Source organism: Pedobacter frigoris (genome assembly GCF_005116445.1).
GTDB classification, from domain to species: Bacteria; Bacteroidota; Bacteroidia; order Sphingobacteriales; family Sphingobacteriaceae; genus Pedobacter; species Pedobacter frigoris.
The window spans coordinates 634386-692056 of sequence record NZ_SWBQ01000001.1 but is presented as its reverse complement, the minus strand read 5'-3'; the positions used below and the strand labels follow the sequence as shown (position 1 = coordinate 692056).

General features: G+C 39.3%; 59 protein-coding genes and 1 pseudogene (2 of these 60 cut by a window edge). 17 read left to right on the top strand and 43 right to left on the bottom strand.

From position 1 onward, the window contains the following. From FA047_RS03100 to FA047_RS21090, 27 genes and pseudogenes are all read right to left on the bottom strand, one after another. On the bottom strand, nt 1-330 hold the 5' portion of the coding sequence (locus FA047_RS03100) for an RHS repeat domain-containing protein (protein WP_169304303.1). 1239 nt of this gene lie to the left of the window's left edge; 330 of the gene's 1569 nt are visible here — the first part of the coding sequence; its start codon is at nt 328-330; its stop codon lies beyond the left edge, outside the window. Between the two features lie 58 nt (nt 331-388). Further along, complete coding sequence (locus FA047_RS03095; protein ID WP_136834510.1) at nt 389-931, bottom strand: hypothetical protein; 543 nt, start codon at nt 929-931, stop codon at nt 389-391. A 3-nt stretch (nt 932-934) separates the two neighbouring features. Next, nucleotides 935-2140 (bottom strand): PilN domain-containing protein, encoded by a 1206-nt coding sequence (locus tag FA047_RS03090; RefSeq protein ID WP_169304302.1) that lies wholly within the window; start codon nt 2138-2140, stop codon nt 935-937. Between the two features lie 15 nt (nt 2141-2155). Further along, nucleotides 2156-4114 (bottom strand): type II secretion system protein GspD, encoded by a 1959-nt coding sequence (locus tag FA047_RS03085; protein ID WP_225872612.1) that lies wholly within the window; start codon nt 4112-4114, stop codon nt 2156-2158. After that, a complete protein-coding gene (locus tag FA047_RS03080; RefSeq protein WP_136834508.1) occupies nt 4114-5544 on the bottom strand; it encodes a GspE/PulE family protein in 1431 nt (476 codons plus the stop codon). Before FA047_RS03080 ends, FA047_RS03085 begins: the two co-directional genes overlap by 1 nt. A gap of 35 nt (nt 5545-5579) precedes the next feature. After that, a complete protein-coding gene (locus tag FA047_RS03075) occupies nt 5580-6041 on the bottom strand; it encodes a hypothetical protein (protein WP_136834507.1) in 462 nt (153 codons plus the stop codon). 56 nt (nt 6042-6097) lie between these two features. Further along, nucleotides 6098-6517 (bottom strand): type IV pilin protein, encoded by a 420-nt coding sequence (locus FA047_RS03070; RefSeq protein WP_136834506.1) that lies wholly within the window; start codon nt 6515-6517, stop codon nt 6098-6100. A gap of 212 nt (nt 6518-6729) precedes the next feature. Next, on the bottom strand, nt 6730-7071 hold the full coding sequence (locus FA047_RS03065; protein ID WP_205943226.1) for a CPCC family cysteine-rich protein: 342 nt from the start codon (nt 7069-7071) through the stop codon (nt 6730-6732). A 205-nt stretch (nt 7072-7276) separates the two neighbouring features. Continuing rightward, the gene (locus FA047_RS03060; RefSeq protein ID WP_136834505.1) at nt 7277-7759 is read right to left on the bottom strand and encodes a hypothetical protein; all 483 of its coding nucleotides are present in this window, start codon (nt 7757-7759) and stop codon (nt 7277-7279) included. A 6-nt stretch (nt 7760-7765) separates the two neighbouring features. Beyond that, nucleotides 7766-8572: pseudogene (locus FA047_RS03055) on the bottom strand (RHS repeat-associated core domain-containing protein); the annotation flags it as partial. 23 nt (nt 8573-8595) lie between these two features. Then, nucleotides 8596-9069, bottom strand: coding sequence for a hypothetical protein (locus FA047_RS03050; RefSeq protein WP_136834503.1), 474 nt, complete (start codon nt 9067-9069; stop codon nt 8596-8598). 15 nt (nt 9070-9084) lie between these two features. Next, a complete protein-coding gene (locus FA047_RS03045) occupies nt 9085-9711 on the bottom strand; it encodes a hypothetical protein (protein ID WP_136834502.1) in 627 nt (208 codons plus the stop codon). 470 nt (nt 9712-10181) lie between these two features. Further along, nucleotides 10182-11321, bottom strand: coding sequence for a type II secretion system F family protein (locus tag FA047_RS03040; protein ID WP_136834501.1), 1140 nt, complete (start codon nt 11319-11321; stop codon nt 10182-10184). 2 nt (nt 11322-11323) lie between these two features. Further along, nucleotides 11324-11800, bottom strand: a complete 477-nt coding sequence (locus FA047_RS03035) for a hypothetical protein (RefSeq protein ID WP_136834500.1) — start codon at nt 11798-11800, stop codon at nt 11324-11326. Further along, entirely contained in the window at nt 11787-12152 is a 366-nt protein-coding gene (locus tag FA047_RS03030; protein WP_136834499.1) for a PulJ/GspJ family protein, read from the bottom strand. The genes FA047_RS03035 and FA047_RS03030 overlap by 14 nt, the downstream gene beginning before the upstream one ends. After that, complete coding sequence (locus FA047_RS03025; RefSeq protein WP_136834498.1) at nt 12140-13381, bottom strand: hypothetical protein; 1242 nt, start codon at nt 13379-13381, stop codon at nt 12140-12142. The genes FA047_RS03030 and FA047_RS03025 overlap by 13 nt, the downstream gene beginning before the upstream one ends. 40 nt (nt 13382-13421) lie before the next feature. Continuing rightward, nucleotides 13422-14024 carry a toxin-antitoxin system YwqK family antitoxin gene (locus FA047_RS03020; protein WP_136834497.1) on the bottom strand — a complete coding sequence of 201 codons (603 nt, stop codon included), beginning with the start codon at nt 14022-14024 and terminating at the stop codon, nt 13422-13424. Then, a complete protein-coding gene (locus tag FA047_RS03015) occupies nt 14021-14524 on the bottom strand; it encodes a hypothetical protein (RefSeq protein WP_136834496.1) in 504 nt (167 codons plus the stop codon). The genes FA047_RS03020 and FA047_RS03015 overlap by 4 nt, the downstream gene beginning before the upstream one ends. Nucleotides 14525-14526: 2 nt before the next feature. After that, complete coding sequence (locus tag FA047_RS03010) at nt 14527-15477, bottom strand: fibronectin type III domain-containing protein (RefSeq protein ID WP_136834495.1); 951 nt, start codon at nt 15475-15477, stop codon at nt 14527-14529. 30 nt (nt 15478-15507) lie between these two features. Beyond that, nucleotides 15508-15897: a hypothetical protein gene (locus tag FA047_RS03005; protein WP_136834494.1), complete on the bottom strand. Its 390-nt coding sequence runs from the start codon at nt 15895-15897 to the stop codon at nt 15508-15510. Between the two features lie 69 nt (nt 15898-15966). Then, a complete protein-coding gene (locus FA047_RS03000; RefSeq protein WP_136834493.1) occupies nt 15967-16428 on the bottom strand; it encodes a pentapeptide repeat-containing protein in 462 nt (153 codons plus the stop codon). Nucleotides 16429-16617: 189 nt separating this feature from the next. Next, nucleotides 16618-17073, bottom strand: a complete 456-nt coding sequence (locus tag FA047_RS02995) for a hypothetical protein (RefSeq protein WP_136834492.1) — start codon at nt 17071-17073, stop codon at nt 16618-16620. Between the two features lie 44 nt (nt 17074-17117). Further along, entirely contained in the window at nt 17118-17426 is a 309-nt protein-coding gene (locus FA047_RS02990) for a hypothetical protein (RefSeq protein WP_136834491.1), read from the bottom strand. A 96-nt stretch (nt 17427-17522) separates the two neighbouring features. After that, a complete protein-coding gene (locus tag FA047_RS02985; protein ID WP_136834490.1) occupies nt 17523-17876 on the bottom strand; it encodes a hypothetical protein in 354 nt (117 codons plus the stop codon). Between the two features lies 1 nt (nt 17877). Next, entirely contained in the window at nt 17878-19038 is a 1161-nt protein-coding gene (locus tag FA047_RS21095) for an RHS repeat domain-containing protein (RefSeq protein WP_394347551.1), read from the bottom strand. 228 nt (nt 19039-19266) lie between these two features. Further along, nucleotides 19267-19665 (bottom strand): DUF4279 domain-containing protein, encoded by a 399-nt coding sequence (locus tag FA047_RS02975; RefSeq protein WP_136834489.1) that lies wholly within the window; start codon nt 19663-19665, stop codon nt 19267-19269. Then, nucleotides 19665-20924, bottom strand: coding sequence for an RHS repeat-associated core domain-containing protein (locus tag FA047_RS21090; RefSeq protein WP_205943225.1), 1260 nt, complete (start codon nt 20922-20924; stop codon nt 19665-19667). The genes FA047_RS02975 and FA047_RS21090 overlap by 1 nt, the downstream gene beginning before the upstream one ends. 378 nt (nt 20925-21302) lie before the next feature. Here FA047_RS21090 and FA047_RS02965 point away from each other — a divergent pair, with 378 nt between their 5' ends. The 3 genes from FA047_RS02965 (at nt 21303) to FA047_RS02955 (ending at nt 23817) form a co-directional block, all read left to right on the top strand. Further along, the gene (locus FA047_RS02965) at nt 21303-22040 is read left to right on the top strand and encodes a LytR/AlgR family response regulator transcription factor (protein WP_136834488.1); all 738 of its coding nucleotides are present in this window, start codon (nt 21303-21305) and stop codon (nt 22038-22040) included. A gap of 214 nt (nt 22041-22254) precedes the next feature. Continuing rightward, on the top strand, nt 22255-23067 hold the full coding sequence (locus FA047_RS02960; protein ID WP_136834487.1) for a hypothetical protein: 813 nt from the start codon (nt 22255-22257) through the stop codon (nt 23065-23067). A gap of 42 nt (nt 23068-23109) precedes the next feature. Beyond that, nucleotides 23110-23817 (top strand): hypothetical protein, encoded by a 708-nt coding sequence (locus FA047_RS02955; protein WP_136834486.1) that lies wholly within the window; start codon nt 23110-23112, stop codon nt 23815-23817. Nucleotides 23818-23948: 131 nt separating this feature from the next. Here FA047_RS02955 and guaB read toward each other — a convergent pair whose 3' ends face one another. The 3 genes from guaB to FA047_RS02940 all read right to left on the bottom strand — a co-directional run bounded on the left by guaB (nt 23949) and on the right by FA047_RS02940 (nt 26575). Further along, entirely contained in the window at nt 23949-25418 is a 1470-nt protein-coding gene (gene guaB, locus FA047_RS02950) for an IMP dehydrogenase (protein ID WP_136834485.1), read from the bottom strand. Between the two features lie 221 nt (nt 25419-25639). Continuing rightward, nucleotides 25640-26107, bottom strand: a complete 468-nt coding sequence (locus FA047_RS02945) for a hypothetical protein (RefSeq protein ID WP_136834484.1) — start codon at nt 26105-26107, stop codon at nt 25640-25642. 21 nt (nt 26108-26128) lie between these two features. Further along, on the bottom strand, nt 26129-26575 hold the full coding sequence (locus tag FA047_RS02940; protein WP_136834483.1) for a hypothetical protein: 447 nt from the start codon (nt 26573-26575) through the stop codon (nt 26129-26131). A gap of 124 nt (nt 26576-26699) precedes the next feature. Between FA047_RS02940 and FA047_RS02935 the strand changes: the two genes are divergently transcribed. From FA047_RS02935 to FA047_RS02925, 3 genes are all read left to right on the top strand, one after another. After that, the gene (locus FA047_RS02935) at nt 26700-28763 is read left to right on the top strand and encodes a tetratricopeptide repeat-containing sensor histidine kinase (protein WP_136834482.1); all 2064 of its coding nucleotides are present in this window, start codon (nt 26700-26702) and stop codon (nt 28761-28763) included. Then, complete coding sequence (locus tag FA047_RS02930; protein WP_136834481.1) at nt 28750-29382, top strand: response regulator; 633 nt, start codon at nt 28750-28752, stop codon at nt 29380-29382. Before FA047_RS02935 ends, FA047_RS02930 begins: the two co-directional genes overlap by 14 nt. Before the next feature lie 131 nt (nt 29383-29513). Next, nucleotides 29514-31760: a S41 family peptidase gene (locus FA047_RS02925; protein ID WP_136834480.1), complete on the top strand. Its 2247-nt coding sequence runs from the start codon at nt 29514-29516 to the stop codon at nt 31758-31760. Between the two features lies 1 nt (nt 31761). Here the strand turns inward: FA047_RS02925 and FA047_RS02920 are convergent, their stop codons facing one another. Both FA047_RS02920 and FA047_RS02915 read right to left on the bottom strand, forming a co-directional pair. Then, a complete protein-coding gene (locus FA047_RS02920) occupies nt 31762-33021 on the bottom strand; it encodes a hypothetical protein (RefSeq protein ID WP_136834479.1) in 1260 nt (419 codons plus the stop codon). A 2-nt stretch (nt 33022-33023) separates the two neighbouring features. Beyond that, entirely contained in the window at nt 33024-34523 is a 1500-nt protein-coding gene (locus tag FA047_RS02915) for a glycoside hydrolase family 43 protein (protein ID WP_136834478.1), read from the bottom strand. Between the two features lie 116 nt (nt 34524-34639). On the opposite strand from FA047_RS02915, the gene FA047_RS02910 reads away from it, so the two are divergent. Both FA047_RS02910 and FA047_RS02905 read left to right on the top strand, forming a co-directional pair. Then, entirely contained in the window at nt 34640-36625 is a 1986-nt protein-coding gene (locus FA047_RS02910) for a DUF3857 domain-containing protein (RefSeq protein WP_136834477.1), read from the top strand. A gap of 1 nt (nt 36626) precedes the next feature. Continuing rightward, a complete protein-coding gene (locus FA047_RS02905) occupies nt 36627-38522 on the top strand; it encodes a DUF3857 domain-containing protein (protein WP_136834476.1) in 1896 nt (631 codons plus the stop codon). Nucleotides 38523-38533: 11 nt separating this feature from the next. Here the strand turns inward: FA047_RS02905 and FA047_RS02900 are convergent, their stop codons facing one another. Together FA047_RS02900 and FA047_RS02895 are read right to left on the bottom strand one after the other, a co-directional pair. Next, on the bottom strand, nt 38534-39811 hold the full coding sequence (locus tag FA047_RS02900) for a M16 family metallopeptidase (RefSeq protein ID WP_136834475.1): 1278 nt from the start codon (nt 39809-39811) through the stop codon (nt 38534-38536). Further along, on the bottom strand, nt 39801-41048 hold the full coding sequence (locus FA047_RS02895) for a M16 family metallopeptidase (RefSeq protein WP_136834474.1): 1248 nt from the start codon (nt 41046-41048) through the stop codon (nt 39801-39803). Before FA047_RS02895 ends, FA047_RS02900 begins: the two co-directional genes overlap by 11 nt. Nucleotides 41049-41160: 112 nt before the next feature. Here FA047_RS02895 and FA047_RS02890 point away from each other — a divergent pair, with 112 nt between their 5' ends. Then, nucleotides 41161-42285 carry a CofH family radical SAM protein gene (locus tag FA047_RS02890; protein WP_136834473.1) on the top strand — a complete coding sequence of 375 codons (1125 nt, stop codon included), beginning with the start codon at nt 41161-41163 and terminating at the stop codon, nt 42283-42285. Between the two features lie 68 nt (nt 42286-42353). Here FA047_RS02890 and FA047_RS02885 read toward each other — a convergent pair whose 3' ends face one another. Both FA047_RS02885 and FA047_RS02880 read right to left on the bottom strand, forming a co-directional pair. Beyond that, a complete protein-coding gene (locus tag FA047_RS02885; RefSeq protein ID WP_136834472.1) occupies nt 42354-43211 on the bottom strand; it encodes a ferritin-like domain-containing protein in 858 nt (285 codons plus the stop codon). Nucleotides 43212-43228: 17 nt separating this feature from the next. Next, a complete protein-coding gene (locus FA047_RS02880) occupies nt 43229-43957 on the bottom strand; it encodes a ferritin-like domain-containing protein (RefSeq protein ID WP_136834471.1) in 729 nt (242 codons plus the stop codon). A 182-nt stretch (nt 43958-44139) separates the two neighbouring features. Between FA047_RS02880 and FA047_RS02875 the strand changes: the two genes are divergently transcribed. The 4 genes from FA047_RS02875 to FA047_RS02860 all read left to right on the top strand — a co-directional run bounded on the left by FA047_RS02875 (nt 44140) and on the right by FA047_RS02860 (nt 49681). Further along, on the top strand, nt 44140-44931 hold the full coding sequence (locus FA047_RS02875) for a LytR/AlgR family response regulator transcription factor (RefSeq protein ID WP_136834470.1): 792 nt from the start codon (nt 44140-44142) through the stop codon (nt 44929-44931). Next, the gene (locus tag FA047_RS02870; RefSeq protein WP_136834469.1) at nt 44928-47879 is read left to right on the top strand and encodes a ligand-binding sensor domain-containing protein; all 2952 of its coding nucleotides are present in this window, start codon (nt 44928-44930) and stop codon (nt 47877-47879) included. Before FA047_RS02875 ends, FA047_RS02870 begins: the two co-directional genes overlap by 4 nt. A 410-nt stretch (nt 47880-48289) precedes the next feature. Next, entirely contained in the window at nt 48290-48478 is a 189-nt protein-coding gene (locus FA047_RS02865) for a hypothetical protein (protein WP_136834468.1), read from the top strand. 81 nt (nt 48479-48559) lie between these two features. Next, nucleotides 48560-49681 carry a GNAT family N-acetyltransferase gene (locus FA047_RS02860; RefSeq protein ID WP_136834467.1) on the top strand — a complete coding sequence of 374 codons (1122 nt, stop codon included), beginning with the start codon at nt 48560-48562 and terminating at the stop codon, nt 49679-49681. 9 nt (nt 49682-49690) lie between these two features. Here the strand turns inward: FA047_RS02860 and FA047_RS02855 are convergent, their stop codons facing one another. The 7 genes from FA047_RS02855 to mce form a co-directional block, all read right to left on the bottom strand. Continuing rightward, the gene (locus tag FA047_RS02855) at nt 49691-50020 is read right to left on the bottom strand and encodes a helix-turn-helix domain-containing protein (RefSeq protein ID WP_048906616.1); all 330 of its coding nucleotides are present in this window, start codon (nt 50018-50020) and stop codon (nt 49691-49693) included. Nucleotides 50021-50053: 33 nt separating this feature from the next. Continuing rightward, a complete protein-coding gene (locus FA047_RS02850) occupies nt 50054-51412 on the bottom strand; it encodes a UDP-N-acetylmuramate--L-alanine ligase (RefSeq protein WP_136834466.1) in 1359 nt (452 codons plus the stop codon). A 2-nt stretch (nt 51413-51414) separates the two neighbouring features. Beyond that, nucleotides 51415-52254 (bottom strand): 50S ribosomal protein L11 methyltransferase, encoded by an 840-nt coding sequence (prmA, locus tag FA047_RS02845; protein WP_136834465.1) that lies wholly within the window; start codon nt 52252-52254, stop codon nt 51415-51417. Continuing rightward, nucleotides 52254-53015: a triose-phosphate isomerase gene (gene tpiA / locus FA047_RS02840; RefSeq protein ID WP_136834464.1), complete on the bottom strand. Its 762-nt coding sequence runs from the start codon at nt 53013-53015 to the stop codon at nt 52254-52256. The genes prmA and tpiA overlap by 1 nt, the downstream gene beginning before the upstream one ends. Nucleotides 53016-53067: 52 nt before the next feature. Further along, complete coding sequence (locus FA047_RS02835) at nt 53068-54243, bottom strand: putative sugar nucleotidyl transferase (protein ID WP_136834463.1); 1176 nt, start codon at nt 54241-54243, stop codon at nt 53068-53070. A 71-nt stretch (nt 54244-54314) separates the two neighbouring features. Next, nucleotides 54315-54563 (bottom strand): type B 50S ribosomal protein L31, encoded by a 249-nt coding sequence (locus tag FA047_RS02830; RefSeq protein ID WP_099437417.1) that lies wholly within the window; start codon nt 54561-54563, stop codon nt 54315-54317. Nucleotides 54564-54638: 75 nt separating this feature from the next. Next, nucleotides 54639-55046, bottom strand: coding sequence for a methylmalonyl-CoA epimerase (gene mce, locus FA047_RS02825; RefSeq protein WP_136834462.1), 408 nt, complete (start codon nt 55044-55046; stop codon nt 54639-54641). A 125-nt stretch (nt 55047-55171) separates the two neighbouring features. On the opposite strand from mce, the gene FA047_RS02820 reads away from it, so the two are divergent. From FA047_RS02820 to FA047_RS02805, 4 genes are all read left to right on the top strand, one after another. Then, entirely contained in the window at nt 55172-56383 is a 1212-nt protein-coding gene (locus FA047_RS02820) for an IscS subfamily cysteine desulfurase (protein WP_136834461.1), read from the top strand. 110 nt (nt 56384-56493) lie between these two features. Then, nucleotides 56494-56907 carry a Fe-S cluster assembly scaffold IscU gene (gene iscU, locus FA047_RS02815; protein ID WP_136834460.1) on the top strand — a complete coding sequence of 138 codons (414 nt, stop codon included), beginning with the start codon at nt 56494-56496 and terminating at the stop codon, nt 56905-56907. Nucleotides 56908-56986: 79 nt separating this feature from the next. Continuing rightward, nucleotides 56987-57313 (top strand): HesB/IscA family protein, encoded by a 327-nt coding sequence (locus FA047_RS02810; RefSeq protein ID WP_136834459.1) that lies wholly within the window; start codon nt 56987-56989, stop codon nt 57311-57313. Between the two features lie 125 nt (nt 57314-57438). After that, on the top strand, nt 57439-57671 hold the 5' portion of the coding sequence (locus FA047_RS02805; RefSeq protein WP_136834458.1) for an AMP-dependent synthetase/ligase. It continues 1681 nt past the right edge of the window; the window shows 233 of its 1914 coding nt (coding positions 1-233); the start codon lies at nt 57439-57441; the stop codon falls past the right edge of the window.

The window sequence follows — 57671 nt, the reverse complement described above, 5'->3', positions numbered from 1 at the left end:
ACCATCAACATACTTCTTCTGCAACTTCTCGCCCTCAGCATTGTACATGTAAGCCAATTTCTTTGTTGAAGTCCAGGTGATCTCATCTGGCAGGTTGGCTGCATTGTAAGCAACGGCAGTAATACCCTTATTTACATCTGATATCAACCTACCATTTCCGTCATACACATACTCAGTAGCCTGCTGTACCTGGTCATTAAAGCCTAATGCCTTTACTCCCGAAGATGCACCGCTCAGGTCGTCTATCTTAACATGTCTGCCACCTTCATAATCATAAGACAGGCTGTCGATCTTTTCCCTAAGCCCGCTCAGCAATGCATATCTATTCAATAACAAATACAATGTTAATTCCACAATCCCTGTTCATTCTTTTCACAAAAATCATCGATTAATTTAGACGAATCTCCCCTGCCCTAAAATCAACCCTCAACTCACTCTTGCTCTGCTTATCCCCTTCAGCATCAGCCTTAGGTGCTCTGATTTTCAATCCAGAGATCCTGCCGATTCCTTTCAGGCTTTCCAATGTGTCTATCACTTTTACCAGCTGAACAAACCTCCCATGAAAATACAAAGTTTGCGATTGCCCCACTTGCGTGCTATCTGGCTCCAGGCCTGGTTTATTTAATGTAAAATCTACGGCAACACCATTCTTGGCAGCTATAGCAGAAGATTGCATCCACAATTGATCATTCCACTGACCAGCGACTTTATATCCTTTTAATATTTCATTGAGTGCCGACAATTTACGCTGAGTGTAAACAGGATTAAATGAAATGTCGCTGTTCTTCGAAGAATCATCATTGAGCTTATGATTTAACTTAATGGCATCAAAGGTTTTGCTAAAGGCCAAAAACCAGCACAATAAAAGCCCCGCTACCAATAAAGGAAGCAGCAGTTTATTCTTTTGTACATAGTTTAACTTTGAAAGCATAGCCTAATAATTTAATAATATCGTAAAAACCTGCGCTTCGTTCTGATCGTCAGCGGCATATTTTTCCAGCTGTACATCCTTTACCCAAGCCTTTTGCTTCAATTCATAGATCCAGTTATTCACAGCATATACACTGGTCGTCTGCCCTTTGATCTTCATGTTGCCCGTTTCCAGATCGGTATCTTTGATCAGTCCTATCGTATTTCCTGACAATGGATTGATTTGCAGTTCATGCAGGGTCAGTTCCTTAGGCAGCGAACTCGCCAATTGGTCACATAGATAAGCATATCTGTATCCCTTATTCCAGCCCAATTTATTTACCAGGTTTTCTTTACCCTTAACCTCCTCTTCCAGTTTCTGCCTATTCTCAAATAAATAAGATTGTTTGCCCGCCTTACTCATCAATTCCTGATTACTTGAGTTGTACATGCTCAACAGTAGAAAATTGACCATCAGCAAAGCAAAGAACACAAACAGCATCAATGTTCCATACTTTTTGAACTTCAGCTTCGCAGCATGCTCTTCTAATCTATCTTTAATGTGATCAGCATCCACTTCTATCAACGGAAGTTTGTCATTCAGTATCAATTGAAAAGCGGTAGCATATGCCAGCAGATATTCTTCCGGCATCGTCTCTATGTCAATCTTCAATGGAAACCCTAGTGTTAAACCACTTTGATAATTGTATTCTTTCCAACTCTTATCCGCATTCATTTCTACCTGATGCCCATCGAACCTGAGTACTTCCGAATAAGAATTCAGTTGAGGGATCACCTGATCAACAACAAAAGCACCCAAACTCAACATCAGTACTTCAGCACCTTGCTTTTTAAAAGCACCCATTACCGCATCAGCTACTTCTCTCCTTACAATTGCAACAAACGAATGTGCTCCGGAAACAAAATGCTGCACATAAAACTCAGCAAGCTTCAATGTAGGAAAAAGATGTTGCAGACTACTTTCAGACACCACATCTATCCTCGCAGTTCTCTTAACCAGAATGCCCCTTCCCGTAAGTGTAATCGCCAATGGTACTGTAATTGGTTCAGGTGTAATTTTTGCAAGAGAACCTTTATGCGTTTTTTTTGAACCGATATGAACCTGTTGCTTATCTAATGAGATTTTAACGACTTTAACCACATAAGTACCATCCTGTGCCAGATGTACTTCTGCACCGGCACAATTGGTTAAACCAGACGCTAAACTCAACAGGGCACACATAGCTTAGTAAATGATGGTCGGTTTAATGAATACTACCGTCACCACTTTATTGTTGGACTTGCTACGGCTGCTGAATAACCATTTCAGGATAGGAACTCTTGACAAGAAAGGCACACCAGAACCACTTTCTACTGATTCTGTTCTTTCCAATCCCCCTAAGACAATCATATCCTCATTCCTTGCCCTCACAATCGATTCAAACTTACTTGTAGATGTAGGCGGTGGTGCGTTAGGCGGAGGATCTCCAATGAAGTCAGAGATATCCACTTTAATATTTAAGGTCACCTGATTATCTCCAGACACCTGGGGCTTGATCTTGATCTCCAGGTTTGCATCAACAGGGGTAAATTGCTCCGTTACAATGGTTGATGAAGTCAAAGACCCCGTCACATTCTGAGTTTTGGTACTATAATATCTTTTACTTCCTATACTCAGGTTAGCAACATGCCCATTTAATGTAGAGAGCTTAGGTACTGAACGGATGTCTACATTACTGTTACTTTCCAATGCACTTAAACTCACATAAAAATTAGGTGTTACCCGTCCGAGGTTAATGGAATTATTCTTACCCAGTTTACTTAGAAAATCATTGATAGAATTAGCCCCAAAAGTATAATCTATACCTGGAAAAATAGTCCCACCCCTCTTAACACTATCGGAAACTCCGGCAGAAATGCCCGTTTTAACGTTTTTACCTTTTCTTATGTCAATTAAAGTCACCTCAATCAGCACCATCGGCACCAGCTTGTCCAGTTGTTTTACATAACTTTCTATCTCAGCAATCTGTGGTGAAGAACCCGACAATAAAATTGTATTTTGTTCTCTGAACTCCTTAATCTCTACCCCTTTTTTCCATTCTGCGGGGATCATGTTCTGAATGGTATCTATAGAGCGGTTCTGCAATTGTAATAACTTATGAGAACGTAAGCCCTCTATTTTACGGTCGCCAATCAAATAAATCCCATTCTCTACGCGATAAGTATATTCAGTTCCCTGAAAAATAGAGCTCAGCAGGTTATCAAAAGTAATGTCATTTACCCTGGACGAGATCGTTCCCTTGATATCAGAATACAAGAAATAACTGGTATTGATTTCCTGTGCGGCATTTTTAACCAGTTCTAAAATAGGCACATTCACTGCATCTACACTAAGCAATTTCTTGCCTTGCATTATTCTGTTCGACAACCTGAAATTACCCGAAGATCCCCCTCCAGCTGTATTCAGTGGTTTAGGATTCCTTCTGATGGCAGTTGTTTTATCGCTGTTGATGTACAACTCCTCACCTTCAGCAAGTCCTTCAAATACGTACACATTATCATTGGTTTTCACCACTTTCAGGTCATTCGCATAAGCCAGCTTTTCCAATGCACTTTCAAAAGGGGCATCAGACAGGAAAGCAGTTACCTTCTTACCTAATAATGCGTTGGGTACCACAACATTTTTACCAGAGAGCATGGTAATCTTTTTAGCCACCTGAGATAAGGTATCGTTGTTTAGCTCCACACTCAGTGTATTGTTTGCAGAATTATACTTTACGTTGACCTGATGAATTGGAATTACCGGCTTTGGCTCCTGCACTTTCGTAACAGACATGATCGTGCCGATGAAATTGATATCCAAACCATATTCTTTGGTCAGGAACAACAGGACATTCAGTGCCGTTTCATTGGTGAAGTTATTGAATACCTTAAAATTAAGACTCGGATCAATATTGATGTTCAGGTTATTCGACTGTGCCAGGGCACGCAAAAACTCCTGTACCGATACATTTGAGACATTCATTTGTACCTTTTGATTCAGTCCCGGGACATTGACTGCCAGATTTCTTAGCCGGTCTTCTACCAGCCTTACCCTTTCAGACGAAGGTTGTACCTGCGCATTGGCCATTTCCAGTTGAAATATCAACAGGAATAAACAAAAAAGTACCGATAAAAAGGTTTTCTTATGGATTTGAGCGTTCATTAATTTGTGAATAATAATGGGTAGATTTCTTCAATACTGGTATCACCCGAGGCAAACAAAGCGAAAGCATTTTCAGCTAAACTTTTTATCCCTCTGGCTTCCAAAAGTGGGTTAATATACATATTGCCTTGCTTTATTTCAAAAGTTAATTCCTGATCCAGCGGAATTACCTCATAAACAGCCTTACGGCCGCTATAACCGGTATAATAACAATTTTCACATCCTTTAGCCACATAGTGCTTCGCTACGGGAGCAAAAGGTTTGAATTGCTTAGGATAAGCAGAAGAATCAAATTCTGCTTCTTCTTTACAGTTTTTACACAACAACCTGATCAAGCGTTGCGCGACAGAGGTATTCAGGGTATTGGCAACTAAAAACGAAGGGATGCCCATATCCATTAAACGTGATACGGTGCCCCAGGCAGAGTTGGTATGCACGGTCGACAATACCAGGTGACCAGTCAGTGCAGCCCTTATAGCCATATTTGCAGTTTCAGGGTCACGGATCTCTCCTACCATGATCACATCCGGATCCTGTCTCAGAAAAGTACGCAGTGCAGAAGCAAATGTCAGCCCGATACTTTCTTTCAACTGTACCTGGTTGATCCCGGCAAGCGTATATTCAATAGGATCCTCTATCGTTAGAATATTACGTGTTTCCTTATTCAGGTACTTTAAAGTTGCATATAATGTCGTCGTCTTTCCGGAACCGGTCGGACCACTAATCAGGATAATTCCATTCGGTCTTTTCACTCCCTGCAGGTAATTGGCCAGATCAAATTCAGAAAACCCGACATGATTGAGGTCTATATTAGCAGCATTGTTATTCAGCAAACGCAAAACCACCTTTTCGCCATGTAAGGTAGGCAAAACAGAAACACGTATATCGAAAGACTCTTCACCACTTTTAAAATTGATCCTTCCATCCTGTGGCAGGCGCTTTTCAGCGATATCCAAATTGGCCATGATCTTGATTTTATTGATCAATGCCGGATATTCTGTCCTTTTGAGCACATAACGTTCCACCATCATACCATCTATACGGATCCGCACGCGGCATTTCTCTTCATAGATTTCAATGTGGATATCACTGCTTTTCAAACTTCTGGCTTCCCGGATCAGGTCATTCAGAAACCCTTCACCCTCAATAGCCGAAGCCATTTTTTGGAACTGGTGCTGACCGTTCTCTTTCAGGTAGTGCTTGTTCAGCAACATGCTGATGGTAGCCAATGGCCGCTTTTCTAAAGTGATGCTTTTCCCCAATACAATTTCCAGTTCGTCGGTAAGCTGTTCGGTATCAGCATGCTCATCGCACAACAATACAAGACCTACAGCACTACTTTCCTTTGGAAGTACTCTGTAATGCCATGCCTGTTCTTTGCTCAGTGCATGTATAAATATGGGGTCAAATTCTAATGGAGACACGTTCATTTAGTAGGGTACTAATTTATGTAAGATATTACACATTAACCAACTAAATAATAAATCCAGCTGTCATCATATAACTTTGTTGTAGGACTGTAAATTTCAATGGCCATTAATACCGCTAACAATGCAGCCTGCAGGCCTGCCAAGGGAATTTGCTGACTCACCTTTGTACTTAAGAGGTTTGCCGTTATCACGTAAAATAATACCAATATCAAACTCCCAACATAAAATAAAACATAATTTACAGGAGATAGATAGCATACTATAGTAATCAGAAACAATACATCTCCCCAGCCAAGGTAATCTTTGGTGATGTTGATCGCCCTTTTATGCTTAATTGAAAAATAGCCCCAAAGGATAAATAGCTGTACCAGTAGAAATGACAGGGAAAAACCGGCATCAGTCAGCGTCTGCTCAATTCCTGTCCGATTGTATTTAACGATGAAGAGCAAGGCCGCCAGAACCGGGAAACATATCCAGTACACAGCACGATATTTCATGTCCTGGTAAAAAATAAAAACAAGACTAAACAATATGGTTATCTGTAACCAGATCATTAATCAGCTACGACTTCTTTCAGATTTTTATCCTGATCTATCTCCCACACATTGAAAGTACCGTCACCATCAAAATCCGTTACCGCAGTGGCACGTCCAAGGAAAGCGTTATTGGTAGCCTTTACGATTTCGATTTTGTAATTGGCCCTTCCGTCTTTGCCGTCGGTAGTTAGTTTTTCCTGGATATATCCTATCTCATTCAGATCTGAACTGTATTTAGATTTCTCAAAGAAATAGGTCTTTTGAAGGGTTGACAAATGTTCCAGTTGTACTTTTGCCTCTGTACTTTTGGCTTTCGTGATTAGAGGGAGCAGGTTTGGCAAAGCAAGCAGTACCAGGATCCCAATGATCACTAGTACTACAAGTATTTCAGTAAGCGTGTATGCTTTAACTTTCTTATTCAGGAGCGTAAATTTCATATTTCAAATGTATTTTGACTTGCGCAACTAAATTAGATGTTTTGAATGGGCAAGACAAGAAAAGGTTGAAAATAAATCGCAAACTAGGTATTAGATACAGATTTCTCCGCCAACGGGTCCAATACATTCCACCTCCCAATCACAGGATCATAAAACCTTGCCCCTTAATTGAGCTGTCCCAGCCCTTTGTTGTTATTGTTCGACACTATGACTCATTGGGCAGCCTCGTTATTTATAATTCTTCTTCCAATGGCGGACGAACATACTCTAAACCTTTCTTTTATTGCCCCAATGCGTTTAAAATTTTCTTTTGCCTGATTTAGGCTAACACGATTTGCCCTTCCTTCATATGCAGGATTTCTAAATTGGACACCATCACCTTCCCAGTAACATACGGGGCGTAGTTGAAAAAGTATTGTTTGCTTCGTTACTTGATGTAAAATAATCAAAAAACGGGCAAGCATGCTTTCTATTATTCCTATTGTCCATACATTTATATAATAATTCATCCCATTGGTAGGACGGAAAATAACATTAATAATCAAATTAGTCATTAGGATTGGAAATTCAAATCTGGAGCATCAACCAATTCCATATTATCTGGATTGAACGAACTGTTGATCTCATTTTGGTTGAACAGGATTATCAACTTGTTTTAAAGCTCTTCAAAGCGATGTGCTGAACCTTTTATAAGGTACGACATTCAATTTATCAAATGAGCCTAAATTGTTTCTATTTCATTTTCCGAAAACCAAGAGATTAATGATATGTTTTTTCTATATAAGAGTTTGTTTTTGTAATCTGCTCTAGCTTCTTGACAATCTCTTTCTCAAATCTCTTTTCTATTCTTTCTTGCTCACTAGCATTAAATTCCTCAAATTGCTTCCAATAATCATTACCTTGCTTAACACCACGAATTGCTAGCCTGGAGTAATTTGGATTATCACCTGTTCCAGCATCTATAAATGTCACATAATACATTTCCTCAGGAGAATCATCAAAATAAATAACAACAGTCTTCAAATATGAGTAATTCTTTATCCACTTTTCAGCTTCAGATTCCCATTTTTCAGGAATAATATAATTAGAATTAGCTTTGTAAAGACTATCTATTCCAAGCTCCAGCTTTTGCGTTGAAGTTTTAAAAACCACAATATCCCAGCCACTCAAAGTTCCTGCACTTATGTTACCAGTACAGGAATAAAACAACAAACTAAAAACTACTATAATTATAACTTTCATTTCATTTTATCTTTTAGAAGGGGCGTTTACCATAGTAGGCAATACGCTTTCAATTGTTTTAGGTAACGCAATAAGACCCAGGCCCTGCCCTAATAAATAGCCCCTTATTCTTGTAAGCAGACTCTGATTTGGGTCTAATGCTACAGCGTAATTTTGAGCGACAAATGTATAATCGGCTTTTATTGCTCTCTTATCATTAAAAAGCCCGTTGAAACCGCTTATGCCTAATTTATTATAAGCGAGATCATGATGAATAGCTATTTGCTCAACAGGATTCGGAGGGTTATATGAATAGTCTTCTTCTCCATTATATTTCGTGGGGTTATCACCACCCGCATAAGTTGTGCCGAGTAAATTCTTTCTTAAAGTACGTGGATCCAATGCATCTGGAGTCAAATCTCCTTGAACACTATGCCAGAAATTATCATAGGATTTTTTATCGATCATCCAATGCTTTCCACCATAAAAATCTCTTTTCTGAGTTATATTAAAGCCTTTTGCCAATTTACTGCCGTCACTCAAAGTTCCCAATCTACCTTTCATCTCTCCATCAATAAACTTCGACATTTGAGACATACTAGGAGTATTTTTTAGAGAATAATTTTCTATTTGAATCATATCAAGAAATCGTGCTATATCTTCCTTCTTATCTGTGGTATAGCCCTGAGCATTTTTCTCCCACAACCCCAAAGGATCAATATAATTAATTGGACTATTGAAACAATATCTAAAAGGTGTTAAGTTTGGTGCTAATTCAGCTAGCATATCTACCACATTCCACCTGCCAATCACCGGATCATAGAACCTTGCACCATAATCAAGCCGCTTTAAGTTACTTAATGCTCTAAAGTTAGATTTATATTGAGTGCTTTATTTTTTTCCTTAAGTGTTTGGTAATCTAAAGGGCCAATAATTTTTGATTGTATTATACTGTCGCAATTAGCTTTTTCGCAGTCTAAATTATTAATATTGAATTCCTTGTTTATAATCCAATAATTTCTTCTGTCATGTTTTATCATAAACGTCTTTGCTATCACCCAATCCGCATTAGATTTAGCATCTATTAAATATTCGGCATACCTGCCGCTACTGTCATAATGTCTATCATAACTTGGAATAACATAAATCCCTCCCCTGCAATTTCCTTCACAATAAACAATTGCCCTATCTTCTTTCTTATCCCCTTCCCATATAGAAAGGTTTTCACCTAATGATTGATTGTCCAATTGGCTACATGAAGAAACGAAGAATAGTATAAGAACATTAAAACCAATAATTTTCCGCAAGCGTTTCGTTCTACTTAAATCCATTGTCTTACTTATTTTTTAAAACTTATTTCCTCTCGGGTACTGTGCAACAAATGGTTTCGGAGAGGGCTTAACAGTTCCTATACCAAAATAGAATGTTCTGAACCCATGTTCATCATTCAAACTAGCCCTCCATCTTTCAAAACCAATAAGGTTAGATCTCACTATTCCTCCACCCGTATTCCAGTCATAATCTGTCGCTGCATTATTAACAACTCTAACACTGCCTTTATTATTTATTAGTGTTAAATCAACACGACCTAAAGCATACACAGTAGATGCCAACGCGGCATTACCTGCTGAGGCAAAAAAATTTCCGGCATTGTTTAAGTTTACAGGAGATGATTTCCCTACGCCATTTATTAAATCTGCGGTAGTAATGTTTCCAAAGTCAAGCTTTGAAGCGTCTAAGTAAAGCGTACTTTGAGGTGTGGGATTCTGTAATGCACCCGGGTGAGATTTTGCCCAATCAACTCCTTCCTGGATCGTTACAAACCCATCATAATCTGGCCTATGTGGAATGTAATTTGAGAAATTAAACCACCTGTAGGCTGCTTCTAAGCTATTTAGGCCATTTACTACTCCTAGATCCCTAGATAAAGCATCTGAATGGCTCATTCCTTGGGTAAAATTTTCTCGTTTCATAACTATGTCAGGCTATATCACCGCCTCTGTTGTTTACCTTTATCCCGCTTGCTGTATAATTCAATGAAACAGGAATGCTATATCCATCTTGCTCCAGTGACAGCAAAGGAATATTGTAATTCATTATCCCCGTTTTGTAATCAACAGAAGAAGCGCCCTTGTAATTTGCGAGTCCCTCGGTAATGTTACCCGGTTTAATGGTTTGCGAAAATGCAGATTCCGCTGAAGCAAAGGATACCAGCCCCCAGCGCTAGAGTAGCGAGCAGTTGTTTTTTCATTAAAGTTGTATTGAACGTAAAAAACGGGCGGATTCGACCGATTCTGATAAATAAGGCGTATAATTTTCCGGGCAACAACCCGGTTTAATAGGAGTTAATAGAATGGAGAGCATTAATATAATTGTTAAGACGCAAAAATAATGAGAGTTTTTTATAAAAACAAATATTTACAAAAGTGATAGAAATTTCGTGTTAAAAACTATTACTCATCTGGAACATCGGCAAGTACATCGCTATCAAAATCACCCCTACTACCAATCCTAAAAAGATAATAATCAGTGGCTCCAATAAACTACTGATCGTATTAGTTCGGTATTCTACCTCCTCAGTATATTGCGAAGCGATCTTCTCAAAGAAATAATCCATTCTGTTTACCTCTTCGCCAACCTTTATCAGCTGGATCATCTTAGCCGGGTAAAAATCAAAGGCCGATAAACTTTTATGTAAAGATTCCCCGTGTAAAATGTCATCCTCAACCTTCAGCAATGAAGTCTCAATGGGATAATAATCAATCATCTGTCTCACCAGTGCAATAGAACGCAATAGTGGGGTATCAGTACTGACCAGCAAGCGCATGGTGTTGGCGAAACGGGCCAGGTAAATCTTTTTTACAAGATCTCCAACGATAGGTGTTTTTAAGAGCATTCGCGATGAAGCATTTCTAAACCATTCGGTCTTCCTCCCTAAGATATACACCATCACCAGGGCCACAACAAATAAAATCAGAAAAATAAAATACTTGTCAAACCAGTTGGAAAAGCTGATGATCATCGCTGTAATCCATGGAAGTTTACCACCAAAACGGACAAAAACATCCGCAAACATAGGTACCACAAACTTGATCATAAAAAACACCGCTCCCAGAGAAGAAAGCAATACAATAGCCGGATAAGTCACCGCACTAATGATCTTGCGGCGCTGCTGAATCTTACTTTTATAATACTTTGCCAGATCCGTTAGCACCTCTCCCAGTTTACCCGTTTCCTCACCGATCCTAATGCTATAATACTCATAGTCGCTAAACTTTCCAGTCTCCTTTAGTGCCTCCGACAATGCCAGTCCGGAGAGAATCCTTTGTCTGATACCCTCAAACAGCACCTTGTCTTTCTCCTGCTCCTGGTCTACCAGTATCAACTCCAGCGAAGTCCTTAAATCTATGCCCGAAAGCAGCAAAGTACTCAACTCCACGTACAGCCCTTCCTTCTTTTTATCCGGCACCTGCTTGCTCCCAAAACTGATGTCCTTATTCAGAAATGCAAATAAGTCAGTCTCCTCGGCCTTAGCCTTTGGCTGCTTTTTCTTTTGATACCTGGATACGTCTATTGATGGCATAACTACTGGAATAAATCTTTAGCACTATATATTTTCTGATACTGAAGCGGGATCAGATCCCCATCAGCCTCCGTTTTAAAACTCAATTGATCCACACGATCACCCGCCTCACTGACCCGCTTTTCAAACGACAAAACCAGTTCATGAACCGGCATTTTAAATGTATCCTGTCGTAATGAAAGCTGATCCCTCACCAGGTACTGATCATCAAACTGATAGGTAATCAGCCCCTCTTTTACCTTCAAAACCAGCCCATCTTCCGTCCTCACTATACTATCCGCTTTTAAAAAATCCTGCTTCAATACCTTATCTAAAGTCGTCAATGCAGCTACCTTTTCCTGCTTCTTTGTAAAACCACTATAAGACCCACTGACAATCCTAAAAGCTGTAAAAGCAATGGCTATAGCTATACCCGCGACAAGCATAGAAATGGTCACTTCCATTATCGTAAAAGCAGGTAACTTCTTATTCAGCTTCATCTTCAATCTTTTTAACAACCTGCCTCGAGCGGCCAATTTCCTTTCCATGTTCAGAAGCCACCACTGTAACCATAACCAGATCATCATAGGTCTTGTACTGAACCACCGATTTCTGGAGCACAATACTATCCAACATCACAGTTTCATCTTTCCAATTCTGTTCAGCAATACTTTGTTTGATCACCGCAGCTGCCACGGCCCTTCCTTGCTGTTGCTTCAGTGATGGAGAAGAACCAATTACATTCGTATAAATTGCCGTTGCAATCACAAACACGATCATGATGATCACCATCGCTACAATTACCTCTAGCAAAGTAGCAGCCTTTACCTGTGAACGTTTCAATTGAGCCATTTCAAAATATTTTGATCCGCATCCTCCCTGGTAAAGATAAACGGACTGAGGTAATACTTACTTAATAATTTCCTGTTCAGCACAATATCAATCAGGTAGTTCTCATATAAAGTAGCGGGTGTTTGCATGATAAACCGCTTTGCCGTCACCTTACCATTTACCTTTACCGAACGTTCCATTTTAATATATCCTGTAGCATATACTTCTCCACTTACCAGGCAGTTTTTTCCTAATGAAATAATGGTCTGCAATTCACTGCGTTTTTCTTCATAACTCAGCAGTACACCAGCAAAGCGGCTTCCTTCTGCCAGACTTACGCTGGATTGAATCTTCCCATCCAGCGGCTTAAATACCCCAGCAAACGAAGGATAAGCAAAATCACAGTTCTTGCCAATCACAATAGAATCCCTGGCAAATAACTGGCATGATCCCTTAAAACCATCCGCGACAATAATTGCCGGAGCATATACCTGCACATCTTCCAATATGGCATCTTCCGAAATATTGATGGTCGTATCCGAAACCAGAATCACCTTGCCACTGATCTTTACATCGTTGATGCCCTGCAAGGGCGAAAGCTGGTAAACCAGTTCCTTGTTGAAAAAGGAATTGACGACCGAATCCTTCACATTAAAAGCCAGCCTTTTCTGATCCTCATCAGGCTTCAGGTATTTAATTATACGATCCAAAACCTCTTTATCCAGCGATGGAATATCACGTTTACTATCCGTAATACTACCTTTGATCAGCTCCTTTCCGGCATAAGGCTTACCGTCTACATAAGCCTGCTTTAGGCCCGACTTAGGCAACTCGCCATTCCCTGTGATCTGCGTAGTACCACTTACCGATAAGGGCCTGTCTTCATCCGCCAGGTAAATTGCCGACTGATCAGCGAAAGTGCCCGCTGTGAAAAAGCTTCGTTTCAAAGTGTCTTTTAGTTCAAAGGCTTTCAGGGCATACAGTTCAAAGACACCCCAGTTGTTTTTACTTAGCACCACACTATCCGTACCCTCCTCAAATAAATCCAGAACTACTTCTTCACCGGCTATAAATCCCTCAGAAAGCACCACAGCAGTGGCAGATTCCAGGTTGGCAGACAATTTATCGAAGCGCACTTTCTTCTGCACTTCTAGCCTGTAATAAAAAGCGATGGTTAATAAAGATGCAGAGATCACTGCGATGAGCAGGGAAACAATGATTACGATATAGAGCGCTGCTGCTTTAACCATTAAGGTTCATTTAACAATATAAATGTCGGCGAAATCCTGCTTATTTCGTCTTCGGTTTTTTCTTAAAGATATTGCTGATAAAAGCAGGCATTTTCAGTTTCTTACGTTCTGTAATTTTTCCCTTTTTATACAACACTACTTTCTCCTGACCGGCTGCAAAAGTGCGTTGCTTGCCGTTCAGCAAATCATTGCGGTACTTGCCTTTTTCTTTCACATTACCCAGAGAATCGTATTTGATATACTGACCATTTTTCCTACCTGTGCTCCAGTTATACTCATCCGTAAGTCTGCCACTTTCTATCCATGATTTCCATTTGCCAGATTTAAGTCCGGCTCTGAAAAGCCCTGATTCTTTTAAACTTTTATTGGAGTAAAAATCCTGAAAACTACCGTTCAATAACCTCCCGCTATATCCTCCCTGGGTGCTGTTGATTTTATTGGCCGAAAACCAATAGTAGGTCCTGTCTGATTGAGGAACTATACCATCAACCGGTTTTACGTAAGCTATCACATCGTGAGATAAATCATTGATGACCACCTTATGCGTCAAGTATTTATCGATAACAGATCGCTGACCGTAAGTCACATTGACCATCAACAATAAAATGACTGGTAACGAGATGCGTTTAATTAGTTTGTTCATTGTTTTATGTATTTCTGTTTACCCTGCCAGCTGACCAGGATAGAATCTCTTTTATTTTTCAGTAGTTTGACACCCTCGAACACTTCCCCTTCAGTTACCATCCGCTCATTTCCATTTACCACGATGATGGATACCAGCTTTTTATTCTGCGGATTTACTACATAACCCGAATACCTGATACCGCTCCAATTTATTGGTGGCGGTTTTGGTGGTGGATTATAATTAACTGCCGGAGCAATCGTTCCAACAGCCTGAACCGGCTCCGGATCTACATATGCTCCGCCAACGAAAGGATCCCTGTAATTCAGCACAAGTCTGAAAGTATCCTTTTTAGCTACATATTGATCATAAGGTTCATGTACCGTTTTTACAGCGGCAAAGTTAGGCTGATAATCATCATCAGATTCATTGAACAACACCCTGTAGATGATGATTCCCCAAACTGCCGCTACCGCACAGATCAGCAAATAAGTGAGTTTCTTATTCTTTACCGGCTGCATACCTATTGAATTGTAAAACTCCTCAATTCACTGAAAGCCCCTGCATTTCCAGCTTCATCCAATGCCCTTACCTGCCAGTATACCTTCTCGCCGCTAGAGGCTTCATTGAATGTAAATGAAGTACCCGTTACTATAGCAGGAAAATTGTTACCGTAGATAGAAGAACCATCGCTTTTAAAAACATACAATTGATACTTTTTAGCATCGCTGAGCCCTTCCCATCTCAAGGAAACACTCTTTGCTACTACCTGGTTGTTTATAGGGGCAGTCAGGAATACCTGTCCGGGAGCAGTTTTATCCAAGGTTATATTTTGGATTACAGACCATTTAGATTCTACCGTTGCATTCTGAGCTTTTACCCTCCATTTATAAGCTTTATCCTTTGTCAGTGTTACAGAAAACTCCTCATTCGGTGTTGTTTTGTCAAAAAACAAAGTCGCTTCATCTTCAAAATTATTGGTATCGATTTGCAAGCGGTATTTATCTGCGCCATACAATTTAAGCCATTTAAAAACAGCACTGCTTTGATTGGTCACCGCATTATTTGCCGGAGCTTGTAGTTGTACCTGTTGCGCTTCTATGGACGTTGGATGAATGATAAAAGCCGCTTTGGCGTAAGGAGTTGCGCTGCTTCCATTTTCGGCACTCACCCTCCATTCGTAATTTCCCGGATCAAGTGTGTAAGTAAACTTATTGGTATTGATCAGTGTATCAAGAATTAAACTTGATGCATTTGAGAAAGTTGGGGTTACTACCTGCAGTCTGTATTGAAAAGCATTTTCTACCGTATTCCACCAGAAGGTCTGTTTGTACTGCATGCTTTCAGTGCCATTTGCAGGCGCCAGTAGTTCCACATTCTTCTTATCAATTGAAGGTTCAATAAATTCTTTACACCCTATTGAGAACAGAGCCAGCCCCAGCAGGACTTTTGAGAGGTTTTTAAAGTTTATCATAGAGCGATAAATATACGAAATATCTAACAATTAAGTGATACAAGGCACCCATTCTACGGAGACCACTTGTCCCGCAATAACATCAATAATGTTATCAATATTACTCACCATATAATGGACCAGATTCGATTCTCTAAATTGTCCCAGACTTTCTTTCTCAAACCATTTAAGAAAATCTGAGTTTACGGAAGTCCTGAATCTTCTCATGGAAGGATTTTCGTTTAATGATTTTAACCTGCCATGTTCCTGAACAACTCTGTATGCCTGAACCCCATCAAATTTGATTTCCAGCATTTCATTTTCATTTCCTAGGACTTTCAAGTGCAGTACAACTTTACCTAGCAGATCTTTAATTCCAAAAAAATAGAGATCGTCGTAAGGTATTGCGTCAATTGGTTCCCATAAATTATAATCATTCATAGCATTACAAAACAAGATCTATTATACAAAAACCATACTATTAAAAGTTTGTATACAGTTAGCAACCATTTATTCCTTTACACAACCAGCTGCAACAGGATCAAAGTTACTCGGCCACACCGTTAGGTCGTCGTATGTTGCATTTGTGAACTTTGCGTAGTTAATATTTATACAAGTCATTATAGTCCCACATAAATTAGCGTCACTAAAGTCGGCATCTAACACGTCAGCTTTATCAAGATCAGCTCCCGCGAAATTGCAAAACATCGCCCTACAATTGTGTAATCTAGCGCCTTTCATGTTCGCATGCATAAAAAAAGCCGTCATTAGGCTAGTTCTAGAAAGATCACACCTAATTAAATTTGAATTTGCTAAATAAGCACCACGCAAATCACAGCCTATAAAACTTGCGTCATGTAAATCCATATCTTCTAATATAGCTCTATGCAAACCCAAGTTATTAAGATTTACACCAACTAATGTATCATATGGAACCTCTAACACCTCATCAGTTGCAAATAATATTTTCATAATTTTTATTTATTGTTCCAGTCTATCCTGGAAACAGTTGTTTTTTGAATAGGTTTAACAAACGGAGCCTGACTTGGAGAAAGAGTTCCAGACACTCGTGATGGTTCTTGCCCATAAACTCTTCCTGCAACAAAGCGATGGTTACCGTCCACAATTACATTGCCAGCTACCTTGATAGGTGGCGCAATATTAACCGTTTTCAAGCATAGTAACATAACGTTGCACAACTGGCAATGAAACGGCACCTTGTGTTGTTTGCATTGTTGATCCTTTAAGAGCTTTTGCAATTGAGGCTTCTGTAACAGTTACTTTTGCTCCACGTAGACCGTTTACTGCGACTTTAACTTCACCTGAACCAACTAAAAGTTGAGCTACATCACCCACTGCCTGACCTATCATCTCCGCTTTTACATCAGAATTTCCATTCTGAAATTTATCAATAGTTTGAGATGTGGCAACCGCCATATTTAACGCTCCTTCAGGAGTACTCAAGCTATGTATATCTTTGACCGTTTGAACAGGATTTGTCACCATGTCAATAGCGCCCGTTACTGTACTTACTGCTGATTTACCTATTCCTAGCAAGAAACGGTCAACTTTCCCCGAAATGGAGGGGGTCAGTTTAAATACGGAATGACCGGCCATTTTCCCCTGAAATACCCACAGCGATCTCCTAAATCGACTATTATTTAAAAAATATCCAATATAGATGGATTCGACCAGAGATCAAATTTATCTAAAACAATAATCAATCTGTCTGGTCCATCTTTCTGTTTTAAGAGATATATTAAAAGATTGTCAGATGTACCTCCATTTCCTTCAGATGTCAAAGATTTTATTGCGGATATATCTTGTTTTTCAAAAATTGCCTTGACATTACTAAAGATAGTTTGTTGATATTCTATCGAATTCAAAAATTCTAACGTAATTGTATTGTCCGTTGGAATTTTTAAACGCTCTCTTATTTCATTCAAAATAATCTCGTCAAATTTATACATGCATTCCGTTCAAGGGCCATGCACCCTCTAGCGCATTTTTGGATATCCCCACTTTTAGATGTTTTTGTGCTCTAGTGAAAGGATTTATTTATTAGGTTAATCCAACACAAACCATTTTTCGTTTACATCTACAAAATATAAAAACTCAGCCAAACTACTATTTGATTGGTCTCTCACCAAGCTCAAGCTAATGCTACTATCATTAGTGAAAAAAAGTTCCAATCGCGTATTTTCCAACAGCACAACGTTATTAACTTCAGAAGCGATTATCTTACACAATGCATCTCTATACATTATGTCTCCAATTTTATAGTTTATACTTTCTAGGTTAACCTCAGGCCAACTGTAAAAAGTTAATGTATTTCCATCAAAATGAAGTTGTAAGTAGTCTTGAACAAATTCAACAGAACTTAGCTGTTCACCAATAATCGACTTAAATAGATTTTCCATATCATTGTTTAAAAGGTAGATGACCACTTGGGTCACTATTTGAAATTGTTCGACCTGTCCACGGGTTTACTGTTTGCCCTTGTGTATTCATATAATTGATACGTCTGCCTTGAGTTGTATTTGCATCCATTATTCTAACGCCTGTAACCTTGTTATTCATACCTGAACCGCCGCTACCTCCTTTATACACCATACCACTTCCTTTCTCAGGGCTTAACGGTCCCATAGCTCCTTTTGGGATGGCAACAGCTTCACCAGAGCTATTAACTACGAAAGAAGTACCCTTTCCTGTACTAGCAACACCTGCAACAGCCACTTTTGCTCCACGTATACCATTTACTGCGACTTTAACTTCACCTGAACCAACTAAAAGTTGAGCTACATCACCCACTGCCTGACCTATCATCTCCGCTTTTACATCAGAATTTCCATTCTGAAATTTATCAATAGTTTGAGATGTGGCAACCGCCATATTCAACGCTCCTTCAGGAGTACTCAAGCTATGTATATCTTTGACCGTTTGAACAGGATTTGTCACCATGTCAATAGCGCCTGTTACTGTACTTACTGCTGATTTACCTATTCCTAGCAAGAAACGTCCAGCACCAGAAAGAAAGCCTGGAGGATCGATCGGCACCTTTTTATCAGGATCATTTTCGTCAGCCATACCACCTGCATCACTTTTAGAGAAAAACCCATCGGTTGGCGCCATACCATCCGGATCAATAAATCTGATCGGATTGTTGAAAACATAGTTATAAGGACTATGCCTTCTCATTTTCTCCGCCAGCGGATCCACCACATTCCACCTTCCAATAACCGGGTCATAGAACCTAGCGCCGTAATCAAGCTGTCCCAGCTCTGTTTGCAACTCCTTGCCATTATAAAGATACTTATTGACACCAGCACTTGCAACTTTCTGCATCCCGAAAGGATAATAGTCATCACTCTGCAACCTTTCCAATAAACCACTTGACGGATTCTTATAAAATGTATACCTCACATTTCCAAGATGATCCGTCAGATTATACTCATAACTGTAAGTATCGGGACTTCCAGGATTCCTTCTCGCTTTTCCCTCCTCAGTCATGATAAAATCAATCGCACCACCTGTGTACTGGATCCCATCCACATAATCTGAAGTCGGTTCTTCACTACTCACCTTTCTCAGTTACCCGGCAAATAATATCTTAACTTTTGATTTCTTCAGGATGTAATAGATTAAAGATATAAAGCAGACATAATAAAACACCTGAAAAAAGTGAAGATAAAAATATCTCCCTATTAAGAAATCCTATCAAGTCAGATTTATACAATTTGCTTATAGATACACCATTTGAGAAAAATAAAAGGCTAATTCATTAACCACTTATCCGTAACATAATCCTAATCATACATTTGATAACATATATATATCCACATCTAATTCTATGCCTAATGAACTTAATTTTTTAATTACTTCTTTGTTAAAATTTAAGCCGATATTATTTTCATTACGACATTTCATTACAATTGACAATTCACATAAATATTTATGACTAAATGCTAATAATTCATTTTCGTTAATTGACATAAGCAAATCATCGATACCTTGATTTATAAATTCAGAATTTTCAATAGAACTTTTTATAATCCAACTGCTATTTTTACGTGTGATACTTCCGTCTCTATTCGGGATAATTTCTCCCTTTAACCAAGACTCTGTTGCATCAATTCCCAACTTTTTATTAATCGCTTCTATTGAACATTCAAAGTCATGAATTTTTAGCGCTAATGTTACATTTTCCATTATCTCAAATCATTTAAATTTATACCTGCAGGTTCACCTGGACCATTTCCTCCTTTTGGCTTTATTACTACATCCCCATTTGGTTTTTTATAAAGATCAATTTTACCAGTTGATTTTCCACCTTTTAAATCGTGTACATCATGACCATTTCGTTCTAACTTATCTATTTCACCATCCGACAATTTTTTGTCTTGGTTTCCTTTTCCTCCCTTAGAAAAAACCATATTAGGTTTCAGATCCATTATATTCTGAAGAAGACTTATAGTAGTTAAAACCCCTCTCAATGGAGCGAATAGCGTGCTCTCTATAGCATAACTTTGGCTAATTCCTTGAGGGGCGAATTTAGTAAACGTAGCAGCTATAGCCATTCGAGTATTTGCTCCGCCCCTTATTTTAATCTCATCCAACTCAAGGGCGTTAAACCCAAGTCTAGCAATATAGTGGCCTGGATAGTAACTAACCCCAGATTTCTCAGTACCTACGATGGTTAAATTATCCTTTGTACCATTCCAATTCGAGGGGTCTGAAACTAAATAAACATTTTTATCATTAGGATCATTGTCATAACGAATAATCTTACCATTTGGACCAATGTATGTCGCGGCCAAATAATGAGGATCATTTTCTTTAGCCATACCACCTGCATCACTTTTAGAGAAAAACCCATCGGTTGGCGCCATACCATCCGGATCAATAAATCTGATCGGATTGTTGAAAACATAGTTATAAGGACTATGCCTTCTCATTTTCTCCGCCAGCGGATCCACCACATTCCACCTTCCAATCACCGGGTCGTAGAACCTTGCACCGTAATCAAGCTGTCCCAGCTCTGTTTGCAACTCCTTGCCATTATAAAGATACTTATTCACACCAGCACTTGCAACCTTCTGCATCCCGAAAGCATAATAGTCATCGCTCTGCAGCCTTTCCAATAATCCACTTGACGGATTCTTATAAAACGTATACCTCACATTACCCAAATGATCCGTCAGGTTATACTCATAACTGTAAGTATCTGGACTTCCAGGATTCCTTCTCGCTTTTCCCTCTTCAGTCATGATAAATTCAATCGCACCACCTGTATACTGGATCCCATCCACATAATCTGAAGTCGGTTCTTCACTACTCACCTTTCTGAGCTTCTGACCAGTAGCATCATAAGTATAAGCAATGTTTAAACCTGACTTTGTTACGGCTATAGGTATATTATCAATACAAACAAATATTTTTGCACAAAACTTCTTTTTACACAAAAACATATCTGGTTGATAACCATACCTTTCAATATAATAGTCAATTCACCATCCCTAACCGCTCTAACAAATTCTTTATTTATTAACATCATATAATTTAGATTTATTTATACTTCATTCTTCCTGTTTCATCCTTTTTAATCGTTATAATTATATCCTACCGCACACACTACCCACTTAGTGTATAATTTACAATTAAAAATTATTAATAACTGTGAAATATTTTGATAAAACTGTTGTATAATTTCAACAAAAACAAACAATTTATTTATGTTACATGGTTTTGATGATATTATACATAACAATGATTACTATTATGATAGAATAAATAATAAACTTTGCACACTAACTTACAAGGGATAATTAAAATAACTGAATTTACCTATGAAGTATACGTGTATTATCATAAGAGACAAACGTGTATCAAACTCTTCATTCAACAATTACCTGAACAAAGACCCCAATATCGAGGTCTCCGGAACTTTCACATCTGCTACAGAAGCCATTAGGAGTATTGATTTAAATGACAAACCTGATTTCATATTTGTAGATATTCAGGATCCAAGTGTAGAAACTATTGACGCTTTAACCAGGCTAAAAAGATATACCAAAGCACTGGTATTCATATCGTCTGACAAGGCTCAACATCAGCAAGTAACAGATGACAATACTATTCACTTAATTCCCCTGCCAATAAAGTCAAAGCAGCAATACGACGAGATCCTTAAAGAGATACGTATGGACATCGCTACAAATACTTTCATCTGTATGACTGTCAAATTAAAAAAGGGAAGCAATGAATTCACATCCTGTTATTTTGACGACATCACATACATTGAATCCGAGGGAAACTACCTGCATATCCATACCGACAACAATACATACTCCTTATTAAGTTCACTTTTAGACATCGAAGAACAAGTGAAATATAGAACTGATTTGGTTCGTATTCACAAATCCTTTGTCATTTCTATCCATGCGATTGAGTACTTCATAAAGCCGCTGTCGGTTAAAATACGCGGATTAAAAATACCTGTTCCCGTAGGCCGCAGTTACCAAAAAAAATACCATGAAGCTGTAAAACATAGAAAAATACAATTGGACCAACTATCAGATAAATAAACCCTACATCTGCCAATGGATAAACTTACACTCTGCCTATACCTGGCTCGTCATGAGTGCACCATGACTGCACCATGAGTGCAGGGTGAGTGCACCTTTTCCTAGAAAAAGGTGCACTCAACGTGTATTTACAATGTTGTGATTGTGCTGACATCACAACCCAGACTACAACAAAACATAAACTAACTGATAACAAAAATAAAAAAACAACATTATGGGAAAATACGATGGCAAACACCTAACAGGCTTAGTAGGCCCACTAGTCATCAGAAAAGGAAAAAAAGGACAGATTGTATCGACTAAGGCAGATAAAGTCAAGCAAACACAAGGTACAAAAGATTCCTCAAGTATGTTTGCAAAATGCAGCACATTTGGAAAAGAAATACGTGATGACCTCAATGGTCTCTTTGGAAAAAATAGTGATGGCGAGATGGTAAATAGGTTGCAAAAAGAAATCAGAGCTGTAATGGATCATTGCTATGACAAAGAAACCAAAACCTTCCATTTCAATGAGTATAGCTTTGACAGACTTCAAGGCTTTGATTTTAATGAAAAATCTCCACTAAAAAACACCTTGTGGTTGTGGATACAGCCTCAAGTACAAATCAGCAATAATATTCTGAATATAAGTTTACCTGAGTTCATACCAAATGAGGAAATCAGGTTTCCTGATGATGCAAGCATTTGCGAGCTTGAATTGATTGTTGGATCTTATGGATTGAATGTAGGTTACCATAGGGCAATTTTCTATCAGGCAATCACTATTCAAAAAGATCAAATAGCAGTACCGGCTCAGGAATGGACATTCGAAGTTCCGGATGGATGTCTCTGTATTCCTGCTATTGGTTTAAATTTCTACAAGACACGGGGCAACTTCCAAACCAACCTCAACAGCAAAATATTTAATCCCGCGGCAATCATAGGTGCACCGATAAGCCCGGGCACATTTGTGGTACCACCGAGAATATCCGGACCGGTATACTGGAGCCCCATGGGCGTAAAATTTCCGGCTGAAAATGAAATATAAGTCCAGACACTAATTCGGCATGATTCTCGTTGTTATATGGATATGAAATATAGACTATTCCTGTTTTTATTACTTTGCGCCACTGCTGTAAAAGCCCAGACTTTCAAATATCCTGTGCTCAACCCTCAGGGCAAAACCATAAAATCCCTGGCACCTGCTCAATGGAAGGCCGTGGATTCGATATATGGCGATCTAAATAACGACAAGATTGAAGATCTTGCAGTGATTTACGAGTTTTATGCAGCAGTAAAAGAAAACCGGGCTTATGGCGACAATACCACAGAGTTGATTACCGAGATACAGAAGCCGAGAATACTAGCTATCTATTTCAAATCGGGCAGAAACTACCGTCTCTCTACACAAAACAACAACTTCATTTTAAGATCTGAAGAAGGTGGTTTAATGGGCGATCCTTTAAGACCTTTGAAGATCGACAGCAACAGACTTACGCTTTCATTTGAAGGTGGCGGCAACTGGAGATGGAAATTGAGTTATACTTTCAGGCACCAGAATAACGACTGGCAACTTACCAAAGCCAATAATTTTGCTTACCACAACAGTTCAGGAGAAATGAACGATAAGCAGTATGATTTTCTGAATAAAAAGCGGGTGGTGATCAGCGGAACTATTGAAAATAAGAATGCTAATAACGAAAAGATAGAACAGCCATTATCAGTGAAGGCATTAAGGACGTTTGCTAGTTTTAAGAAACCCTGGACCTGGGAGATCGGACCTGACGAGTATTTATAGAACTATCTGCACTAGCTTGCAGTGAAGAAAAAACCTTCTCAGAGAAGACATCAGCGCCCATGTTGCGTAGCTTCAGGGGATGCAGTCTTCGAAGAGAACGGTATTTTTTCTTCACTACCAAGCGATTCCTATTATCTTGAATAATTTGGTGCTTCTTTGGTGATTGAAATATCATGTGGATGACTTTCTCTCATACCGGCAGCTGTGATCCTTACGAACTTCGCTTTCTGAAGCTGGTCTATAGTAGCCGCACCGCAGTAGTGCATACCTGCTCTCAAACCACCTACATACTGATAAATTACCTCTGCCAATGTACCTTTATAAGGAACACGGCCAACAATACCTTCCGGTACAAGTTTCGTTACCACATCAGTTTCGTCCTGAAAGTAACGATCTTTAGATCCCTGAGCCATTGCTTCAACAGAACCCATACCGCGGTATGACTTAAACTTACGTCCTTCGTAAATGATGGTTTCGCCCGGCGACTCCTCTACTCCTGCAAATAATGAACCTGCCATGATCGCACTTGCACCCGCAGCTATTGCTTTTACAATATCACCTGTTTGTTTGATACCACCATCAGCGATCACCGGAATACCTGTTCCGATTAATGCCTGTGCACATTCAAATACAGCGTACAATTGAGGTACTCCTACCCCTGCAATGATCCTTGTGGTACAGATAGAACCCGGACCAATACCTACTTTAACCGCATCAGCTCCTGCTGCTGCCAAAGCTCTTGCTGCATCTGCAGTAGCAATGTTTCCGGCTATTACCTGTAGCTCAGGCCAGCGTTGTTTGATGGCGATCACCATATCGATCACACCTTTAGAATGTCCGTGGGCAGTATCAACCGTTACCACATCTACTCCTGCTTTTACCAATGCCGCTACACGGTCAATGTTGTCTGCAGCTACACCTACAGCAGCACCTACGCGAAGTCTGCCTTGCTCATCTTTACAAGCTTTAGGGTAGTTTTTATATTTCTGTATGTCTTTGAAAGTGATCAGACCAGCCAGACGGCCGTCTTTATCTACAACAGGAAGTTTTTCAATTTTATAGTCCTGTAGAATCTCTTCAGCTTGCATTAATGTAGTTCCTTCAGCAGCAGTGATCAGGTTTTCCCTGGTCATTACTTCAGAAACTTTGCGTTGCATGTCTTTCTGGAAACGAAGATCTCTGTTAGTGATGATACCTACCAGCTTGTTGTCTGCATCAATAACAGGAATGCCGCCGATCTTAAATTCTTTCATGATCTGAAAGGCATCGGCAACTTTAGCTTCTTCACGCAGGGTAACAGGATCCTGGATCATTCCGCTTTCTGAGCGTTTTACCTTTCTCACTTCATCAGCCTGACGCTCGATGCTCATGTTCTTGTGCAGCATACCGATACCTCCTGCCTGGGCAATAGCAATAGCTAGGCCGGCTTCAGTTACAGTATCCATAGCAGCAGAAACTATAGGAACATTGATGCGTATTTTTTTGGTGAGGAAACTTCCGGTATCCACGTCACGTGGCAGAACTTCAGAATAAGCAGGTACTAATAATACGTCGTCGTATGTTAGTCCTTCAGCGATAAATTTATTGGGATCGAGTTGCATAGCAAATAAGTTTACGAGTTACTATTTGCCGGGCAAAAATACGATTATTATTTATAACACACAATAGTTATCTGGAAATAGGCTGGTATTGGTTAAAGATTACAATCAAATTAAATAAAGTTGCTTCGCATCTTCTTCGAGGCCAGGATGAGCTGGTATATAAAAAAAGGGCCGGTATCATCATATGATGATACCGGCCCTTTTGGGCTTGAGATATTTACTTACAATTGAGTAGTCTTTGCAAAGATCGGATCTCTGTCTTTTACTATTCTTTCAGATCCTTCATTAATTACTTTTCCGTCAACCTCAACTTTGTAGGTAACCGTAAAAGGCGTGGCACCAAATTCAAAGCCACCGATATTTAAAGCGCCGGCGTAGAAACTATCGGCAGATTCTATAACTATTGTCTTTCCGCCGTTAAAATTATCGGTACCCAAGTTTAACGACGCACCTTTCACTAAAACCCCATCAACCTTCCAGTCTACGGTTGATCCATTGGTTTTTGATGCGGCAAGGGTTACATCAAAATAATCACCTTCCGCTTTTTTAAAATCACTTGAAAGGGTTAAAGTGATTTTTGCTTTCTTACCACTCGACGGACTATTATCATCTTTCTTTTTGCAAGAGAATAAAACTGTTAAAGCAGTCAGTCCGCAGGCAAGCATCATTACATTTTTGTTGATTTTCATAGGTTGTATTTATTATTTGTTTTACTTATTTATCTTTATCAATATCTCCCCATCGTCCAGCCCCTCCAGATTCTTTTCAGCAAACGTAGTTGCCGATACTTTTTGCAGGGCGGCTAACAAATCTTCACTGGTACCGGTGTGCTGCACCTGAATAGTTGACGACGACGCATTGAATTTCATTTTTGTGCTCGCTACACCTTTGGCAGTTTGAACCTTTTCGTTAATGCTTTTGAGCATAGAAAAATCTACACCGCTAAATTTTATAATCGTATTTGTTTCTGCTGCTGCACTTTTCGTGCCAAATAACCCCGTAGCTTTTAACCCCATTTTCGAAGCTTTATCGGCAGAACCAGCGGCTTGGTCCGCCTTATTTAATACTTTATCTATTTTATCTAAAATGCCTTGTGCACTTACTGTTGTTGCGCCAAATACCAATAAAGCGAAACATGTCATTAATAATTTTTTCATAGTTTGAGTTTTAAGGTATTCAAAGTTACCTCCCCAAAACAGGCAGCGCAATAACTACAAGCAGTCATTCTTATATAGCTGTAAACAGCTATATTTCACATTTTATTTCCATAAACTGCAGATTATGCTTAACCTTATCAGGAGACAAAAAATCATTATTACACCCTACCTACCCATGAAAACCTATTATTTCAGCTTAGTTCTTCTTCTGATAGCTATCAAGAGCGATGCGCAATCTCCTGCCCCTGACAGATATCTCGACAGTCTAAATCAATTGATTAAAATAACCAAGTCTGACAGTATAAAGGCCAGAAATTACTTTCTCCTATCTGATTATTGGAGAGAGCAGGACACAGCCAAAGCAAGAGCTTATCTGGAAAAGGGAAAGGTTCTGGGCGATAAATACCCTTTCATGAAAGCGTTCTACTATTCTTATTTAGGAAATTATTATTTAGGGATAGACGATGCCAAAAGTGAGATCAATTTTCTAAAGGCCGACAAGGGACTTTCTGTTTTCAAGACCAAAGAAGCCTATCAGGAACGGGCCGGGGCATGGCATAACTACGCCTTGGTACAACAACATCAGGATGACCATAGAGGCGCCTTAGATGCACTGATCAATCACGTGCTCCCATTATCGAAAAAGGCAGGCGACAAAATATGGCTGGGAACTGAATATATTTCAATAGCTGCGATTTTTATGAATTTAAAGCAGTACAACAAAGCAATCCCCTATCTGAACCAAGGCATTGAGCTCTTTCAAAACGCCCCCCGGAGTCAATATTTTTTACTGGTAAATGCTTACCTGACTGCATCAGACAACTATTTCGGTCTGGAAAACTACAAGTTATCCAAAAAGTATCTGGATTTAGCCAAAACAGTGCTCGACAAATCAAAAAACATTGCTTCCCAGTATCGCATAGAGATATTTCTGCTTGACTACTATAAATGTGCTACTACCTATTTTGTAGCTACCAAACAGTATCAAAAAGCAATAGCGCATGCCGATGAGGGAATTAAACTGGCGAGAGAATTAGATGATAATTATTCCCTGCAGGAAATCGCTTTCGATAAGCACACCATTCTCGTTGAACAAAAACGTTATCCTGAAGCGGAAAAAATTTTAACGGGTTTAGTGACACAAAAAGAGACATACTCTTTAACCCAAAACCGATTAAAAACATTTAATGCCCTGGCCAGCCTTTACCATACAACAGGCGATATGGTCAAGGCCTATACCTGGTTGAAAAAAAGTAAAATCCTGGGAGATAGTTTAAACGAAAGCAAATTGAAAACGGATGTCAGTAACCTGGAAATAAAATACAAAACTGCAGAGAAGGAAAAGAAAATTCTATCCCTGCATGCGGAAAACGAAAATGCCAATTATAAAATCAAACAGAACCGCCTGTTAAGCTGGCTATTGGGCTTGATTAGTTTGTTTTTACTGGCGATTGCTATTTTGGGCTGGCTATTTTACAGAAACAGTAAAAAGCTGGCTGCGCAAAAAGAATTAAACCATCAACAACAATTGACAGATATCGAAAGACAAAAGCAGATAGATATGGTGCAAGTAATGCTGAACACCAAGGAGGATGAACAAAACCGCGTGGCCCGCGACTTGCACGATGGTCTGGGCGGAATGCTGTCCACCGCTAAAGTCAATTTACTTCACTATACCCAGGAAAAGAACGACAATACTGATGCGGAACTTGGTAACGTGGTGCTCCAGTTGGAAAACGCAATAACAGAACTTAGGCGTATAGCTCATAATATGATACCCGGAATGCTTTTAAAACTGGGCCTCGAAGCTGCGCTACGTGATTTATGTGACACGCTGAGCACACAAAACCTGGATGTAGTGTTCCAGTGGCTGAACATAAAGAACGAATTACCTGTCCAGGAACAAATTACGATTTATCGCATAGTACAAGAGGCATTGGCCAATGCGGTTAAACATGCCGATGCCAAAAATATACTTTTGCAATGCACGCAAAGTGACGATGTATTTTTCATTACTATTGACGATGACGGCAAGGGTTTTAATGTTGACACTCCGGTAAAAAACCAGGGTATTGGGCTTAAGAACATCAAAAGCCGGGTTGAACATTTAAATGGAACTATAGAAATTTTATCAAAAGAGAACGAACAAGGTACTTCAATAAATATAGAGCTGCATGTTACCATCTAAACCTACCCTTGCCATTGTAGACGACCATCCGATTATTATTGAGGGGTTGACAAAACTTTTAATGAAGAAAGAAAAATTTGACCTCATTGGAAGTTTTACCAATGGCGAGGATTTTATTCCTTTCTTACAGACCAATCCTGTTAAAATTGTGCTTTTGGATATTGTATTACCGGGTATAGATGGTATGGATTTATGTAAAGAAATAAAAAACATATCACCGGCAACTATAGTGCTTGCCTTTAGTAACCATCAGGAACGGAGCGGCATTATGAAAATGCTGGAAAATGGTGCAAGTGGATATGTGCTAAAAGATGCTTCGATAGATGAACTTTTGCTTTGCATTGATGAAGCGTTAAATGGCAGGATCACATTTAGTAAGGCCATTAATGATATTCTTACACAGGCGCAATTAAAAGAAAACAGGCTGACCAGACTCACAAAGAGAGAAACCGAAATCCTGAAGTTAATTGCCCATGGCGCCACTACGCCTCACATTGCCGAACTGCTTTTCCTAAGCAAGTTTACAGTAGAAAATCACCGGAAAAATATATTGCAAAAGCTAAAGGCAAAAAACGTAGCTGAACTGATCAGCATTGCCAACCAACAGGGCTTGCTTTAATTTCAGTCAAGTTCTATAATAATTAGCTATCAGTGTCAGCTGTTAAAGAATGTTAATGTCTTTTGATTCAATAGTATAATCCCTAGTTTTATGACATTCTTTTAAAGTCGAGAAAAACAAATTAAATACTTATGAAAAAACGCTTATCACTCCTATTGCTCCTGGCTGCCACCGTGCAGCTACAGGCCCAGCAAGTCAGCAAAGACAAACAAATTGCCAATTTAGAAAGCTTTGCCAAATTGTATGGCTACGTAAGGTATTTTCATCCATCAGAAGAAGCAGCTGCTGTGAACTGGGACAATTTCCTCTACTATGGCAACAAAGAGGTAGAAAATGCGACAAACACACAGGTATTGAATCAGAAACTGAATGCCTTATTTAATCCCATAGCGCCTTCGGTGTACATCGTTAGTACTGCTGCTGCAAAGGATTTTGATGTAAAAAGCATTACTCCGCCGAATAAGCAGGACCTGAAAGAAATCACCTGGCAACACTACGGTATGGGCAATCAGGATGGTCTTTACAAGAGCATCCGTACCAACAGACCGATTAAAATAAGGGATCCCAAACGGGCGAGGTTTGCAGTCGCGACCTCTTTTGTGGATGCCACCGCATATCGGGGCAAGAAATTTAGACTCAGGGGCTGGATGAAAACAGAAGTTACTTCAGGACAAGGTCAGATGTGGATGAGGATAGATTGTGAAGGAGATAAAAGGGGCTTCTTTGACAATATGGACAGCAGACCTGTTAAACTGAAGGATTGGAAAGCTTATGAAATCAGCGGAACGGTAGACCAGGAAGCAAAAGAGATGGTCTTCGGGGCATTCCTCGTTGGCGATGGGAAACTGTGGATCGATAACTTTAGCCTTGAGGTGGAAACTGGTGGAAAATGGACAGCCATACCTGTTGGCAATCATTCTTTTGAAGCAGAAAACACTGCAGGCTGGAATACAGGGTCGGCAGGATACAGCTATATGCAGGTGAAAGACACCAAAGTGGAAGGACAAAAGGCCTTGCTGATCGCCGACATTTCGGAAAGCAAAATGCTGACCACCATCTTTGATGACAAACCGGCCTTCGGTGAGTATTTCATCAAAAATATTGGCAATGGACTCTCCTGCGTAGTACCGCTGGTACTGATGGGGACTGACAGCACCACCTATCCTGTTGCGAATGCAGCCCAGCTACAGCAGTTGAAAGACAAGATAGATCAAACCGTAAAGCCGCCGATGACAGCAAACGACCTTTATGTGAGGTTCTCAGCAGTGGCGGTAGCCTGGAATGCATTCCAGCATTTCTTCCCTTATAAAGAGGAAGCGAAACTCCAGTGGGACAAAGAACTGCCTGCAAACTTGCGCGCAGCATATGAGGCAACTGATAAAGAGCGTTTTGCGAGTGTATTACGTGTGATGACGGAGAAGCTGAAAGACGGGCATGTACGTTTAAATTATGGAAGCCAGGATTATTTCTCTATACCTGCTGGCGCAGTGCTTGCAGAGGGTAAGATCGTCATCAGTAAAGTAGATGACGTTAAAGATCCTGCTGAGCAGTTGCCCTTAAAGGCCGGAGACGAGGTGATCTCTATTGACGGCATCGCGGCAATGAAGCGTTTTGCAGACCTTAAGAAAGAAGTATCTGGTTCAGAACAGTATAAGAATGCTATTGCCCAGTCTGTCCTTTTTAACGGCAACAAGGATACGGAAATGCTGCTTAAAATCAAACGTTCCGGAGAAGCTGAAAAAGCGGTTCGCCTCGTCAGGAAGGGTTACAGAAATTCTCGGGATACCATTACGATCAAAAAACTAAAGGACGGGATCTATTACGTAAACATAGGCAATACCGAAATGAAGGAAATCACCGCAATGATGCCTGAACTGGCACAGGCGAAAGGGCTGGTATGCGACCTGAGAGGCTATCCTAAAGGAAATCATGAGCTCATCTCCCACCTGCTGACGGTACAGGACTCCAATAAGTGGATGTTTGTACCACGCATCACCCATCCTGATTATGAAAAAGTAAGCTATGAAGGTATGGGCTGGAACATGCCTGTAAAGACCCCGCACATTAGTGCCAAAGTGATTTTCCTGACGGGTGGTGGCTCGATTAGTTATGCAGAAAGTTACATGGGTTTCATTAAGGGTTATAAACTGGCCACCATAGTGGGGCAACCGACAGCGGGCGCAAATGGAAACATCAATCCTTTCAACCTTCCGGGAGGTTATAACCTCAGCTTTACCGGGATGAAGGTGAAGCTGCAGGATGGTGGAGAGTTGCATGGCCTGGGGATACAACCTGACGTGTTGGTAGACCAAACCATTAAGGGCATAACTGAGGGCAGGGACGAATACCTTGAAAAGGCTTTGGAATTATTAAAATAAACTATCTGCTGTAAGGTTTTTCGTTGATCCAGTGAAAGCCTCTTTCTGTAAGGATAAAGTGCTTCTTTTTAAGTGCTATCCTTACAGAATCATCATATATTTTTCCAGAGAGCACCAGGCTATCTGGATTTGGAAGTACGTATTTCAGGATATGGGTCGAGTCGGGATCTTCATTGAAAGCGATGCTGATCTTTTTAGTTTTCGTATCAGTCTTTATGGAATGGAACTCGATGGCGTCGTTCATGAACATAATGGACGATTTATCCACTCCTTCCATCCTGAGCTGTTTCCATTGGAATGCATCATCATCGCCAATAGCCATAGCCTTGCTGTTCCTTATAAATTGCTTTACGTCGTAAGCTCCATACAAAGGTGATTTTGCTGCGGCATCGCCATACATTTTTCGCGATTGAAGCAGCCCGTAAATGGGCATTATTACAGCCAAAAAGAGGATGATGTATTTGACACTGTACTTGGTGACGTACAGCCAGCGTTTTTGAATTTCGGGAGCATTGAACTTACGGAGTGCCACAGCTTCACCCTTGATCAGCAACCGGTAGAATTTTATAGCATTGGGCGCCAGCAGAAAGGCGCTCATCAGGAACAGGGCTGTAGAGACAATCTTGACCGGCACATCATAGAAATAGTTGATCGCCATCACATTGGCTGTAACAGCAAAACAAATCAATGCACCCAGTGTGACCGTCCGCCTGAACAACAGCAACAAAGCCATTACTTCTGCAAATCCCATAAAGAGGTTGTACCCTTTTGAAAAGCCCATGAAGGTCCATGCAAGTCCCATTGGAGATGACTCACCATAAGGCATCATCAAACGGGAGATTCCTGGGGAAGGGAACTGCAGTTTAATCACTTTGACCATTCCATAATTGAACAGCATGATTCCTACATAAAAACGCACGGCAACGGTAAGCCAGTAATACAGCCTTGGATAGTTCAGGCTTTTTCTGTCGAGCACAGTCCAGATTATAGTGCCCGTAACGGCAATGGTGGTGATAAACAACAACACCACGTAATCATAGGTAGTATCTCCGCTCCCCCCTGTAAATTCTGTGATTTCGTAAGGCAGTTTAAGCACGTATTTCCCTACCCATGGAATAAATTGATGCATTAGCTCGGTAACGAACTGCATCAGGACATAAAACAGTGGATAGGCTCCGTTATTTACAAATAAGGTGAACAGGATAAACAGGATGAAGACAAATCTAAAGGATAACCTTTGAACCGGGGTCCATGCTCTCATAATTACTTATTGATCAATTGAAATGAAGAAAACTGTGCTTCCTGATTGGCCGAACCTTTGAAGTTCAAACCAATCCTCGGGCTCCTGTCCCAGGGAGGAAGGAAGTTTACAGATGGGGCTTGCGCTGCTGTGAGTGATCTCCAGTCCTTTTGCGACTGTTTAAAATAAACCCTGCAAATGAAGTCTGGCTGTACTTCCAGTTTTAATTCAACCGGACCGGCACTGCTGATTCCCTCCGAAGCCAGGACTGTTCTTTTTTTATCTTTAACCATCCAGAATTCGACCTTGTTGCCCACTGTCCCAACTCCGATTGCAGCATTGGCATCACCATAGATTACTAATCCTTTTTGGGCATCATTGTGGTTGACAACTGTAGTAGTGATTTCGTAATTTGTAGAAACAGGGCGAACGGTGTACGCAATACCAGTAAGGTAATCTTCTTTCGTGATTCCTGATAGATGCAGATTGCCTTTAAGCTGTTTGACTACTGGGTTTGAGTTTCTGAAATCCCATTGCCAATATACAGCCGGCATTTTGGCCTTAAAATCATCTTTGATATTTGCGGGCTGAGTACCTGAAGTTTCTGTTTTAAATACCGGCCATGCGTTCGTGCCTGGCCATATCAATTCGGCAAGTAATCCTTGTCGGCCTGTGTAAACAGAGCTCTGTTTGTTATAGGCATGGTATAGATAATAAGTTTTATGATCCGGTGTATTTACAAAAGTACCGTGTCCGGAGCACTTCCAGTCTTCATTTTCTTTTAGCACCGGATTATTTTCATAATCTTCATAAGGCCCTTTGAAAGTCTTTGACCTGGCTATCCTTGTGTTATAATCGCAGTTACTTCCGCAGCAATTGCCGGCAGAATAGAACATATAATAATAATTGTCTTTCTTCAAAAAGCTTTGTCCTTCCAGGCCTATGCCCTTTTCATCTTTTAGCATGGTGAACAACTCGCCTTCCAGCTTCAATCCATCAGCAGACAGCTTGCTGCCCATTATTTCGATAGGCCGGCCATCAAGACCATAAGCCTTGAATGTAATGTACAGTTGTCCGTTGTCATTGTAAACAAACGCATCTATAGATTCCTTGCTGTGCTCGATGATCACTCCATGGTCTTTGAAACCCCGGTCGGGATATGGAGAGGTGGCGACGCCAATGTAGGAGGCATTGTCCTTTTTGCGTCTGGCACTGTAGTAGATAAAATAAGTGTTGTTGTGATAATAATATTCCGGCGCCCAAAAAGAGCCAGTTGTCCATTCCGGTGCTTTATCAAACACATAGCCTACCTGTTTCCAGTTTTTCAGATTAGCGGATTGGAATATAGGGAAATGAGGTGCCCATTCTGAAGAGGTGCCTACGGCATAATATTGATTTCCTTTTTTAATAATCGAGGGGTCAGCAAAATCTCCGGGAATAACAGCGTTGATCTGTGCCTGGAGTTTTATAGGCGTGGATTGGCAGAGCGCAATCAGCAGCAGGCATTTTAAAAGGAATCTCATTTAATATTGTTCTATTAGGTAATTACTTGTATTGCAATATATAAAATGATGAGGATTTTAGTCTTTTTTCTTTTCAGGATATATGCTATTATTGCATAATCTAAATTACAGCCTCGATGATTAAAATAAATGCGCTCCTGTTAAGCCTGTTTTTACTGGCATGTACTAGCTATGCCCAGCAAGTAAAAGTAAACCACAAAGTATTTAAGTACGGAAAAGTTGACCTCACTGAATTTGACACCAAAGTTAGCGGTGTAGATTCAGCGGCATCAGCAGTAGTATTGTTTGATGTGGGAAAAGGTTATTTTGACTTCACTGCTAAGGGTCTTGTATATGTTCAGGACCGACATACCCGTTATAAGATCATCAACAAAAACGGATATGATTATGGAAACCTGGAACTCCAGTTTTATAAGAGCCAGGGAAACGGGACTTCGCTCGACCAGTTAGATGCAGCTACCTACAATCTTGAAAACGGGAAAATTGTAACCAGCAAAATCAACAAGGATGCGAAGTTTACCGAAAAACAGGATAAAAACTTTACACTTAAAAAGTTTGCATTACCTAATGTAAAAGAAGGATCTATCATTGAATACAAATACAAAATTATATCTGACTTTATTTTTACGCTTCGTCCCTGGTATTTCCAAAGGGACATTCCAACACTGTATTCCGAATTTACCGCTACTATTCCTGAGTATTACAGGTACCGTCAGAATGCAAATGGCTTTCTGTTCTTAAACCCCACACAAGAAAATGTAAACCAGAGTTTCAACGGCGCTACGCTCAATTGCAGACAATATAACTTTATAGTTGAAAATGCTCCTGGTCTAAAAAAGGAAAGCTTCATTACCACCATGCAGGATTATGTAAGCAGGGTAAACTTTGAACTGACCTCTATCACTGTTCCAGGTGAAGCTTATAAGGAATTTACAACCACGTGGCCTAAGCTTGTAGCCGGATTAAAAACTGAAGAGAAGTTCGGGCAGTTTGTAGATAAGAAAAGTTTTATAAAAAGCCTTTTAAAGGGACAGATAAAAGGTGACCAGAGCAATAAAGACAGCATGCTGGTATCGATTTTCAATTATGTGAAAAATAACATAAAGTGGAACAAGGAAACAGAGCTTTACACGTCTGAAACTAATCCTAAAGCTATTTTTGAAAAGAAAGCGGGCAACTCGGCAGACATTAATTTATGTCTTTACGCCTTATTGAAAGAAGCGGATATAGCGGCCTCTCTTATACTGATCAGTACAAGAGACAATGGAGCGCATCCCGGATTGCCGATGCTTACTGCATTTAACAATGTAATTGTAGGTGCTAAAATTGGCGAAAATGTTGTGATGCTGGATGCTACAGATAAAAACCATTGTGTTGATCTGATCAGTTATTCTAATCTGAACCATCAGGGCCTACAGGTAGACCTGGAAAACGAATCTGCACAATGGGTATCCACTGATGACAATAAAATCAGCAAGAAAAACATCAATTATGTGCTGACCATGGACAATGAGCATAAGCTGTCCGGAAAGCTGTACCTTTCTTCATCAAACTATGAAGGTTTGGCAAGAAGAGATCAATACCTGTCTGCCGCCAATGAAACAGACTTTTTAAAAGATTACAAATCGGATAAACCGGGTCTGGGCATCAAGAATTACGAGGTCACCAACCTGAATAACCCTTCGGAACCGCTTATTGAATCAATGGATGTAGAAATTGAGGATAATGTGGAAGAAGCGGGCAATCTGGCCTATTTTACACCGCTTTTATTTGAAAGAACTAAGGAAAATCCTTTTAAACTGGAAGAAAGAAAATTTCCTGTTGATTTTGGTTTTCCATCGGAAGAAATTTTCCGCATGACCATTGAATTCCCAAAAGATTATCAACTGGATAAAATGCCTAAGAACGAAAAAATCATTCTTCCGGATGAAACTGCGGCATTTACATTCATGTTTGCCGCTGAAGACAACAGGATCATGCTAAATAGCAAGATCACTGTTAAAAAACCGGTATTTACAGCTGAAGAGTATTATGACTTGAAAGAGTTGTTTAAAAATATAGTAAGGAAACAGGCAGAGCAAATTGTACTAAAGAAAATTTAAAATGAAGAGATTATTGCTTTTTGTACTGACTGTACCAACATTTAATAGTGTTTATGCTCAGGGCATATACGATGTCAGTAAAATACCTGCGGACTTGACTAAGAATGCATCTGTTGTAATTAGAAATGAGCAGCAAACTTATGAGGTAAAAAGTCCGGGGAGTGCGAGTCTGGATTACAAAACTGCCATGACTATTTTGAATAAAAATGGAGAAGATGCATCTATTATGCGCGAATTTTACGATAAGTTCTCCAGCGTCAGTAGTTTAAAAGCTACGCTGTATGATGGTAGTGGCAACAAGATCAAAGATTATAAATCATCTGACTTTAAAGACCGCAGTGCTGTCTCTGATGGTTCAATCTATGAGGACAGCCGCATAAAATATCTTGAATTTTTGCATACGAGCTATCCCTATACCATTGAATTCAGTTACAGCGTTAGTTACAATGGGGTACGGTCCTACCCAATGTGGTATCCTGCAAGTTCATGGGGCCATTCCATTGAACAGTCAAAGTTCACCTTCATCATTCCGGAAACAATGACCTTTAAATACCTCAAAAGTAAAGGCCTGGCTACGGATTCATTGAAAACAAAAGGTAAAACTGAGTACAACTGGAGTTGCAAGAACATCAGCGCCCTGGAATATGAGCCTATGAGTACAGGTTTAAGAAATGTGCTGCCCTGGGTAACAGTGGCGCCAAATCAATTTGAGTATGACAACGCAAAGGCCAATATTGAAAACTGGAAGAATCTGGGAACTTTTATGCAGGACCTGAGTAAGGGACTTCAGGTATTGCCAGAAGCGACTAAGGCAAAAGTACAGGCCATTATTAAGGATGCAAAAACACCTGAAGAAAAAATCAAATTGCTGTATAAGTTCTTACAGGCAAATACCAGGTATGTGAGTGTACAGCTCGGCATAGGTGGTTACAGACCTATTGCTGCAGAAAAGGTAGCAAACGTAAGTTATGGCGACTGCAAGGCCCTGTCGAACTACATGAAAGCAATGCTTGAAGAAGCCGGAATTAAATCACACCTGGTGGTGATTGGCAATGACATGCCTTCGCTGAATAAGAATTTTGCGAGTATGAACCAGGCTAACCACATGATCCTTTGTCTGCCTTTACAAAAAGATACCACATGGCTGGAATGTACGAGCCAGTATGTCCCGGCAGGTTATATCGGTTACAACAATTCGGACAGAACCGTATTGCTGGTAACAGACGAAGGAGGCAGACTTGCACAAACACCAGTTTACAAACCTGCAGACAATTACCAGAAACGCATCACTAAAGTAATGCTTAGTGAAGATGGCAATGCAGATATCTCTATTGATTCTAAGTATGCCTATGCCCAGTTTGAAAGTAATCTTGGAATGCTGCTTAAAGATCCGACTGAGCAGCGTAAAACAGTACTGAACTCGTTGAGTATACCCAATATGGAAATCAGTAACCTGAGTTATTCCCAGCCGGATAAAAACAGTGCGGTACTGGATGAAAAGATCGGTTTAAAATCATCCCAGTTGCTCACTAAGGGAGCTGACAAACTTTTCCTTACTTTGAACCTGCTGAACAGGCAGGATGGTGTGGTTACCCCTATTGAAAATCGTAAAACCTATTTTGCAGTGGATTATAGTTTCAATGACGAAGATGAGATCATTTACATATTGCCCAAAGGGTATAAAGTGGAGTTTATCCCTAAGGATATCACGATAGAATCTGAATTTGGAAAGTATACGGCAAAGTTTGCAAGTAAAGAAAATACGATAGTCTATACGCGGACCAAGACCATGACCAACAAGAAATACCCTCCTGAAAAATACAATGAATTTGTATCCTTTTATAAGAAAATATATCAGGCTGATAAACAAAAAGGTATTCTGGCTAAAATTGATTAGCCAGAATACAATTATTTTTTCCCCACCACAACTTTTGCAAATCGCTCGGTATTGAGGTATTGATTAGCAAGTGCAGCCAGTTCTGCTGATGTAATGGTTTTTACAGTATGGATATAGTTTGTATAGTAGCTGTAGTCCAATCCTGAGAAATAAACATTTTTAAACTTGTCGGCATGAGAAAATGCATTCTCCAAACTCCCAAGCATAGAACCCAGCATGTAATTTCGCACCAGGCTCAGTTCTTCTTTTTCGATCGGTTCTGTTTTTAGAATGCTGACCTCCTTTTCGATCTCATTTAGTGCATCGGCACATACATCAGCTCCTACTTCAGTAGCAATGAAGAAGTAGCCTGCATCCTTTAAGGAAACAACAGCAGACCCGATGCCATAGGTATACCCTTTGTCCTCACGGATATTGGCCATTAGTCTTGAGCCAAAGTATCCGCCAAGCAGGCAATTTAAAACCTGGAATCCAGGGAAATCTTTATGCGTTCTGCTGATACCCAGGGCTCCCATACGAATGGCCGACTGAATAGCATCAGGACGTTCCACAAAGATATCTCCTACAGGATGATCTGTGAAGCTGAATTTGTTGACCACAGCAGCTGAATTGTTGTCCCATTGCTGCCCAATATTGTCATTTAAGGTGCCAAATTCGGTTTGTTCAAATTTACCGGCAACAAATATGGTACAGTTTTCAGGTTTGTATGCAGCTTTAAAATAAGCTACAAGATCAGCTCTTTTCAATGCTTCATAGTCAGAGGCTTCTATATTTGATCCATAAGTGGTGTCGCCGAATAAAGCATTTGCAAACTGCCTTCGTGCCAGGAAGTCATTTTTCTGAAGGTTTACCTGTAAAGACTGCTTCTGGTTTTGAATAAAAATGGCCAGTTCCTGTTCCGGAAAAATACTTTCATTTAAAATTGAACGCATTATGGGCAATACAGACGCCAGGTGTTTATTTAAGGTGTAGAGCTTAACAGCAAGTTGGTCTGCACCATATTCTGTTTGCAAAAATGCACCATAATAGTCCACCTTATCTGCAATCTCTTTTGCCGTTAGTTGTGTGGTACCATTGTTGATCAAATGACTTACCGCGATCGCCTGTAAAGGCTTGGAAGGATCCCAGTTTACATTTTCAAATATAAATTCGATACGCACCAGTTCCTGTTGCCCGGCATTGATAGTAAATACCGGAATGCCATTGTCCAGTTTTTGCTTTAACGGCTCAATAAAATTAATTTCATCAACCTGTTTCGATTCGGGAGCTAATATACGATTAAGAAGCATCTTGGGCAGTTAAGTAATAAAGTGTGGAACATTGTTCTTTTACAAAGGTTGTTTTTGCAGCCTCCAAAATTCGTTGTGGGGTAACAGACAGGTACTTATTGATCTCAGTATTCAAATCTGCCGCATCGCCCAGCAATTCATAATAAGCCAGGTTCATGGCTTTATCAAGCAGGCTCATTTCAGCGAAGACCATAATTGATTCAGACTTGTTTTTCACTTTGGTGATTTCCTCTACTGTCACCTCTTCAGTCGCTATTTTATCCAGCTCTGCCCAGATCGCAGCTTCTGCCGCTTCTACGGTAACACCCTGTACCAGTTTGCCTTCTACGACAAATAGACCTTCGTCTATGCTGCTGGTGATGTAGGCATGAATGTCACTGAACAGTTGTTGCTCTTTTAGCAAGCTGTTGTATAATCTTGACGACTGCCCCTGGGAAAGTACGTCAGACAGCAGATCGTATGTCTGGTATTCTGAATTTTTTCTTGCAGGCATTTTGAATGCCATATAAATTGCATTTAGCGGCACATCAGCTTTTACAGTTTCGCTTCTGGCTTCAGTTTGTTTTGGTTCCTGAGGTAAATTTCTGTGGTATTTATCTCCTGCCGGTATTGGAGCAAACCACTTCTCAGCAAGCGCTTTAACTTCTGATGTTTTGACATTGCCACCAACAACCATAATTGCATTTTGCGGATTATAGTGCTTTTTGAAAAATGCTTTTACATCTTCCATTTTGGCATCTTCTATTTGCTTCAGGTCTTGTCCGATCGTTGCCCATTGGTAAGGGTGTGTTTGATAGGCAAGCGGTCTTAATTTAAGCCATACATCACCATAAGGCTGGTTCAGGTAACGTTGTTTGAATTCCTCGCAAACCACGTTTCTTTGTGTTTCCAGACTTTTTTCAGAAAAAGCAAGGCTCAGCATACGGTCGCTCTCCAGCCAGAATGCTGTTTCTAAATTGACCGCGGGAAGCGTAATGTAATAGTTGGTGATGTCGTTACTGGTGAAAGCATTGTTTTCACCTCCTACCCTTTGAAGCGGTTCATCATAACTTGGGATGTTGACAGATCCGCCGAACATCAGGTGTTCAAATAAGTGTGCGAAGCCTGTCTTGTCCTTTTCCTCGTCGCGAGCGCCGACATCATATAATATATTTAACACCGCCATTGGCGTTGTATCATCTTCATGTACCAGTACACGAAGCCCGTTAGCTAATGTAAAACGATTGAAATTTACCATAATTTAAATATTGTCGCAAACTTAGCCAAAACTGTGTTAGCATTCATGATGCGCTTTAAAATTATTGCATGAAGGTGAATAAATGCTTTCCAATTTTACCTAAGTTTGCAATATGAATACTACGGATTTATTACAAAGGGCCTTGCAATTCGACTTCCTGACAAAGGAAGAAGGTGTTTTTTTATACAACAATGCTGCAACTGCCGAACTGGCTTTTGTAGCCAATGAGCTGAGAAAGAAACAAGTGCCGAGTGGTAAGGTGACCTGGCAGATAGACCGTAACGTAAATACCACCAATGTTTGTATTGCCAATTGTAAGTTCTGTAATTTTTTTAGGAGACCAGGACATGATGAGAGCTATATCACGGATATTGAGACGTACAAAGTAAAAATTGAAGAAACCTTCAGACTCGGCGGTGACCAGTTGCTTTTACAGGGCGGCCACCATCCGGATTTAGGACTGAAATTTTATGCCGACCTTTTTAAACAACTGAAAGAATTATATCCGGATTTAAAACTGCATGCCCTTGGTCCGCCGGAAATCGCGCACGTAGCAAAGCTGGAAGGCATTTCCCATACTGAAGTTTTGAAAGCACTGAAAGCTGCAGGAATGGACTCTTTGCCAGGTGCCGGTGCGGAGATTTTGAATGACCGTGTAAGACGGTTGATCTCTAAAGGAAAATGTGGCGGACAAGAATGGCTGGATGTAATGCGTGCCGCTCATCAGCTGGACATTACGACATCAGCAACTATGATGTTTGGACACGTGGAGACCATAGAAGAGCGTTTTGAACACCTGGTTTGGATCAGGGAAGTACAAAGTGAAAAGCCTGCACATGCAAAAGGTTTTCTGGCTTTCATCCCATGGCCTTTTCAGGATGATGGCACACTATTGAAGCGACTTAGGGGAATCAGTAATAATGTTTCTGGTGATGAATATATCCGGATGCTGGCGCTGAGCAGGATTATGCTGCCCAATGTAATCAATATCCAGGCTTCGTGGCTGACGGTAGGTAAGAATGTAGCAGAGCTTTGTCTGCATGCCGGCGCCAACGATTTTGGTTCAATTATGATCGAAGAGAATGTAGTTTCTGCCGCCGGTGCTCCACATCGTTTTACGGCTAAAGGAATTCAGGATGCAATCCGTGAGGCCGGTTTTGAACCTCAACTTCGTGGGCAGCAATACAACTACCGTGACCTGCCTGAGCACCTGGAAGAGCAAGTGATCAACTATTAAAAAAGGAAGAAGACTTTTCGTCTCCTTCCCCATCTTAAACTTAAACAAACATTATTCCTTAAGGTTTCCTAAAGAGGAACTTTTAAAAACAAATTTGCAATTGATACAACATTCGCTTTAGCAAGTGGTTCATCAAATGATTCCACAGCTTTAGCTTTAGTAACACCAGTAGCAATTCCAGTGATCGTTACACCAGTCTGAACATCAAGATCCTCTCCGGCATATACCGCATCAACCTGAGTGATTCCGGTGTCATTTGCTACACCACCTGCACCGAGACTGATCCAAGGTTTGATAGCAGCGCCTCCACCGTTGATACCACCCTGACGCATGAAACGGATGTGTGCTGCGTGACGTGCTTCTACTGAGTGAATTTGAAGCGCAGTAGTCAGCACTGCATTTCCTTTAAGCGCACCAGCCTGACCTTTGTAAGCTCTTACTCCGGTATCTTCAAAAGCCTGTGCCACTGCAAGGAAAGTCTGATAATTGCTATATACGTCAGCAAAAGTGTTCTTTGCAGTAAAATCAAAATCAGTGTAAGCTAATGCCGGTCTTGCAGCAGTACCCAATGCACCTTTTAACAGATTTACGTGGGCCAATTCATGATCTCGGATCGTGGTAATTGCACCAACTGCGGGAGTACCTGCAGGGATTAATCCAGGAGCAGCAACCACTGCATGATTGTAAAAATGGTATTCTAAATACTCCAGTGTTAAAGCAAAGTTCAGGACTTCATTAACCGTTGCAGGTGTAGTCTGTCCATATGCTTTCTGGAACAATGATCCCAGTGCCAAAGGCATGGCTGCCAAAGTTATTTTTTTGCTCATGTTGAAGAAGTCCTTCATCGCGGCCCTTCTTGGGTTTAATCTTTCATAGATCTCACCATCAACTTTTTCTATTTCTTCTAATATATTTACAATATTCATGTTTTCTGGAGTTAAGGTTATAGGTTAATCACGTTAATTTTGGTTTTCACATATTTACCTGCGATAGGCAAAACCTTATCAGGTGTTAAAGCAGCATCCAAACCGCCCGCATTGTTTGCGCCCAGCGCGGTTAAGGTATTTAAATCTGCAAAGCTTCCATAAGATACCAGATCGCGGACGTATGAAGCGTGACGGGCCTCAACAGAAACGATCTTTCCGGCAGCAAGCAAGAAATTTACGTCCGTAAGACGCACACCTACTCCATTGTAAGCCGCAACACCTAAGTCCTCAAATGCCATCGCAGCGCCGAGAACACTTGTCCTGCTGGTAAAATCGATACTCGAAAAATCAACTTCCAAACTGCCAATTGCAGCAGTACTCAATGCTTTTTTAAAATATTCTCTATGTGCAATTTCGTGGAACTGAATGTCCTGAAAATAAGCTTTTTCATTTGCGCTAAATCCCGATGGCGGTGCAGAAGCAACCTGTATGTAAAATGCGGCTTCCAGTTGCTCTAAAGCATATGCATAATTTAATACGCCGAAGTCGTTTTTAAAATCCAGTGTTACACCGCTGGACATAGGCATGTTAGGTCTGTCTTTTTTGCATCCTGCTGCTACTAAAGCTACAGCTGCTGCACTAGCCCCTGCAAATTGCAGGAAGGAACGACGCTGTAATGGCGCAGTAAAAACATTACCATTTTCTGGCAGCGCCTCCTGCGTTTTTGTTTCTTGTAAGTTTTTCATAATTATTTAGTTTTAAGTTTTAAAGGTTATGAAGCTTGCTGCGCAGGTTTCATAATTATTAGTTTTAAGGGTCTTTGGGCTTATCTACGAAAGAAAAAAAGGTTTGGTTTTAGCATTTGGAAAAAATATTCTTCTATCCTTCATTTTTTTAATAAATTCACCATAATAAAAACCCAAGAACCGTGCTGAATGCCATTATTGTAGACGATGAAGAGTTTGCCCGCTCTTCATTATATTTTTTATTGCAGGAAAATTGTGAGAACATTAATGTCTCAGGAATAGCTAAATCTGTTGCTGAAGCGCGCACTCTGTTGGCGCAAAATGCGATAGACCTGGTTTTTCTGGACATTGCGATGCCAGGTGAAAATGGCTTTGAACTGATCCCTCAGGTTCAACAGAGTAAAGCTCATATTATTTTTACCACCGCTTATGATCAATATGCTTTAAAAGCGATTAAAGCTAATGCCCTCGACTATTTGTTAAAACCTATTGATATCGACGAACTGAAGGAATCTGTAAATAAAGCTTCGAGGTATATTACTATGAGTAAGAATGGTGAAAACAGGAGTGAAAGTTTACAAAATCTTTCTGCGAGCCTCAATGAACGTAATGAAATCAGAAAAATCAGTCTGCCAAATGGGCAAGGTTATAGCCTGGTGAGCATTGACGACATCATTCATATAGAAGCAGACAGCAACTATTCAGTTTTTTATCTTGCAAATGGTGATAAGATCACCGTATCAAAGGTTTTAAAAGAATATGAAGAAATTTTGCCTGATAATCAGTTTGTAAGGATTCATAAATCGAGCATAGTAAACCTGAATTACCTCAAGGAATACAATTCAAAAAATGGATTGGAAGTAATATTGAAAAATGGTGGTAAATTAGCTGTTTCAAGACGACGTGCCAGCGACTTTGCGGATAAAGTCAGGGCATATACCAGTTTTGACGGTGATAAAGCAACCTCAAATTGACAACTGTTTCACATAGATTATTACCCGGGCTTTTAACCTTTGTTATTGCTTTTTTCTATAGCATCTGCTGTTACCCGCAAAGCACGTACATCCAGTATTTTAATACAAAAAACGGTTTACCCAGCAACAATTGCTTTTATACTTTACAGGACTCCAGAGGCTATATATGGGTGGCAACAGATGCCGGTGTAAGCAGGTTTGACGGAAAGGTATTTGAGAACTTTTCTGTGGATGATGGATTGCCGGACAATCAAATCTTACAGCTGAGAGAAGACAATACAGGGAGGATCTGGTTTTTGTCTCTGAACGGACAACTGAGCTATTTTCTTAATGGGAAGATATACAACGATAGCAATGATCAGCTCCTTAAGCTACTGAACTTCAATGCTGTTATTGTATCGTTCTATCAGGACACAAAAGGCAGAATATGGTTTGGGACCAACAAAAACATACTGGTGATGTGGGATGGAAAAACCATAATGAAGTATATATCTGCGAATGTTAACCGTCAGTTTTTCAACACTTTCATTCATGAAGATGCCAATGGTAAGATATGGGCATACAGCACCAGTAGCGTCAGGATATTTAACGGATCCGACTTCGACGTTGTAGAACAAACTGATCTGCCGATATCTTATAAAACAATTTTGAGCACATCTGACCATTTGCTGGCCTACATCAATAAAAATGGGTTGGTAACAAAAAAAAACAGTAACGATCATTTTGAATATGTTATAGATCGGTCTCTTTTGAACAATGAACTGGGATATTTTTACATGGATGGGTCGAAAAATGTTTGGTTAAGTACTTCATCCGGCGTTTATCATATCCAGTCTGATGGCAGCAAAGTTCATTATCTGCACAACATGTCTACCAGCCAGGTAATAGAAGACATGAAGGGCAATATGTGGTTTACCACAAATAATGGAATATACATGTTGCCCAAAAAGAGCGAACGTCTCTATATCATTAATAAAACGGACGGGCTGACAAGTGATATTATAAAAAGTCTGATTAAAGACGACAAAAACAGGTTTTGGCTGGGTTTTGATGAAGCAAACATCAATGTCCTGGACCTGAAAAAGAATGATGTGGTTAAAATCACATTACCAGATAAGAAAAAGTATAATGTCATTAAACAGCTTAGTTTCGATAGCGTCAATCATGCTGTTTATTTTGCCTCTGATTATGGTTTAGGAAGACTGAACAATATTCACAATACAGATAAACAGATAGATTATTTAAGAGAATCAAATGATCTGGTATTTGTGATCAAGAGCTTTAGTCTGGCCAAGAATAGAAGTCTGGCCATGGCCCTATCTTCCGGTGTGGTTATTTTGCACGATCGAATCAACAAATTTGAATTCAGTTCACTTTACCTTAAGGAAGGCGCAGATGTCTTTAACAACAGGTCCTATTGCACATTTTATGACAAAGATGAAAATCTTTGGTTTTCCAATATCAATGGGCTTTCAGAGCTATCAAATCAGAAATTATACAGCTATTTTAAGAAAAGTCAATTACTTACGCGTAGGATCAATGATATAAAAGAACTGAATGACGGAACGATCATTTTGGCTACAGATGGATACGGAATCCTGTTTATGAAGGATCAAAAGATCATTAAGGTAATTACGCAGCGTGACGGGCTGGCAGACAATATATGCAAGAAACTCTTTGTCAAAGACGATGCAGTATGGATTATTACCAACAGCGGTATAAATAGAGTCTCATTAGCTGATAAAAATGTTACTGTTGAAACTTTCGAATACACCAATGCTTTACTGAAGGACGACGTAAACAGTCTGTACATTGATACTGACTACGCCTATTTTGCTACAAATAATGGTTTAGTTTACTTTCCTGTAAACAAATCTAAGGCAACCAATGAGTTACCTGTGGTTTTGATATCATCGATAGTAAACAACAAAGTTAAACTTAGTCTAAATGGTTTGAAACACGTTCTTGATCCTTCTAACAATAACATTACTTTTTATTATAGCGCGATAGACTTTCAGAACAAGAACATTACCTACAGGTACAGATTAAAATCTGATGCCAACTGGACAGAAACTAAAAACAGAAGACTTGAGTTTTCTTCCTTAGAGCCGGGTGAATATGTTTTTGAACTGAGTGCAAAGTACAATGACAGTGAATGGGGAAAAGCGACATTGGTCAAATTTGTTTTAGAAGAACATTTTTGGCAAACATTATGGTTTTTGGGACTTGTATTTATTATTGCTGGATTTGTGTTTTACAAGATTGCAGTGGTTGTGACGAGAAGACAAAAGAATAAAGAACAGGAGCAGTTACTGTTGAAGAACAAGATCTTGATGCTGGAGCAACGCGCATTGCAAGCCATGATGAACCCCCACTTTGTATTTAATGTAATGAATTCTATCCAGCACTACATAAATACTAAAGATACGGCCTCTGCAAATAAAATATTAACCGGCTTTGCAAAGCTGATCAGGAAAAATCTCGACATCTGTACACGAAGCTTTATAACGCTGGAAGAAGAACTTGAATACCTGGAACTTTATCTCAGTCTGGAAAAGAAAAGGTTTGGTGAAAAGTTCAATTATGCGATTAACGTAGATCCGGAGATCGAGAAAGAAGAAACTATGATACCTTCTATGCTGTTGCAGCCATATATTGAAAATGCTATATGGCATGGCATAATGCCGAAAGAAGAGGGAGGAAAAATAGACATTCAAATCAATCTGACAGGAAACGACCATTTGTTGATTAATATCATCGACGATGGGATCGGGATAGAAAACTCGCTGAGAGACAAGAAAGGTGAACATGTAAGTAAAGGAATGGATCTGACTAAAGAAAGGATCAATCTACTAAATCAGGTTGAAGCAAATCCGATACAGATGCAGATCAGACAAAATGGAAAATCAGGCACATTTGTCTCTATCTCTATTCCTTTGACACACTAAAATACCGTTTACTCAATTTTTCATACCACTTACTAAGTAATAAAGAATGGTGTTTAAATTTGCATTAAACTTGTTATAGATATTAAAACAAACAGAGTTTGTAAAAAGCGTTCTTATAGAATTGATCAAAGATATTTTACCTAACCTAAAACTATATCTCAATTCAGGTTTCATTTGTGTGTTAAAAAATGGTAAAGTTCATAGCTTTACCATTTTTTTTGATGCTGGTTTAGGCTTTTTTTAATGCTAAAAAAAGTCAATATTTTGTCGTTTACTCTTTCTTAAAAGTGTTTTTTGTATTATTTTTGGACTAACAAAAAAACAAACAAAAGAGCGTTGTTTCTATTTAAAAAGATTTTTTGTAAATTTAATTCATAAATAAAGAACCCTAGGGAATTATATTATTTGTAATGAAAACTCCAAAGAAACCAATTAAGCAAAGTCCATTAGTTGATCCTGAAACAGAGATGGAAGATTCACATGAAGAAGTTAGTAAAAATAAGAAATTTGAAGATGACGATGACGACTTCGACATGCCATTAGATGATCTTGATACTTTTGATAATTTTGGTTCTGACGATGACGACGACGATTATTAATTTAGTTAAAACATAAATGATTAAGAGGCATCCTTACGGGATGCTTTTTATTTTGACTCCTTCCCCCTTATTTAAAAAAGCATGACAATAGTACCTGTATCTGATAAACAAACCCAAAAAGACTTTTTAAATGTTGCTCGTTTCATCTATAAAGATGATGGAAATTGGATTTGTCCTCTTGATCAGGATATAGAACTGGTTTTTAACAAGGAAAAGAACCCATTTTTTAATCATGGTAAATGTACACGCTGGATTTTAAAGGACGACCAGGGCCAGACTATTGGTCGCGTAGCTGCATTCATCAATGAGAAAAAAGCATACAATTATGAGCAACCCACAGGGGGAATGGGTTTCTTCGAATGCATCAACAGTGAGAAGGCTGCATATTTGCTATTTGATACAGCACAATCCTGGCTGAAGGAAAGAGGTATGAAAGCCATGGATGGACCGATCAATTTTGGGGAAAATGACTCATTTTGGGGATTGCTTATAGAAGGCTTTATCCCTCCATCCTATGGAATGAATTATAATCCGGAGTATTATTATGATTTCTTTAAAAATTATGGTTTTGAGAAGGAGTATGAGCAGATTACGAATCATTTAGCTGTAAGAAAGCCATTTCCTGAGCGCTTTACCAAAATTGCAAATTGGGTAGCTGGCAAAGCAGGTTATACTTTTGAGCATTTTTCTAAGAAAAATGCTCAAAAGTATGTTAGTGATCTTATGGAAATCTACAATGACGGTTGGCAGGATTTTGAGAATTTTGTACCGATCAAAAAAGAGACATTACTGGAGAGTTTCAAAAAAATGGAAACCATAATGGATGAAAAGCTGATTTGGTTTGCTTACGTGAACGGAGAACCAGCTTCATTTGTAGTCATTATTCCTGATGCAAATCAAATGATCAAAGGCTTTAATGGAAAGCTAGGATTAGTAGAAAAATTAAAGTTTGTATACAAACGATGGATTGGCGTTAACAGAATGCGCGCCATAGTTATGGGAACTAAACGAGCATATCAAAAACATGGTTTAGAATCGGCGTTATTCATTAAATTAAAGGAATATGTTTTGCCCATGAATCAGTATGACGAGCTGGAGCTTTCCTGGGTGGGTGATTTCAATGATAAGATGTTGGCTATCCACCAAGCAACAGGTGCCACTTTTGGAAAGCGGCACCTGACGTTGCGTAAAATATTCTCTTAAATCAAGAGACTATTTCTCGCGGATTTCTTCGTAAAGATCAATGACCTTTTTTTGAAGTTTAATAATTTCTTCTTCCCTTTGAGACAGTTTATCCTTTAAGCTATTGATTTCTTCAAAATTAAGCGACTGTGGGTTCTCCCCTTCCTTAGAAATAATGTCCATGGTAGATACTTCAAACAAATTAGCGATTTGTGCCAATCTAGATATGTTTATATCGGTAATACCAGTTTCTATTTTTGAAAATGCAGGAATTGAAATATTTAAACGTTTAGCAACTTCCCCCTGGCTCCAGCCGTTCTTTTGGCGTAATTGTCTAATGTTTTTACCAATGATATTCATGTCGTAAATTTAGGTTTGTTATTCTTGTTCTTTTTAGGATAGTATATTCAACTCACGTGCCAATTTCGCAAGGTCTAATCCGCCAAAGTTTCCAGAACTCATCAACAACAGGTTCGTTTGGTAAAAATTTATGTCTGATAAGTAAGCCTGTAAAGACGCTGAGTTGTCGAAAAAAAGCAAGTCATCGTTGTTAAATGCTACTTGAACATCATATTTCGTGAATGGTTCAAGTTTCTTATGTACAAAAGTTTTCTCATCTATGTAAACAATTGCAAGGTCTGCTTTGTTCATAGTATGGGCATATTGTGCTAAAAAATTTTTATTCAGGCTGCTAAATGTATGTAACTCTATACATGCAACAAGTTTTCTTGTAGTAAATTGTGCTTTTACAGCATCTATTGTGGCTTTTAGCTTTGATGGAGAATGAGCAAAATCCTTATAAACGTTTGTTTCTCCAGAAGAATTTAGTAGTTCTAATCGTTTTGAAGCGCCGGTAAAGGACGAAATAGCAAGATTAAATGTATCATTTTCGATACCTAATTCATTACAAACTAACCTTGCTGCATTTAAGTTCATTAAATTATGATCACCAAATACTTTTAATTCAGTTCTGTCTGGCAACAAATAAGTTATACCCTTGTTTACCTCATGTTGCGGAATTTCATACCCTATTTTTTTAATCTGAGCACTGGATTGCTGAACAATTGAGGTTAAGTCTTTATCAGCGCTGCAATAGATCAGAGTTCCGTCGGCCTGGATAGTACCTATAAATATCTCAAACTGCGTGATATAGTCCTGATAAGTTGGGAATACATTAATATGATCCCATGCAATACCACTTATCACTGCAATATTAGCTTTATATAAATGGAACTTTGGTCTGCGGTCTATAGGAGACGCCAGATATTCATCACCTTCAATAATAATCACCGGCGCTGATTCCGTTACTTTCACCATGGTATCAAAACCAGCTAATTGAGCTCCTACCAAATAATCAAAATCCTTATTGCAATAATTAAGAACATGCAAGATCATCGAAGTAATAGTTGTTTTGCCATGGCTGCCTCCTATTACAACCCTAAGCTTATTCCTTGTTTGCTCATAAATATATTCCGGGTATGAATAGATCTTAACTCCCAACTCCTGTGCCTTGAGTAACTCCGGATTATCTGTAAGCGCATGCATGCCCAATATCACAGCATCAAGATCCGCAGTAATGTTGTTTTCATTCCAACCCATTTGCGCAGGAAGGATTCCATGTTTAGCCAGTCTGCTACTTGATGGTTCAAAGATCACATCATCAGATCCTGTAACCTGATATCCTTTTTTATGTAAAGCAATTGCCAGGTTGTGCATAGCACTACCACCAATAGCAATAAAATGTATACGCATAACTAGTCCTTTTTAAAATGAGCGGCGACCCATTCGCCAATCCTTCTATGATCTATATAATTAATTCCAAACTTTTCACATTCCTTAGTGATCATATCGAGATCTGGAGATTCATAAAAACCACTAAAATAAATACTTCCACCTAAATTTAACACATTTGAATAGGTGGAGATCTGATCAAGTAAGATATTTCTATTGATATTTGCCAATATGGTATCAAAGGCAGTATCAGGAATCACTTCTTTTCCACCACAAAGCGCCTCAATATTTTCAATATTATTTAAAGCCGAATTTTCAATCGCACTTAGATAACATATCTCGTCATTGTCTATCGCTACTAGATTTTTCGCACCTCTTTTGGCAGCAAGAATGGCCAATATACCAGTTCCACACCCCATATCAAGTATATTCTTATTACTTAAATCGGCAGACAAGATATATTGCATCATCATCGTAGTAGTTTGATGGTGTCCGGTACCAAAAGCCATTTTAGGATCGATGACTATTTCATATTTATACTGCGGTTGTGGTTGATGAAAAGTAGCCCTTACATAACACTGCTCATCAATTATTAATGGTTCAAAATTCTTTTCCCATTCCTCATTCCAATTTTCCGCTGCAATTTCAGTAACTGTATAGGTATATTCCAGTTCACCTTCGAACTGGAATAGCATCTCTTTTAATTGGCTTTCACTATAATGATCAAAATCAACAAATGCGGAAAACCCATCTTGGTTATCTTCAAATGTGTTATATCCTATATTGGCAAGTTCGTCAATCAGCAAATCTTTTTGATATTCTTCAACTTTATTGAAGTGGAAAGTAACCTGAATATATTGCATTAAGAGTTGAAAGTTTTAACAATGTCAACAAAGTCTCTTGATTTTAACGACGCGCCTCCGATTAAACCGCCATCTATATCTTTCTGAGCAAATAATTCAGCAGCATTTTTAGGATTACAGCTTCCCCCATAAAGAATAGTAGTATTTTCAGCAATTTCAACTCCATATTTAGCATCAATTTCTTTACGAATAAATGCATGAACTTCCTGCGCCTGCTCAGAAGTAGCCGTAAGTCCTGTACCTATAGCCCATACAGGTTCATATGCAATGACTATTTTTGAGAAATCATTACCTTCAAGTCCAAAAATGCCTTTTTGAAACTGAGATTTTAATACTTCAAAATAGCTTCCATTATTTCTTTCATCAAGAGTTTCTCCAATACAGAAGATCGGTATTAAGTCATTCTGCAGAGTAATAACTGTTTTTTCAGCCAGCAGTTCATCACTTTCAGCAAAATACTGACGCCTTTCTGAATGCCCAATGATGACATATTCACAACCAACTGATTTTATCATTTTTGCTGAGATCTCCCCTGTGTAGGCTCCGCTTTCTTTTTGATGACAGTTCTGAGCACCAATACTTACAGTTGATCCTCCCAATTGCGCAAGACTGTTTAAATGTATAAAGGGAGCACAGATAATGGCCTGTTGATCGCCCTTTTTTTCATCTCTCACCATATTTACTATTTCTGAAAACAAGGATATTCCTTCAGCATAGTTTAAATTCATTTTCCAGTTTCCGGCTACTATTTTTTTTCTCATAATTATAATTTTATTGTGTGTGGTCAATAAAGACTTAAGGCTCTTTGGACCTTTAAAAATGTCTATAGGCTTCTGTATCGTTAAAAACCTGTGTTAAAATATCTTTTTCTATCTGATTAAATTCCAGATTTCTTCGTTCATAAACTTTTACCGCTGTTTCGAACATTTTCTCTAGTTTATAAGATTCAAATCCATGAGTCCCCCCCCATGAAAAATCTGGAATAAAGTTTCTTGGGAAACCCGGTCCGAATACATTGGCGCTTACTCCTGCTACTGTACCTGTATTAAACATGGTATTTATTCCGCACTTAGCATGATCAGCCATAATCAATCCACAAAACTGTAGTTTCGTATCGCGAAAACCTTCAGAAGTATATTCCCAAAGCTTTACATCTGCATAGTTGTTTTTGAGATTAGAGTTATTAGTATCGGCACCAATATTACACCATTGCCCTAATACTGCATTCCCAAGATATCCTTCATGTCCTTTAGACGAATATCCCCATATGACGGCATTATTAAGTTCGCCGCCAACCCTGCTATAAGGACCGATGGTTGTCTGTCCATATATTTTAGCACCCATTTTTACCTGTGAGTTGTGACACAAAGCGAAAGAACCTCTGATATGACAACCTTCCCATACTTCAGCATTTGCCCCAAGATAAACTGGCCCAGAAAGACTACTAAATGTCGAGCATTCAGCTACAGCCCCCTCTTCTGCAAAGAAGTTTTCACCTAAGAAAGTATTGGTAGCACTCAAACTGGCTGAAGTTCGCCCATGGGTAATCAGGTAAAAATCTTTTGTGAGTTCTACGTGGTTAAACTTAAAAATATCTTCTGGAAACTCAATTCTCAAAAAACTTTCCGCGTAATTTTTGGCGTCAAACTGAGCAATTGAATCCGGAGCTAAAAGTTCACCTGCATTTGTACGATAAGCGATCAGGAGATTTCCTTTTTTTAAGGATTCTCCTATTTTCAGACTACTTATGGCGTCGACTAAACCTTTATCCGGACATATTGATCCATTTATAAACCACTCTGCTTTATTGTTAGCAGGATACTTTTCAGCGAGATACGCAATTGTTAAAAATCCAGGTTCAGCATTCAAATACTTCTTCCACTTTTCAGCTATTGTCAGAATTCCAACGCGGAGATCAGCGACAGGCCTCGTGAAAGATAGTGGACGCAGGGACTGCCATGCACTATCATCAAATAAATTGATCATCATAAGCAGCAAAAATAAAAAAAGTCCCGAAGCAACAGCAACGGGACTCTAAAATAATTTTATTATTGGTAGAATTACTTCTTAGCGTAACGAGTTTTGAATTTATCGATACGGCCGGCAGTATCAACCAATTTCATTTTACCAGTATAGAAAGGGTGAGAAGTGTGAGAAATCTCTAATTTATATAGAGGGTACTCATTACCATCTTCCCATTGAATAGTCTCTTTAGTATCTACACAAGATTTTGTTAAAAAAGAATACTCGTTAGACATATCTTTAAACACTACAAATCTATAGTTTGATGGATGCAGATCTTTTTTCATATTGTTATATACTTATTTGTCGCTTATTTTTAAGGATGCAAATATCGGAATTTATTTTTTAGAAACAAATAGTAATCAGATATTTTTTATATCCTGACACAATTCTATGAGTACACCATTTGTATCTTTTGGATGCACGAAGCAGATTAGCTTATTATCTGCACCTTTTTTCGGTTGTTCATTCAACAAATTAAACCCTTCTGCTTTTAATCTTTCCATTTCAGCCAGAATATCATCTACATCAAATGCGATATGATGAATTCCCTCCCCTTTCTTATCAAGGAATTTAGCGATCGCGCTACCTGCCGAGGTAGCGGCCAGCAATTCTATTTTATTGCCTCCCGTCTTAAAGAATGCCGTATTTACAGCTTCAGATTCAACATTCTCCTTTTTATAACAAACTGCACCAAGCAGACGTTCATAAAGTTCACAGGATGCATCCAGATTCTTTACTGCTATACCTATATGTTCTATCTTGTTCATAATTTGCAAAGAAAGGTTAGAAAAATGTAAAAATGCGAGTTTTAACTATACCATCATAGGTATTATTTATAATTGTTGGCAATCTTTTTTCGTATCTTTGTGTCTTATTAAGAATAAACAAAACAATGGAACTTCCTATTTACTTAGATAATAATGCTACTACACCTTTGGATCCCAGAGTATTAGAAGCTATGTTACCTTACTTTACTAATAAATTCGGTAATGCTGCGAGCCGCAATCATGCTTTCGGCTGGGTAGCCGAAGAAGCTGTTGATTATTCCCGCGAGCAAGTTGCGAAATTGATTGGCTGTACAGAAAAAGAGATCATTTTTACTTCAGGAGCAACAGAGGCTGATAATCTTGGTATTAAAGGGGTTTTTGAAATGTATCAGGACAAAGGTAATCACATCATTACTGCTACTACAGAACACAAAGCTGTATTAGATACCTGTAAACACCTGGAAAAACAAGGTGCAAAAGTAACCTATCTTAAAGTAAAAGAAGACGGACTTGTAGATCTTCAGGAATTGGAAGCCGCAATGACTGAACAAACCATTCTTGTTACCATCATGTATGGCAATAACGAAATCGGGGTTGTTCAGCCTATTAAAGAAATAGCTGCAATTGCTCATAAATTCGGTGCTCTATTCATGACTGATGCCACACAGGCAGTAGGTAAAATACCAGTAGATGTAAATGCAGATGGCATAGATTTAATGGCATTCTCCGCACATAAGATGTATGGACCTAAGGGTGTTGGCGTATTATATGTTCGCCGTAAAAATCCAAGGGTAAAGGTAACCGCCCAAATGGACGGCGGAGGCCATGAACGAGGAATGCGTTCAGGCACGCTTAATGTTCCTGGTATTGTTGGTTTAGGTAAAGCATGTGAGCTTTGCCGTCTTGAAATGGATGAAGAGGCGAAGCGTTTATCAGCGTTAAGAGACAAGTTAGAAAGTGCACTTACTGTGCTTGAGGAAAGCTATGTCAACGGTAACGTTCAGCATCGTTTGCCTCACGTGGCAAATATTTCATTCAAATATGTTGAAGGTGAGGGCCTAATGATGGCAATGAAAGATTTAGCAGTATCATCAGGTTCTGCTTGTACCTCTGCTTCACTGGAACCATCTTATGTTTTAAAGAATCTGGGGCTATCGGATGATCTTGCTCATTCGTCTATCCGTTTTGGATTAGGTCGTTTTACTACCGAGGAAGAAATTGATTACGCAATTGAAAATACTAAAAAAGCAGTTAACCACCTAAGAGACCTTTCTCCACTTTGGGAAATGTTTAAAGATGGAATTGACTTAAGTAAAATAGAGTGGGCAGAACACTAAAGAGAATTACGATTTTAGATTTACGAATTACGATTTCGATCTAAAGTCAAAAGATATAACATTTAACAGGTTTTGGACATCGTAAGTCTAAAATCAAAATAAAAATAAAAATGGCCTACTCAGAAAAATTAATGGAACATTATACCAACCCCAGAAATGTTGGTACTCTAAATAAGGACAGCAAATCTGTAGGAACGGGATTGGTTGGTGCACCGGAATGCGGTGACGTAATGCGCTTGCAGATTGAGGTGGATGAAAACAATATGATTACCGATGCTAAATTCAAAACATTTGGCTGTGGATCTGCGATTGCATCTTCTTCGTTAGCCACAGAATGGTTAAAAGGCAAAAGCATAGATGAGGCTTTAACAATTGATAATATGGATATCGTAGAAGAATTGGCTTTACCTCCAGTTAAAATTCACTGTTCGGTTTTGGCTGAAGACGCAATTAAATCAGCAATTAATGACTACCGCATTAAAAACGGTATGGAACCAATTGAATTAGCAAAGTCACACCACTAAGGAATTTTAGATCATGGAACTATGATTTTAGATTGGTAAATAGCAAATCTAAAATCGTAGTTCGTAAATCATAAATACAATGATTACAATAACGGATAAAGCAAAAAGCAAAATTGACAACCTTATGCATGATTCGCATCTGGATAGCGGCTATTTTTTGCGCGTTTCAGTTAAAGGCGGTGGCTGTTCAGGATTATCATATAATCTAGATTTTGATAATGAAGAAAAGACTGGAGATCAATTTTTTGAAGACAGGGGCATCAGGATAGCATTAGATATGAAGTCGTTTTTATACCTGGCCGGAACTGAACTTGATTTTACCGACGGATTAAATGGAAAAGGATTTAACTTCAACAATCCAAATGCCAGCCGATCATGTGGTTGCGGCGAAAGTTTCTCCGTTTAACAGACATTCACTATATTTGAAAGGGCGCTTAGGCGCCCTTTTTTAATATATAGCCTATACAAAGTAACTTGTTTATTATAGGGTATTATTTTATAATTGTGATCACGAGCTAACCAAACATAATTATGGTATCATTTAACGAGCATTCTACAGTACCTAGTTTACTCAGAAATGTAGTAGAAAACATCCATAAACCGGAAGAGACTTTTCTTATACATAAAAAAAACACGGAATGGGAAAATATCTCATTCGAAACCACACTTGAAAATGCAGATGCTGTTTCTTCTTTCTTTTTAGAAAGAGGAATAAAAAAAGGCGATCGAATGGGTCTTATGATAGAAAATTCTCCGGAGTATGT

Bases quoted from the DNA above. Each gene is read 5' to 3' on its own strand.
- FA047_RS03095 (WP_136834510.1), bottom strand. From the start codon at position 931: ATGCTTTCAAAGTTAAACTATGTACAAAAGAATAAACTGCTGCTTCCT.
- FA047_RS03085 (WP_225872612.1), bottom strand. From the start codon at position 4,114: ATGAACGCTCAAATCCATAAGAAAACCTTTTTATCGGTACTTTTTTGT.
- FA047_RS03080 (WP_136834508.1), bottom strand. From the start codon at position 5,544: ATGAACGTGTCTCCATTAGAATTTGACCCCATATTTATACATGCACTG.
- FA047_RS03075 (WP_136834507.1), bottom strand. From the start codon at position 6,041: ATGAAATATCGTGCTGTGTACTGGATATGTTTCCCGGTTCTGGCGGCC.
- FA047_RS03070 (WP_136834506.1), bottom strand. From the start codon at position 6,517: ATGAAATTTACGCTCCTGAATAAGAAAGTTAAAGCATACACGCTTACT.
- FA047_RS03065 (WP_205943226.1), bottom strand. From the start codon at position 7,071: ATGACTAATTTGATTATTAATGTTATTTTCCGTCCTACCAATGGGATG.
- FA047_RS03060 (WP_136834505.1), bottom strand. From the start codon at position 7,759: ATGAAAGTTATAATTATAGTAGTTTTTAGTTTGTTGTTTTATTCCTGT.
- FA047_RS03050 (WP_136834503.1), bottom strand. From the start codon at position 9,069: ATGGATTTAAGTAGAACGAAACGCTTGCGGAAAATTATTGGTTTTAAT.
- FA047_RS03045 (WP_136834502.1), bottom strand. From the start codon at position 9,711: ATGAAACGAGAAAATTTTACCCAAGGAATGAGCCATTCAGATGCTTTA.
- FA047_RS03040 (WP_136834501.1), bottom strand. From the start codon at position 11,321: ATGCCATCAATAGACGTATCCAGGTATCAAAAGAAAAAGCAGCCAAAG.
- FA047_RS03035 (WP_136834500.1), bottom strand. From the start codon at position 11,800: ATGAAGCTGAATAAGAAGTTACCTGCTTTTACGATAATGGAAGTGACC.
- FA047_RS03030 (WP_136834499.1), bottom strand. From the start codon at position 12,152: ATGGCTCAATTGAAACGTTCACAGGTAAAGGCTGCTACTTTGCTAGAG.
- FA047_RS03025 (WP_136834498.1), bottom strand. From the start codon at position 13,381: ATGGTTAAAGCAGCAGCGCTCTATATCGTAATCATTGTTTCCCTGCTC.
- FA047_RS03020 (WP_136834497.1), bottom strand. From the start codon at position 14,024: ATGAACAAACTAATTAAACGCATCTCGTTACCAGTCATTTTATTGTTG.
- FA047_RS03015 (WP_136834496.1), bottom strand. From the start codon at position 14,524: ATGCAGCCGGTAAAGAATAAGAAACTCACTTATTTGCTGATCTGTGCG.
- FA047_RS03010 (WP_136834495.1), bottom strand. From the start codon at position 15,477: ATGATAAACTTTAAAAACCTCTCAAAAGTCCTGCTGGGGCTGGCTCTG.
- FA047_RS03005 (WP_136834494.1), bottom strand. From the start codon at position 15,897: ATGAATGATTATAATTTATGGGAACCAATTGACGCAATACCTTACGAC.
- FA047_RS03000 (WP_136834493.1), bottom strand. From the start codon at position 16,428: ATGAAAATATTATTTGCAACTGATGAGGTGTTAGAGGTTCCATATGAT.
- FA047_RS02995 (WP_136834492.1), bottom strand. From the start codon at position 17,073: ATGGCCGGTCATTCCGTATTTAAACTGACCCCCTCCATTTCGGGGAAA.
- FA047_RS02990 (WP_136834491.1), bottom strand. From the start codon at position 17,426: ATGTATAAATTTGACGAGATTATTTTGAATGAAATAAGAGAGCGTTTA.
- FA047_RS02985 (WP_136834490.1), bottom strand. From the start codon at position 17,876: ATGGAAAATCTATTTAAGTCGATTATTGGTGAACAGCTAAGTTCTGTT.
- FA047_RS02975 (WP_136834489.1), bottom strand. From the start codon at position 19,665: ATGGAAAATGTAACATTAGCGCTAAAAATTCATGACTTTGAATGTTCA.
- FA047_RS21090 (WP_205943225.1), bottom strand. From the start codon at position 20,924: ATGTTTTTGTGTAAAAAGAAGTTTTGTGCAAAAATATTTGTTTGTATT.
- FA047_RS02965 (WP_136834488.1), top strand. From the start codon at position 21,303: ATGAAGTATACGTGTATTATCATAAGAGACAAACGTGTATCAAACTCT.
- FA047_RS02960 (WP_136834487.1), top strand. From the start codon at position 22,255: ATGGGAAAATACGATGGCAAACACCTAACAGGCTTAGTAGGCCCACTA.
- FA047_RS02955 (WP_136834486.1), top strand. From the start codon at position 23,110: ATGAAATATAGACTATTCCTGTTTTTATTACTTTGCGCCACTGCTGTA.
- guaB (WP_136834485.1), bottom strand. From the start codon at position 25,418: ATGCAACTCGATCCCAATAAATTTATCGCTGAAGGACTAACATACGAC.
- FA047_RS02945 (WP_136834484.1), bottom strand. From the start codon at position 26,107: ATGAAAATCAACAAAAATGTAATGATGCTTGCCTGCGGACTGACTGCT.
- FA047_RS02940 (WP_136834483.1), bottom strand. From the start codon at position 26,575: ATGAAAAAATTATTAATGACATGTTTCGCTTTATTGGTATTTGGCGCA.
- FA047_RS02935 (WP_136834482.1), top strand. From the start codon at position 26,700: ATGCTTAACCTTATCAGGAGACAAAAAATCATTATTACACCCTACCTA.
- FA047_RS02930 (WP_136834481.1), top strand. From the start codon at position 28,750: ATGTTACCATCTAAACCTACCCTTGCCATTGTAGACGACCATCCGATT.
- FA047_RS02925 (WP_136834480.1), top strand. From the start codon at position 29,514: ATGAAAAAACGCTTATCACTCCTATTGCTCCTGGCTGCCACCGTGCAG.
- FA047_RS02920 (WP_136834479.1), bottom strand. From the start codon at position 33,021: ATGAGAGCATGGACCCCGGTTCAAAGGTTATCCTTTAGATTTGTCTTC.
- FA047_RS02915 (WP_136834478.1), bottom strand. From the start codon at position 34,523: ATGAGATTCCTTTTAAAATGCCTGCTGCTGATTGCGCTCTGCCAATCC.
- FA047_RS02910 (WP_136834477.1), top strand. From the start codon at position 34,640: ATGATTAAAATAAATGCGCTCCTGTTAAGCCTGTTTTTACTGGCATGT.
- FA047_RS02905 (WP_136834476.1), top strand. From the start codon at position 36,627: ATGAAGAGATTATTGCTTTTTGTACTGACTGTACCAACATTTAATAGT.
- FA047_RS02900 (WP_136834475.1), bottom strand. From the start codon at position 39,811: ATGCTTCTTAATCGTATATTAGCTCCCGAATCGAAACAGGTTGATGAA.
- FA047_RS02895 (WP_136834474.1), bottom strand. From the start codon at position 41,048: ATGGTAAATTTCAATCGTTTTACATTAGCTAACGGGCTTCGTGTACTG.
- FA047_RS02890 (WP_136834473.1), top strand. From the start codon at position 41,161: ATGAATACTACGGATTTATTACAAAGGGCCTTGCAATTCGACTTCCTG.
- FA047_RS02885 (WP_136834472.1), bottom strand. From the start codon at position 43,211: ATGAATATTGTAAATATATTAGAAGAAATAGAAAAAGTTGATGGTGAG.
- FA047_RS02880 (WP_136834471.1), bottom strand. From the start codon at position 43,957: ATGAAAAACTTACAAGAAACAAAAACGCAGGAGGCGCTGCCAGAAAAT.
- FA047_RS02865 (WP_136834468.1), top strand. From the start codon at position 48,290: ATGAAAACTCCAAAGAAACCAATTAAGCAAAGTCCATTAGTTGATCCT.
- FA047_RS02860 (WP_136834467.1), top strand. From the start codon at position 48,560: ATGACAATAGTACCTGTATCTGATAAACAAACCCAAAAAGACTTTTTA.
- FA047_RS02855 (WP_048906616.1), bottom strand. From the start codon at position 50,020: ATGAATATCATTGGTAAAAACATTAGACAATTACGCCAAAAGAACGGC.
- FA047_RS02850 (WP_136834466.1), bottom strand. From the start codon at position 51,412: ATGCGTATACATTTTATTGCTATTGGTGGTAGTGCTATGCACAACCTG.
- prmA (WP_136834465.1), bottom strand. From the start codon at position 52,254: ATGCAATATATTCAGGTTACTTTCCACTTCAATAAAGTTGAAGAATAT.
- tpiA (WP_136834464.1), bottom strand. From the start codon at position 53,015: ATGAGAAAAAAAATAGTAGCCGGAAACTGGAAAATGAATTTAAACTAT.
- FA047_RS02835 (WP_136834463.1), bottom strand. From the start codon at position 54,243: ATGATGATCAATTTATTTGATGATAGTGCATGGCAGTCCCTGCGTCCA.
- FA047_RS02830 (WP_099437417.1), bottom strand. From the start codon at position 54,563: ATGAAAAAAGATCTGCATCCATCAAACTATAGATTTGTAGTGTTTAAA.
- mce (WP_136834462.1), bottom strand. From the start codon at position 55,046: ATGAACAAGATAGAACATATAGGTATAGCAGTAAAGAATCTGGATGCA.
- FA047_RS02820 (WP_136834461.1), top strand. From the start codon at position 55,172: ATGGAACTTCCTATTTACTTAGATAATAATGCTACTACACCTTTGGAT.
- iscU (WP_136834460.1), top strand. From the start codon at position 56,494: ATGGCCTACTCAGAAAAATTAATGGAACATTATACCAACCCCAGAAAT.
- FA047_RS02810 (WP_136834459.1), top strand. From the start codon at position 56,987: ATGATTACAATAACGGATAAAGCAAAAAGCAAAATTGACAACCTTATG.